Raw genomic sequence first — 45,372 nt, forward strand, 5'->3', positions numbered from 1 at the left:
CCGGCGGCCCCAGCCAGTCGGCGGGCGTATTGGGACTGCGCTGGAGACTCTTCGACTTCGGTCGCATAAACGCCCAAATCGACCAAGCCAAGGGACAGGAAGCCGAAACCCTGGCCGCTTACCGTCAGTCTGTGCTGCGTGCCACCGAGGATGTCGAGAACGCGTTCTCCGCACTGGTGAATCGGGAAGCTCAAGCAACCACCCTCACCGGGGGGGAGGCGTCTCTGACACAGGCTCGCCAATCGTCGTTCATTGCCTATGAGAAAGGCACGGCCAGCCTGATCGATGTCCTGCACGCTGACGAGACGATGCTGCAGGCTTCCGATGCTCGGGCGCAAGCGCGAACGGAATCGGCACGAGCGGCGGTGGCGGCATTCAAGTCGCTTGGTGGTGGCTGGCAACCTCCTGAAGCCCAGCCTGTTGCGACACGATGACCTGACCAGGTGACGTCGCACTTAATGCACGCACCTCCACACGTCCTCTCTTCGCTATTACCCGAAGGTCAAGGCATGAGGCTACGCAAGATGAGATTGGAGGTAAGCGTGGGCGCCTCCTCGACGAAATCGAGGTTGTACTGCAGCAGCAAAGGGTTGACGAATGGCCGCAGCGCGAGATGTATCGCTTCTACTGTCTCGTCCAGCGGAGTCTTGCGTTCAAATTCGCCACTCTCTCGCCCCTCTCGCACGATTTGCAACACGAAGCGTTTGATGCGTGCGTCATAAGCCTGCGAACTGGGCCAGCTTTCCGACGCCGCGAACGCTGCAATGTCATAGAGTTTTCGGTCGTTGAAGAACAGATTCACACCGGTGGCGATCACTGTTTTGACCAAACGTCGAAAGCGCTCCGTCGCCGACAGGTCTTCTACATGGATAGCCTGCTCCACGGCCGCGACGATTTCTGCCAGACAATTTGCGCAGATGGCTTCACCGATCGCCTGCTTGGAATCAAAAAACTTGTAGATGTAGGCCTTGGAAAACCCGATGGCCTTGGCCAGGTCGGAAACCGTGGTTTTGCCGTAGCCGTATTGACTGAAGTGTTCGTTGGCCGCCGCGACAATCTGGTCTCGAATGTCGTGATCGGCTGGGCCACGGGGGCTGGGCGAAGAAGATATTGATGGCTGATTCATGAGAACAGCTTACTCACCCTGTCCAAGACTGACAACTTGTGACCGATAAGATATATAGTCACAAAACTTCAGCCGGCAATCCGCTAAACGCTCTTGTAAATCCTGCGCCATGGGTGCTGGTTCGTATGCATCAATCGCCGTGTTGACGCCTTACGGGACTGCATCAGGCGTTTGACGAGTGTCGGGGTCTATACTGATTTCGCCCTTTTAATCAGATCCATCCTTGACCACCGCACAGCCCACCAGGCAGAACACGTGAACCCTTCGACACTTACTGCCGCGCTGCTCTGTCTATTACTCGGCACTCCCGTCAAGGCCGAGCAGTATCAAGTCGTCACTGAAGAGTGGGCGCCGTACAACTACCAGGAGAACAATCAGCTCACCGGCATGGCCACGGAGGTCGTTCGGGGCATAATGGCGTTGACTGGGGATGACTTTGAGGTGGTGCTGCTGCCCAGTATGCGAAGCACCCGCGCATTGATGACCCGGCCCAAGACCATAATGTATTCCCTATTCCGCACGGCGGAGCGCGAACCGTTATACAAGTGGGTCGGACCGATCGTGGAAGAGTCCATTCACCCCTATCAGTTAGCCAATGCGCAGCAGCCGGTGAATTCCTTGGAGCAGCTACTGCACGCCCCACGGATCACAACGAGACATGCCGGCCTGATACCCGAGATTCTGCAGTCGCGGGGCTTCAACAATCTCGAAAAAAGTGCAACCGAAAGCCTGCAGCTCTATCGCATGCTGATAGCCGGGCGCACCGACATCATCATAGGCGACACTGATGCGGGGGTGGCTTACTACAGCCGCCAGTTGAACATCGCCCCCGGTACGCTGCGGCAGATTCCCATCGAGCTCTATCGCTCATCGCTGTACATCGCCTTCAGCCGCGACTGTGACGACAAACTGGTAGCCGCCTGGGCCAGCGCCCTGGAGCAACTGCGCCACTCGGGCGAGTTGCAGCGCATCCAGGATCGATACAATCACCCCGTCGGGCAATGAAAGCGCGGAGGCGCGAATCCGCTTCGCGAGCATAGCCAGTGTGGAATGCACCAAAATCGATCTCGGCCCCCCCGCCGCATCAACCGACAGCTGTCGATCACGTGTTGGACGGTGATTGCGGCGTATCGGGATTGAGTTGCTGACGCCTGAATTGCCCGGGCGGCTGGCCATGTATCTGGCGAAAGCGTCGGGAGAAATAAGCCTCGTCAGCGAAACCGCACAACCTTGCCACCTCCCCCACCGGCCGGGTTCCATTGAGCAGATAATTGCGTGCCGCGTGCATCCGGCGCTCGAGTACCAGCTCAGTGAAGGTCTTGCCGATTTCCTTGCGCAACCAGTGCGTCAGGTACGTTGGTGACAGGTAAGTCGCAGCAGCCACCTTGATCAGGTTCAGATCGGGGTCGGCAATATTCTTGCGCAAGTATTCGGACATCCTGCTTAGCGCATCGCGCCGGCTGACTTCGGCGGCATTCTCTTCGGCCAATCGTTTGAGCGGCTCGGCATACAAGGCACAAACGCTCCCCACCAGTTGCAGCAACAACCCCTTGAGCATCTCGCGGGTGCCAAACTGACGGTTCTCATCCAGGACTCGCATCTGTTCGATCAAGGCACAGACCTTGTTGAAATCCTCATCGGCCAGAATGAAATCCAGATGTTCCTGGAAGCGGAACGGTGACAACTCCGGGGCCAGCAAAATCGAGACTTCCTCCAGATCCATCGGGTCGCACTGCAAATGCGGCAGCAGGAAGGTCTGGGAAAAATTGATCACCATGAAGTTGCTGTCTGCCGGATGCGGTATCACGTGCACGCGATGCGGCAGGATGAAGGCCAGTGTATTGCGCGGAAACGGACGTTCGACGTTGCCGATGTGCTGCACGGTATCGCCACCGAGGTTGACCTGAATCTGGAAATACTCGTGGCGATGCGGGCTGGTTTCGGCGCGCCGGCCCTTCTTGTCGCGGATGTAAAAGTCTGTCAATTCGCTGCGTTGCTGCATGACGTAAGTGGGTACTCGACTCGGTGACGACATCGCCTGAGGATCCTCGACAGGTACATGGACAGGTTGTCGTCGCGCCACGGAGCAGGCGGCGACGTCGGTGATTGTGAAGGCGGACACCGCTGGTGTTCAACATGTCATCGGATGACATCGAAACGCAGAGAATTAATTTTATCCACGTGTGATGTGTCGCCTGTCCAAAAAAACTACGCGCGACCACAGATACCTAATTGTTTTAAAACAATAGCTTATTAAACATACAAGGCAAAAATGTGAATATTTACTGATTTGATTTTTCTTGGACACCTGCATTAATCGCCTTTTTCAGGAGAAAAAACGATCTAACGCCTCCGTTGATTTTGAGAGGTTGTACGACCACTGTGGCAGGCAATGCAGCCCGACCCGTCCAAAAACAAACAAAAGGTGCGCACGTGATGAACCTGCTTTTTTCCCTCGCCAACCCGCCCCCGACCGAGCCTGTCCGAAGGCGTCTCTGAGCGCCTGACAGCGGCTGTCCGCGCCTCTCATTCAAGTAGCGATTGCTCTGCCCCGGGACTGGGGGCATCGGCTTCGGCTGCGCGCGAACATCTCGATTCTTCTAACAATAAAAAGGTCTACTCATGTCGAACTCGCAAACCTCTCCGTCCACCGCGCCGTCGGTGAGTGCCGGCGCTCGGGACGCCCTGCTGCCGCAGCGACTGCCGACGCGTCGGCGCTGGTTCATGCTGTCGTTGCTGCTGATTGCAACCATCATCAACTACATCGACCGCGTGAACATCTCGATTGCCGCACCGTTCCTCGCCAAGGACCTGGGCCTGGACAAGATCGAAATGGGCCTGATTTTTTCCGCGTTTGCCTGGACTTACGCCCTCGCCCTGGTGCCTGCGGGGTTTGTTGCCGATCGCTTCGGTTCCCGCTTCACCTACGGGGTATCGCTGATCAGTTGGTCAACGGTCACCGTGTGCCAGGGCTTTGCTACAGGATTCGCTTCGCTGTTCGGGTTGCGCCTGGCGGTCGGCGCCATGGAGGCTCCAGCGTTTCCTGCCAACAGCCGTGCGGTGACGGTATGGTTCCCGGCCCGCGAACGGGGCCTGGCCAGCAGCATTTACGTGTGCGGCCAATATCTGGGCACGGCTCTGTTTACCGGCGTGCTGTTATGGCTGGCCACGACCTATGACTGGCGCCATGTTTTCTACAGCACCGGGATACTCGGCATTGTGTTCGGTGTGATCTGGCTCTACGTGTACCGCGATCCGCTGAGCTGCAAGAACGTCAGCCAGGAAGAACTGAAATACATCGAAGCCGGGGGCGGACTGGTCAAGAGCAGTCAGGAACGCACCCGGTTCAACTGGCGGCAGATCGCCGAGCTGTTCAGCTATCGGCAGATCTGGGCGATTTGCATCGGCAAGTTCGCCAGCACCTCGGCGTTGTACTTTTTCCTGACCTGGTTCCCCACGTACCTGATCGAAGAACGCAAGCTGACCATGATCAAGGCCGGGATCTTCGCAGTGCTGCCGTTCGTGGGTGCAACGGTCGGCATTCTGCTGGCCGGCATCATTTCCGACTTGCTGATTCGCCGTGGCTACTCAATGTCCTTCGCTCGCAAGTTGCCTTTGGTGGTCGGATCGATGCTGGGGATGTCGATTGTGCTGGTGAATTTCACCGACTCGAACGTGATCTGCATTGCCGTGCTGACCATTGCCTTCTTCGCCCAGGGAATCGCTTCGTCGTCGTGGGCGGCGGTGTCGGAAGTCGCGCCCAAGGAATTGATCGGACTGACCGGTGGAGTCACCAGCCTGGCCGCCAACATCGGCGGGATCGTCACTCCGATTGTGATTGGCGGCATCGTCCACGCGACAGGCTCGTTTGCCTATGCCTTCTGGTTCATCGGCGGCGTGGCGCTGGTCGGTACCTTGTCCTATTCGTTGCTGCTCGGTCGCTTGTATCGCATCGAACTCAAGGCACGCTGAGTCAAAAAAACCGTTTTTCTCCAACACAAGGCGGCTTTCGTCCAACTTCGCAAAAGATTGCCGCCGTACGCTGACGCTTCAAACAGGACGACTACAAAAATGACGATGACCGAGTACGTGTTTACCCCGGATCTGCCCGTGACCTTGCCGGTTGCTGGCAGCCAGCAGCGCTTTCCCGTTGGCCGGGTATTTTGTGTCGGCCGCAACTACCCTTGGCCAGATACCCAAGGCCAGTCCCGCCAGCCGCCAGTGTTCTTCATGAAACCGGCGAGCAACGTGGTGGATGCGGCGGGTGAAGTGACTTTCCCGCCGTTGACCGAAGAGTTTGTCCACGAAATCGAATTGGTCGTGGCCATCGGTGAAGGCGGCGCCAATATTCCGCAGAGTCAGGCGCTGGCCTATGTCTGGGGCTATGCCGCCGGCCTTGATCTGACCCGTCGTGATGTCCAGCGCGCGGCCAAAAGCAATGGTTTGCCGTGGGAAGGTGCCAAGGTGTTCGACGGCGCCGCGCCGATGACCGCCATCGTGCCGGTCACGCGGGCAGGACATCCCGATGGTGAGTTGTGGCTGAACGTCAACGGTGAAGAGCGCCAGCGCGAGAGCCTCGACAGCCAGATCTGGTCGGTCAGCGAAATCATCAGCCGCATCTCGCAGTCGATAGCGCTACGGGCCGGTGACTTGATCATGACCGGCAGCCCGGCAGGCGTCGATGTGCTGCAACCAGGCGACATCATCAACGCCGGGATCGACGGCATCGGCCAACTGGAAATGCGCGTCGGTCAGCGATCTTGAACCCGGCTCACGCCCTCGTGAATTGAAAAAGGAGATAACAACATGTCCCGTCCTTTGAAAGTGGCCCTGGTCACCGGCGCCGGTAGCGGAATCGGCCGCGCCGTGGCCCTGGCCCTGATGGCCGATGGATTCACCCTGGTATTGGCTGGACGTCGGCCAGAGCCGTTGCAGGCGTTGGTCGAGTTGGCGCTCAGCGAGGGACACGAAGCGTTGGCGGTGCCCACTGATGTGCGCGACCCGGCCAGTGTCGATGCGCTGTTTGCCACCCTTACCGAGGTATACGGACGCCTCGATGTGGTGTTCAACAACGCCGGGGTCAACGCCCCTGCCGTGCTGCTCGATGAGCTGACCTTCGAGCAGTTGCGAAACGTGATCGACACCAACCTCAACGGCGTTTTCCTCTGCGCCCGTGGTGCCTTCAGGCTGATGCGCCGGCAACAGCCACAGGGCGGACGCATCATCAATAACGGCTCGATCTCGGCCCATACCCCACGACCATTCAGCAGCGCCTACACCGCCAGCAAACACGCGGTGTTGGGGCTGACCAAATCGCTGGCCCTGGACGGGCGCGAATTCAACATCGCCTGCAGCCAGATAGACATCGGCAACGCCCTGACCGAGATGTCGGTGCGCATGACCAAAGGCGTGCGCCAGGCCAACGGCACCATCGCCGTGGAGCCGATGGTGGACGTCAAGCACGTGGCCGATGCCGTGCGCTACATCGCCGGTCTGCCGCTGGAGGCGAACGTCCTGAACATGACCGTCATGGCCAGTGCCATGCCGTTTGCCGGTCGCGGTTGAACCGGCTTTTTATTCCGCTACACGAGGTTTACATGAAACCAGAAGTCTTGCAGCTCAGCCCGATCCTGATCCCCGAAATCAACGCGCGACTCGATGAACTGTTTACCGTCAGACGCTACTTCCAGCAGGCCGACAAGCAGGCTTATTTGCAGGAACACGGCGCGAATATTCGTGGGGTGATCACCGGCGGGCATACCGGTATCAGTCAGGCGTTGATGGCGCAGCTACCGAAACTGGAAGTGGTGGCGGTCAACGGCGTGGGCACCGATGCGGTGGATCTGGCTTACGCCAGGGATCGCGGGATCCGCGTGACCGCGACCATCGGCGCGTTGACCGAAGACGTCGCCGACCTGGCCATCGGCTTGTTGATTGCCGTGTGCCGGGGTCTGTGCACCAGTGATCGTTACGTGCGTTCGGGGCAATGGCCCCATAGCCCGACGCCGTTGGCCCCGTTGCCGTTGGCGCGCCAGGTGTCGGGCATGCGCATCGGCATCGTCGGCATGGGTCGGGTCGGCCGTGCAGTGGCGACCCGAGCCGCGGCGTTCGGTTGCCCGATCAGCTACACCGATTTACAACCCATGAGCGACGTGAACCACACCTTCATCGCCGACTTGAACCAACTGGCCAGCGACAGTGATGCACTGATTCTCGCAGCCGCCGCCGACAAGGCTGAAGCCATCATCAATGCCCAGGTGCTGCAGGCGCTGGGCAAGGACGGGTATCTGATCAACGTGGCACGGGGCAAGCTGGTCAACGAGGTCGACCTGGTGGCGGCGCTTGCCGCCGGTGAGATCGCGGGTGCGGCGCTGGATGTGTTTGTCGATGAACCGAACGTCCCCGAGACACTGTTCGCCAACGAGAAAGTGGTGCTGCAGCCCCATCGCGCGAGTGCGACGCTGCAGACCCGCACGCGGATGGGAGAGATGGTGGTGGCGAGCCTGGTGGACAGTTTCGCCGGGAGAATACCCCAGGGCTCCGTGACTGACTGAAGGTTGGCCACCGAGGGGGCGTTGCGCTCCCTCGGTGTCTCGGTACCAGGCAAGCTGAGCCATTAATGCCCGGGCATTGGACTTCTTGGGCGTTTTACATCGCGTTTTCGCCTTGCCGAGTCAGGGTTCGCAATGCGGCTCGGTTGAGGCAACCGGGGCGTGCGCAGTAACACACTGATTTCCGCTGCGCTGACCGCTCTGCTGAAAAAGTGGCCTTGAATTTCATCGCAGCCGTTTTCGCGCAGGAAGGTTTGTTGCTCTTCGGTTTCGACACCTTCGGCAATGACCTTCAGGTTCAGTTTGTGCCCCAACGAAATCACTGCGGTGGCGATGGCTTTGTCGTTCTCGTTGTCGGGCAGATCACGCACGAAAGACTGGTCGATCTTGAGTCTCGCGATCGGGAAGCTTTTCAATGCTGCGAGGCTGGAGTAGCCAGTGCCGAAGTCGTCGATCGAGAGACTGATCCCCATTGATTGCAGTTCCTTCATTTTGCTGATGGCTTGCTGAAGGTCTTGCATGATCAGACTTTCGGTCAGCTCCAGCTCAAGGTACATCGGGTCCAGTCCGGTTTCTTGCAAGGCATGCCTCACCCGGTCGATCAGGTCCCTTTCGATGAACTGGCGTGCTGAAATATTCACCGACATGGTGATCGGCGGCCAGCCCGCATCCTGCCAGTCCTTGTTCTGTCTGCACGCGGCATGAATCACCCAGTCGCCAATGGGCACGATCAACCCGGTCTCTTCGGCCTGCGGAATGAATTTGATTGGAGACACCATGCCGAGCTCGGGATGCTGCCAGCGGATCAGTGCCTCTACGCCGATAATCTGACCTGACTGCAAATCCACCTGTGGCTGGTACAGCAGCAGGAACTCGTCATGGTTGAGTGCGTTTCGAAGCCCGTCTTGCATCGCGAGCTTGCCCTGAACCTTGTTATTCATCTCGCTCGTATAGAACTGGTAGCTGTTGCGACCCAGCTCCTTGGCCCGGTACATGGCGGCGTCCGCGTTGCTGAGCAACGTCTCGGTATCGCTGCCGTCGGCGGGATAGGTGGCCAACCCCATGCTGCAGGTGACGTGGAGTGTATGTCCGCTGAGCTGAATCGGCCGCAGGATGGCTTCCTGGATTTTGTGCAGGGCTGGAGTAACGCCGTCGAGGTCTGAGGGCTGGTCGAACAGGACGATCACAAACTCATCACCACCCAGTCGCACGACGGTATCGGTCCGGCGCACGCACTCCTGCATGCGCTGGGCGACAGTTTTCAGCAGTTCGTCCCCAGCACTGTGCCCAAGGCTGTCATTCACCAGTTTGAATTTGTCCAGATCGAGAAACACCACCGTCACCAGCCGGCTGTAGCGCTGAGCATAAAGTATTGCCTGCTTGAGACGGTCTTCGAGCAGTGTGCGATTCGGCAGCCCGGTCAGTGCGTCATGGTCGCCCATATAGCGAATGCGCTTTTCGGTAAGTTGGCGCTCTATCGCAATGCCGGCAAGCGGTGTCGCCATGTCGATCAGACGAGTCTCGGTCGAGCTGGGGCTGCGTACGGTGTTGGAATACAAGGCAAACGTACCCAATACCTTTCGCTCATGGGACAGAATCGGCGTCGACCAGCAGGCGCGAAATCCATAGGGCGCAGCGGCTGAACGGTACTCCTCCCACAGCGGATCCAGCTCGATATCCGTGACGATGACCGGTTCTCGTCGATACACCGCGGTGCCGCATGAACCGACGTTCGGACCGATCGCAATGCCGTCAATGAGCTGGTTATAGGCTTTCGGCAAACTGGGCGCAGCCCCGTGCAGCAGGTGCTTGCCATCCTCATCCAGCACCAGGATGGACACCATCATCCCCTCCAGTTGGGACTCGACCAGGTGAGCCAGGCTATCGAGGACTTCTGCAAGCTCGGTGCTCCTGGCGATCAGCTCCAGGACATGACCTTGTCCGGCACGGATGACGGCTTCTTGCTCCAATCGGCTGTTTTGCAAGGCGAGCCGTTCTGTGGCGATACTCAATTGAACCGTTCTTTTTTCCAGCTGAAGTCGGTCTTTGAGGAATTGATTCACCGCGCGAGCCATGTTGCCGATCTCGTCCTTCCTATGTTCCGCCATCATCAAATGCGTTTTGTCAGTGCGTTCCTGACGCAATTGCCGGCTTATTTCATTCAGACGTACGAGCACATGACGCCCCATGAAGACCCGGGTCACGAACCAGGCGAACACCAGGCTGGCGCCCAACATGATCAGCACCCATTGCTGGCTACGATTTGAGTCCTCGACCAGGTGTTGCAGGGCTTGGCGATAGTCTTCGGTGTAAGCACTGGATTGCGCACGGGCCACCGCGACCAGAACCCCGGCCTCGCTCTTCAGTTCCTCATTAACGCGCTGTATGACGTTGTGCTGATTGATGAGCCTCAGGCGCAGGGAGAAGAGATCGGGCGTCTCCACATTAGCGTCGGGTAACTTGCCTGTGGTGCGTGACAGGCGCTCATATCGGATCCGCAGCCGTTGCACGGCATCACTGTCGACAGCCTGCGGCAGATCGAAAAGTAACACCGCCAGTTCCAGGCTGGCCCGGGTCTGGGTCGCGGTTAACCAGGCGGTGTGATCCTCCATGGTTTGCTTGAAGGTGACCTCGGTTTGCAGCAGGCTTTCTCGCAGCTGCGCAACGATGTTGGCGGTATTGCGGAACATCTGACTCGACTGATGCATGTCGAGTATCGCCACGCCACTGTTCGCGGCAGTCAGCTGCTGCACCAGTTGATCAAGGGCTTCAAGCTGTTCGACGGTCGCCGCATAGCTTGAACGCAGGGTGTCAGGGGAGCGGGTTGTCAGAAGCTGATCGGTCTGGCGTTCGATCAGCAAGGTGCGCTGCAGCATGTCTTGCCCATTTTGCATGCGGACCAGTCGTTCATCCGTCAACTGGCGGGTGGCGCTGTTTGACGTGCGCAAGGCGTAGACCGCAGTTGCACCCATCGCCAGGATCAGTAGTGCCAGCGTCAGAAACGCCAGTGTGAACTGTGCGCGTAGCGATTGCGGCAATAGCTGGCGTCCGAGCCGGGAAGAAACGTCCAATGTCAGGGATTCCATTGGTGGCGATAGATATCTCGATAGCCATTGTCAGGGTCGTACTGGAATTTCTTCCCGCCGTCGAAGGCAATATTGTCGGCATTGACCAGGTGAATCGGCGCTATGAAGCCGCTCACCGGCTGGCCTGCAAACAGCCGGTTCAATTCATCAATCACTTGCCAGCCATGCAGGTTGAGCGGCTCAGCCACGGTGACGGTCTGGTAGGTTTTTGCCTGTATGCGCAAGAAAGCCGAAGCGCTGCCATCACCGGCAGACAACAGACTGATGCCGTCACTGGGTATTGCGGCGTTGGTCAATGAGGCAATCGAGTAGTCAAAATAGATGTCATTGATGGCCAGCGTGTGGGTCCAGCGCTTGCCATAGCGCTGAAGCAGCTCCCTGGTGATCGCCGGCATCTTCTCGCCGCTTTCGGAGATCGCGACATCGCGCACTTCCAGCACCGTACAGTCCCGACAGGCCCGAATGACGTTTTCCATGGCCTTGGCTTTCGCCATGGCGATGCTGTACTTGGAGTCGGTCAGAATGACCACGCCGGCGTGTCCGTTTGACTGTGCCACGGCCGCCATGGCCGTGAGGCGAGCCACTTCGAGCGGGTCGGTCGTGACGTTCATGGCCACCGGCGTGCCGTCAATCGGACCGGGGCGTGCCCCGGCGTGCCAGCCAACCACCGGCACATCCCTGTTGGCGAAGAGGATCAGCGCCGCATTGTTCTCAAGGGCATCGGAACCGCACAGGATGAGGCCATCGGGTTTGGCTGCCAGGGCATCGGCAAAGGCCTTTGCGCGCCCGGCCGATGATCCGGCGCCATCGAATATCTTCAGCGTCCAGCCCATCACCTTGGCTGCCTCGCGAGCGCCCTGCGCGACACCGACGATTCCTCCGTTACGCAAGTCTTCTGCGACAAGGGCGATGCTCTTGCCCCGCAGGGCTTGCGGGCCGGACTCAGGGCCGCTCCAGCGAACGGCTTCGAGGGTGGACCTGGAAACGATTTCCTGCGCTTGTATCACCGTAACCGTGGTGTTTTCGACAGCGTATCCGGGCGCTGCCGTGAAAAGACAGAAAGCCGTAATTGAAGCCATCCAGAGTAGCCAGGACCTGGGTAAGCAGGGCCTGATCAGACAGGTTCGATCACCGCATGTGATGCCGGGTCTGGAGCCGATGGCGCGATCATAGTCTGGCATGGCGTCCCTTTTTGCCAAGAGTGCAGCGTTAACTATCCGAAAGGATAGTCGGTTCTGCCGTCATCAGGTCTTTTGTGGGAAAAGTGCGCGATATAGCCTGATACAAGCTTCTTATTCTTTTAAAGAAGTACAAATTGATTTTATAGTGCGTTTCAATCTATGCGCTGGAGTTCATACAGAAACGCCCCTTCAATTTGTTCAGGAGCCATGATGTCCGATCCAAAACCTCTGTTGTTTGCACTCTACGAACAAGCCAGTGTGGGCTGTGGAGGTGCGCCGAGCCTCTGGACGCATCCGGCTGACGAGCGTCTGGCAATCAACTCCCTGGGCTACTGGTCGAACCTGGCGCGCATTGCTGACCAGGCCAACCTCGACATGCTGTTCTTCGGCGACGTGCTGGGTTTCTACGACGTCTTTGGTGGCAATGCCGATGCCGCAATGAAATGGGCTGTGGAAGCTCCGGCCAACGATCCGTTGATGATCATTCCCGCCCTGGCCGCGGTCACCGAAAACCTTGCGTTCGGCGTCACAGTTACCACCAGCTATGAACACCCCTTCTCCCACGCTCGGCGTTTCAGCACCCTGGACCACCTCACCAATGGCCGGGTGGGCTGGAACATCGTGACCTCTTATCTGTCCAGCGCCGCGCGTAACTTCGGCCTTGAACAGATGATCAAACACGATGACCGCTACGAACGCGCCGAAGAATTTCTCGATGTGGTGTACAAGCTGTGGGAAGGCAGTTGGGCCGACGATGCGGTGGTCGCGGACAAAGCTCATCAGCTGTATGCCCGGGGTGATCGGGTACGACCGATCAACCACGTCGGCGAGCACTATCGAGTCGCCGGGCCGCACCTCACCTCACCGTCGCCGCAGCGCACACCGCTACTGATCCAGGCCGGCTGGTCGGGTCGCGGTCGCGAGTTCGCCGCCAAGCACGCCGAGCTGATCTTCATTGCCAAATCCAACCCTGAGGAAATCCGTCAGGGCCTGGAGGACATATGGGCCAAGGCCCAGGCTCTCGGTCGCCAGCGTGAGGATGTGAAGTCCCTGACCGTATTGCGCATCGTCACCGCCAAAACCGAAATTGAAGCCCAGCGCAAATATGACGCGTTGCAAAGTAACTACCATCTTCAAGCGCAACTGGTCAGTTATGCGGGCGACACGGGCATCGATATCAGTCGCTATGCCGACAGCGATGCATTGTCGACCCACACCGAAGGGCTGACGTCCTATGTGATGCACCCCGATGGCAGTGGTAAGCCGTTGACCGCCGGGGATGTGAAGCAACGTTTTGCCAAGGTCACCCGCGGCAGCGATCTGATCCTGGTGGGCACCCCGCAACAGGTAGCCGACCGGATCGAAGAACACGCGCGCATTTCCGGCACCAGCGGCTACATGATCAATCCGTTGATCAGCCCTGGCACACTCGAAGATTTCGTGGAGTTGATCATTCCCGAATTACAGAAGCGCGGCCTCTACAGAACCCAGCCGCAAAGCGGTACCTTCAGGTCCAGGTTAAGGGAGGACGGCAGCAGCCATTTACCCGACTCGGCGTATGGCGCTTCATTCCGCTTCGGCAAGGCGCTGTAGCCCGAAGGCGACTGCTCAAGCGTTATCAAGCAGTCGCCGAACGTTCGAGGAAAACGTCGCGGGGCATCAGCGTTTACAGCGTAAGAAACAGCGCCGAGGTCCAGACTCGGGATTGATCGCGCTGCCGGGCGCAGATGAACAATGGATGCTCACGGCCCGGCTGCAGATTCAGCTGCGCCAGCTCGATCTGCCCTTGCAACTCACGGGGCAGCGGCGCAGAGGTTGTTCTTTCAAGGGACACTTTCAGTTCCGCTCCTGGCAGCTCTTCGATCACTTGTGATTGCGCCAGCAACTCCTCACCGGACAACTCCATCAGCACAGTCGGCGCGTGTACGTAAGGTTGCGGTTCAGACGGATCGCCGACCTTGATGTAGTTGTCGATGCGGCTGTGGATCTGCAACGTCGCGCCGGCCAGCTGCGACAGGTCGATTTCAATACTGTCGGTGTCGCCGTTGGTGTCGGTGCGAAAGGCCAGAACCGTTGCATCCTTGCGCCATACAGTTTGCTCGGGGTGATCTAGACCCAGGGCGCGAAAGCCACTGATGACCGCGCCCGTCACTCGAATTTCGCCGGTCCAGTAAGCGCCGCGATAGCGGTCCTTGATTCGTGCGCCCCCCAGGCGCAGCCGAATACGTTGGGCGGAAAACCCCAGTTCCTGATGCAGATTGCGCGACCAGATCAACTTGTCGCCATCGAACAGATCGACCTGCTCCCAACCCGCCTCGCCCAGCAGTCGATAGTCCAGCGTGGCATTCGAATCGGCCGTGAACACTTCACCCATAAAGTGCTGGCCCTGGCGCAGGCTGGCAAATGAACGCTCGCCAGTGGTGGCAAAGGTGCGACGGGCGCGAAGTGCCTTGCCGACACTGGCTCGGTCGAAGGCCTCAGCGACAACACCGGTCAGACCGCCACGGGAGCCGAACACCGCCGTGGCCGGAACACCACCGCCACAACGGCCCTGATGCTCATCGCTGTTGGCAGCAGCACCGACCCGATAACCACGCTGAAGCGCTTCGGCGTAGACCCAATGGAATTGCCCCCAGGCCGAACCAACTTCGATCAGGCGTTCCAACTCCGGGTGATGCCAGTCGAGGTTGCAACGGCGACCACCGACGTGAGGCATCATCAGATGGCCTTCAGGATCCTTGGCATAAGCCGCGTACAACTCGTCCACCGGCCAGGCGCCCGGCTTGATGGTGCCAGCGGTGAACTCGTTCCATTCGAAGGAACGCACCAGCCGCCCCTGATTGTCGAAAGGAAACTCAGGTTTGCGGTCATGCAGGAACACCACATTACGGTCGCCGCCCGCGCAAGAATTGCCGCACCATTCGGTGCCTGGATAACAAACAAATCGACCCGGTTCATTGAGCTCGTGAATCAGCTGGACCGCCTGGTCCCAGCGTTGCTCGGTAATGTTGAAGTCGTTGGCGGTGTAGCCGAGTACGTCGAGACCGGCGACATCGCGACCGTAGCTGAGGTTGTAGAGCGTGTCATTCGTGCCTACGGTGTCATCGGAGTGCACATGCAGATCGGCGTACAGCGGGCGCAATGCCGTGCCGGCCGGATCGACCGTGACAAACGCCTGGGCCGCGCGCACAAAAGGTGCCGCCACCTCGGCCGCCAAACGCCACTCGCCCACCGCACCCAGATCAAAACCTTCAAGCCGGGCAGTCGCCCAACCTTCAGTCGCCAGGGTGAACGGTTGTTGTCGTTCGCCCCCTTCAGGGTCAACGAGGGTCAGCACGCCCTGGAGCGGCAAGTTGCGGCAGGTGTTACCCCAGGCATCATCCACCCTGAGCAAAACGTCGAACGCCTCACCCGCACTGACCAGCCGAGGAACAATCAACTGCACACTTTGCGCCGGTCCCGGCACGATGTTCAGCAGAGGATCGCCCGGCACCTCGGCAAACTTCGAGCTGCCCAGTGGGTCGATGAACAGACGAAAACGGAAGTCTTTCTCGACAAAACTCTGCACCCGCGTACCCGCGCCGCCCTGACGACGATCGCCCAGGCGAATGGTGATCTTGTCCCCCGGGTTCAGGTAACCGTCGATGATGTCGATGATGATCGCTTTCTGAAACGGCCGTTCATGGCCCTTCTGGTCGAAGCGCACTTTCAAGTGCTGCACCGTGGCCTGGCTCTGTCCAGGGACCAGCTCACCGGCTTGATACTCGGCGCTGACATAGTTGGGGCCGGCCGGATTCGAGGTCTGGAACAAGGCCCAGTCAGAGTAGAACTTGAAGGCCAGTTTCAGCCAGGCGCCGTCCGCCAGACCGCTACCACCGACCTCGTAGACCAGGGTGATTTCATCCCATTGACCGGCAATCAGCGTGTCACGATCACAGCTGATGCTGCCCAGGAACGGGCGTTTCTTGTTGCGTTCGTAGAGGCCTTGCGGGGCAATGTAATGCCCGGCTTCGCGGGGATCGAAAACGTTACTCACATGACACCTCGTGCAATGGTCCAGTAAAGATTTGAAGGGTTCGAAAACAACGCTTATTGCACGCGCCATTTTTGGTAGTGACGCTCGATACGCCGGAACACAAAACTCTCCATCAGCCAGGCAATCAGGCCGATCAGGACAATGCCCAGCAACACCTGACTGCTGTTGCCGATCTGCCCGCCAGTCGACACCATCCAGCCAATGCCTTGGGACGCGCCGATCATTTCCGCGGCGACCAGCGCCCGCCAGCCCTGGCTGAAGCCGATGCGCAAAGCTGCTGTCACGAAGGGCAATGAGGCGGGTAGATAAACGTGGGCCAGCAATTGCCAGGAATTGGCGCCCAGGGTGCGTGCCGCGCGAACTTCACCACCGCGAATACTCTGCACACCTTCCTGAATGGTCACCGCCATGGGGAACATCGCGGCAATGAAAATCACCAACACGATGGAGACATAACCCAGGCCGAAAATGATCATGATCAGCGGCGCCCAGGCGATCGGCGGGATGGCCATGAACAGACTGTTGAGCGGCGAGATGAAATCGCGAAACCGCGAGGACAGCCCCCCGGCCGTACCCAGCAGAGTCGCGACGATCACCGCCGCACAGAAACCACCCACCTCTTCGAGGACACTGGCCCTGAGGTGCTGCCACAGCGAACTGTCGCCCAGCCAGCGCACAGCCTCGCGGGCGACGTCCCATGGCTGCGGCAGGATGTAAGTGGGAAAGCGGCTGGCCAGGGCGATCCAGATCAACAGCAGGAATGGCAGTGAGGCCCATCCCCAATTGGCTTTTGGCAAGGACATGGCGAACTCAGCGCGAGGCTTTTTCCAGGTAGGAGGTATCCACGATCTGGTCGGTCTTGAGCGTGGTATCGATAAAGCCCAGGTCGTGGGAGTAATTCATCAGGCGCTGGATGAATTGAACATCCGAAGGCTGCAAGTCCGCTGACCAGCCCAACCGGGTACGGGCCTGGGCAACGATGACTTCTGGCGCGATGGTCTTGCCGTCTGTGCCTTGCACCGCTTCAAGCTTGAACGCCTCGGCGATGATTCGATTCGACTCAGCGGGGTGTTCGTTGAGAAAGGCGATGGCCTTGCGATGAGCGCGCAGCAGCTTCACCACATCGTCGGGTCGCTCCTGCAAGGTTTTCGGTAAGGCGATCACCACGTACCACGGGTAATTCGGCAGCGCCTGATTGACGTCGAGCAGGACCCGGCTCGATCCGCGCAACAACGACTGGCTGACAAAGGGCTCCCAGGAAAACGCTGCGTCGACGATGCCGCGTTCCAGTGCGGCGTTCATATTGCCGGGTGGCATATCGATGATGTCCAGGTCCTTGTCAGGATTGAGCCCGGCCTTTTCTTTCAGGACGTAACCGCGCAGCAACACATCCATGCCACTGCCCTTCTTGACCCCGGCCAGTTTTTTTCCCTTGAGATCATCCAGTTTCGTAATCGGACTCTTGGCGTCGACAATCACCGCCGCCTGACCGTAATTGACCTTGGCCAGAATCCGGCTTTGCAGCCCTCGGGAAAACCATTGATACACCGGCGGCGTACCGACATAGGCCACATCCAGTTCACCGGCGGCCAGTGCCTGCTGGATCACCGGGCCATCGCCCAATGCCTTGAGATCGACATTCAAGCCTTCCTCGCGGTAGTACCCCTGTTTGTCGGCGATCAACGCCGGCGCATTGGCCATGGCGAAGACATAACCCACACGCAAGGGTTTCTCTTCACCTGCCACGGCGAATGTGCTGCTTGCCAGTGCGGCAACAGACAATGAAAGGGCAAGCAGCGTACGTTTGATCATGCTGTCAACTCAGGTAGGCGGGTTGGAAAAGCGGTGGCCGCAGACACTTCCATGACCTGGGAAATGCGTTCCATCAGCTCATTGCGGTAATCGAGAAAGGCCGGCAAGCGGCGGGTTTTCAGGTTGGAGCGAGGGCGCGGCAGATGAATATTCAGTTCGCTATGGATACCGCCTGGGGCGATGTTGAGCACGATGACCCGATCCGCCAGGAACACCGCTTCGTCGATATCGTGGGTAATGAACAACACCGTCTGGCCCAGTTCGGCCCAGATACGCAAGGTTTCTTCATTCATGCTGTTGCGGCTGATGGCATCCAGCGCGGCAAATGGCTCATCCATCAGCAACACGCTGGGCTCGAGTGCCAGGGTTCTGGCCAGAGAGACGCGCTGCTGCATTCCGCCAGAGAGCTGATGCGGCAACCGATGCGCCGCATTCTCCAGACCGACCAGGCGCAGGTACTGCAGTGCTTGAGCCCGCTGCTGCGATTCGTTGGCTTGAGCCGTCATCCGTAGACCGAAACGGACATTTTCCAAGGCGCTCAGCCAGGGAAACAACTGCGGCGCCTGAAACACATAACCCAACTCCGAACGCTCCGGACGCACCGCCGCCTGATTGATACTGATCTGACCGCTCTGAGGTTGCTGAAAGCCTGACAACAAATTCAGCAAGGTGGTTTTCCCGCAGCCGGAGGGTCCCAGAATCGCGACGAACTCACCGGGCTTGGCGTTCAGACTGAAAGAGGTGAACACCCGATGCCCATTGGGGTAGCTGAAGCTGATGTCATCGACCGTCAGCGCATCGGCTTGCTGCTGTGAGTAAGGAATGGTTTCGAGCATGGCAAGTGTCGTCAGGTCGTTTACAATGGGAATGCCTGACATAATACGTATTAATACAAGTAGTCCCAATAACCTATTTTTATAACCTTAGAAGTAAAGGCGCACCGCCCTCCTCCAAGGCCATGGAAACCGACAGTGTCTACGTCCATTCTTCGCGACAGCACGACCTCGCTTTACGAACAGATCGCCCATCAGCTATTGGAAGAGATTCAACGCGGCGACTTTGAGCCCAGCGGCAAGCTGCCGTCAGAGGCGGAGCTGGGCAAACGCTTTGCGGTGAGCCGCGTCACGGTTCGCCTGGCGGTGGGTAAGCTCAGCGACGACGGCGTGGTGGAACGCAAGCAAGGCAAAGGCACCTTCGTGGCGGCCAAACAGGTTCGCCATGGCCTGGATGCATTGCGCAGTTTTCATGAAGCCTTATTGTTGCAAGGGCTCAAACCGAGCATGCAGGTCATCAGCCATACGTTGCAGCCCGTTCCAGAGCCCTTGCGTGGCTTGTTTGAAGCAGCGGACGATTGCCTGCTGCTGGAGCGACTGCACTTCGTCGATGATGAACCCATTGCGCTGGGACGCAGCCATTTACCTGCCGAATTGGCCAGCGTGGTCTGGACTGACGTCGAACATCAGCCGATCTATTCCATTCTCGAGTCGATCACCGGCATGGCGGTCACTCGCGCCGACCTGGCAATCCGTGCGCAAGAAGCCGATAAAAGCCTGGCCAGCGCCCTGCACGTCAAACGCGGCGCGGCACTGTTGGTCATGGAGCGCACCTCATATTTTGCCGACGGCCGCTGCTGCGACCGTACGACCTTTTACATCCGCCCGGAACGTTATGCCTTTGTCCTCAGTGGCGTCTTCAAGTCCAGGCCCGCACAGGCTGGCGCAAATACTTAGCCCATTGTGGGGCAAGGCCGAGGATGATCGCCGCCCCCTCTGCCATTCAGACGAAGCCGAGCGATGAACCATGTCGCCCCTCCTGCATCGTGGCGCGCTCAGTCAATTCTGGCCGTTGCGCTCAAGCACCACAAACGCCCCAGAATTAAAGTCGAAGCGCCAGGGGTAGCTACCCCGCTCACAATTCCAAGAATAGAGCCACTTCGATGAGCCTGACAAAATCCCTGCCAGCATGCCTGGCACTCAGCTTCGCATCGTTTGCCGCACCTGCAGCAGATGGCCCTCCACCACCTTCGGTGAATGAGCCAAGCGGTATCAACCTGGGCGGCACCAGCTTTTACGACGGTTTCGCGGGGCCGCCCGGCTTATCACATCTGACCTATCTGAAATTCAGCACCGCACGCAGCATCAAGGACAACGCAGGCAAGGATAATGGCGCCTTCGACAACCCGAAGATCAACATCATCACGCTGATCAATCAGCTTAGCTATTACTCACCTGACGCCATCGGCGGCGGTGCGCACCTGGGTTGGAGTCTGTTGGTGCCAATCGTCTCCCTGGACGGTGACTTTGGTGACAACGGCGCCAAGCTCCAGGATAACGGCACCGGCCTTGGTGATATCGTGGTGGGGCCTCAGATCCAGTTCGATCCAATCGTAAACGCCCAAGGCAGGCCCGTCTTTGTGCAGCGCCTGGCCTTCGATACCATCCTTCCAACGGGTAAATACGACAAACATAAAGACCTGAACCCAGGCTCCAACTTCTTCTCTCTGAACCCTTACTGGGCAGCGACCTGGATGCCAGCTCCTCGTTGGGAGGTGAGCTGGCGGCTGCATTACCTGTACAACTTCAAGAACAACGACCCCGCTAGTAGTTCAACACAATCCTTCGAAGGACAGCCTGTACGCGACACCCAGGCAGGACAGTCGGCGTGGGCCAACTTCACAGCCTCCTATGAAGTGGTCCCCAACGTATCGGTCGGCCTCAACGGGTACTACTTCAGGCAACTATCAGATGACGATGTCAACGGGAGTCGGCTGAGCGACTCTCGGGAAAAGGTTTTGGGCATCGGCCCGGGCCTGTTCTGGAAAATCAGCGATGGCCAAGGCTTTTGGCTGAACACCTATAAAGAGACCGGCGTCGAGAACCGCACCGGAACGGATTACGCCGTCCAGATTCGTTACGCCCACAAGTTCTGACTGACGTGTGCGCCCGCCCATGCATGAGGAGCGGGCTCCTTTACCCGAGGTGATGCTTCATGAACGCGCTCGAATCCATCGACAGCAAAAAATCATTGGCCGCTGTTTGCCTGATGATGGTCATATCTCTAGGAACGCTACAGATCCAGCCTATCCTGGGCGGAGCTTTTATCGATCAACTCGACTTGCCGCTTAATGCAATAGGCGCCATTTTCGCAGCAGAACTTATGGCAATGGCGGTCGCTTGTGGCGTTTGCGCCATGTTGATGGTGAACGTCGACCGGCGCCGCTTCGCCTTGGTTGCCTTGCTGATCCTGGCATCAGGTAATCTAGCCAGCACTCAGTTCCACAGCCAGACGTCGTTACTCATTTGCAGAATGATCTGTGGCGCAAGCGGTGGCGCTGTCATGGCGGTTGTCTACGCCACGGCAGCCCTGCGCACATCTAAAGATGCCACTTTCGCGGTCATCAATATCGGCAACCTCCTCTGGGGCATGCTGCTCGTGACCTCCATGCCTATGATCCTGAAATCATATGGCGTGAATGGTGCGTTTTCCCTATTGGCTATCACCAGTGTGCTCGCGGTGCCGGGTTGCTTGAGAGTGCCCAAGCGCTACCCTGAAACACATCGCTTGGCGACCGGTTCGGTCCAGCCATTTGGTCTCACATCCATCCTGTTGATCATGCTTTTTGTGCTTCTGTTTTTTGGGCATTCCGCTCTGTGGGTTTACCAAGAGCGCATCGGCAAAAGTATTGGCCTGGAGCCGCAGCAGATTGGGGGGATTCTGGGCGGCAGCATCCTTGCCGGTGCCCTTGGGGCAGGTCTTGCCGGGCTAATCGGACGGCGCCTGGGTTTGCTGTTTCCGCAGCTATTAAGCTTCGGTACAGCCTTGTTGGCGACACTGGTCATGGTCTATGGCAATAGTCCCATTGCTTTTGTCGCCACTGCCTGCCTGATCCATATGGTGTGGTTTTTCAGCCTGCCTTACCTGCTTTCCATGGCGGCCGAACTGGACCCTTCAGGCCGACTGGCCGGACTAGGTAACGCCGCCATTTTTATCGGCCAGGGGCTCGGCCCGTTTGGTGCAGCACTTGTCGTCGGTGAGGGACATTTCCGGGCAGTCGGATGGCTGGCTGCCTCAGCCTATTTGATAGCCCTGGTTATCTCGTGCCTGGTCGTTGCGCGCTTTCGTCGAGGCGTGAAGCCTTCCGGGCCAGCAATCCCCTCAGTCAGCCTGAAATCACCCGGGAGGATGGTGGCTGCTGATGACCCATCCCATCAATGAACAAAGATGCCCATCTTTAGAGGTTATCCTGATGACCAGCCAATTTCCCCAAACCCCTGAATTTTCCGGCGCTCTTTATACGCCCAGCCGCGTGGAAGCAGAGGTGTTCGACCTCGAGATTGAAGGCACCCTTCCCGCCTCGATCCGTGGGACTTTTTATCAGGTCGCGCCAGACCCGCAGTACCCGCCCTTGCTGGGCAGCGATATCTTTTTCAACGGTGACGGGATGGTCAGCGGCTTCAACTTCGCCGACGGCAGGGTCTCGATGCGACGCCGCTACGTGAAGACTGATCGTTTGCTGGCTCAGCGCCGTGAAGGTCGTTCGCTCAATGGCATCTATCGAAACGTCTACACCAATGACCCGCTCGCGGCGAAGAACAACACGACCGCGAACACCACCGTGGTGCCGCACAATGGCGTCCTGCTTGCGCTCAAAGAAGATGCCATGCCCTGGGCAATGGATCTCGAAACGCTGGAGACCCTTGGCGAATGGAATTTTGACGACCAGGTCAAATCAGCGACATTCACAGCCCATCCCAAGCTCGACCCGGCAACAGGAAACCTCTTGGCATTCAGCTATGAAGCCAAAGGGGACGGCACGCCTGACCTGGCCTATTTCGAAATCTCGCCGGACGGGAAACTACTGCATGAGATCTGGTTCCAGGCACCTTATTCGGCCATGGTTCATGATTTTGCGGTGACCGAACGCTACGTAGTGTTCCCGCTGATTCCGTTGACGGTGGACGTCGAACGCATGAAAAACGGGGGGCCGCATTTTCAATGGCAACCCGATCTACCTCAGCTTTTCGCCGTGGTGCCACGGGATGGCCACGCGGAAGATGTTCGTTGGTTCAAGGGCCCGAAGGACGGCTTCCAAGGCCATACGCTCAATGCCTTCGATGACAATGGCAAGGTTTATGTAGACATGCCGGTTACCGGCGGGAACATCTTCTACTTCTTTCCACAGGCGGACGGTCATGTGCCGCCACCCGAAACGCTGGCGGCCTGCCTGATGCGCTGGACCTTCGACCTGAGCGGTACGCAGGATGACATTCAACCGCAGCCATTGACTGACTATCCCTGCGAGTTTCCAAGGTGTGATGACCGCTACATCGGTCGAAAGTACGAACACGGCTTCATACTCGCCTTTGATCCAGAGCGCCCATACAACCCTGCGAATGGACCGATGCCGTTTCAATTCTTCAACCTGCTGGCTCATGTGAACCTGAAAACAGGAACCACCGACGCCTGGTTCCCCGGTGACAGCGGATGCTTCCAGGAGCCCATTTTTATTCCGCGCTCCCCTGATGCGGCGGAAGCAGATGGCTATGTCGTTGCCCTTCTCAATCTCATCGCAGAAGGTCGTAGTGAGCTCGTGGTTCTGGATTCTCGTGACATGGAGAGCGGCCCCATTGCACGAATCAAAATCCCGTTCCGAATGCGCATGTCGTTGCACGGTTGCTGGGCACCGAGCAAAAAATGAAGCAATGAACTGTCCGCTGAAATGACCAGAAGTCTGTGATTAATCCAGCCGGAATGCGGCTTCTATTCTTCTGAGTCACAGCATCGCCGACCGCATGACATGTTCCGTATTGCCTGTTCCTGAGGGCCGGCAAAGCGCTGCCTACAACACACGAAAATGCATTATTTCTGTATTTTGGGATTTATTAAAAATCCCACTTTACAGGATTAAATTACACAACTAGATTGAACCTCAGCCGCCGCGACTTACCCACGGCCATAGTCGCATGAGCAATGCCGAGCCTTTTTGCACCCCGTGCGCATGCACTGATCCTCTATCAAGGAGCACTCAATGAAACTCGCGAGCTTTATTGTTCAAGGCCGTAGCACTTACGGTGTTGTCGACGGCGATCAGGTTGTTGACCTGGAATCGCTCAAACACACCTTCGGCACCGATCTCAAGCAAGCCATTGCCAACAACCGTCTGGCCGATCTGACCAGCGTCGTCCTGGCGAGCCTGCCGCGCATCCCTCTGGCTGAAGTGACCTATCTGCCCGTTATCCCGAACCCGGGCAAAGTGCTGTGCATTGGCATCAACTACGCCACTCATGTGCGTGAAACCGGTCGTGAGATGCCGACCTACCCGATGATTTTTACCCGCTTCGCCGACAGCCAGACCGCCCACCTGCAACCCATCGTTCGGCCCAAAGCCTCGCACAAGCTTGATTTTGAAGGCGAGCTGGCGGTGGTGATCGGTAAACCGGCGCGTCACGTCAAACAAGCCGACGCGCTGGACTACGTAGCCGGTTACGCCTGCTACAACGATGGCAGCGTTCGCGACTGGCAGAAGCACACCATTCAGTTCATACCGGGCAAGAACTTCCCGAACACCGGCGGCTTTGGCCCTTGGCTGGTTACCAGCGACGAGATCGGTGATCCGCAAGACTTGGAGCTGACCACCCGCCTGAATGGTGAAGTGATGCAGCACACCAGCACCAGCGACATGATTTTCGATGTCCGCAAGCTGATCGAATACTGCTCCACCTTCACCGAACTGGCTCCCGGCGATGTGATAGTCAGTGGTACCACCGGTGGCGTCGGCGCGTTCCGTGAGCCGCCGGTATGGATGAAGCCGGGCGATGAAGTCGAGATCGAGATTTCACGAATCGGCATCCTGCGCAACAGCATCGTCGACGAGCACTGAGCAATGGACAGACTACCTGAATCACAACAACTGCCAGATCAGGATACCGACACCAAAGGGTCGAGCCTGGAACGCATGCTGCGGGTACTCGATCTGTTCACCGAAGAGAGCCCGATCTGGGCTGTCGACGACATGGTCTGCGCATTGGGGTTTACCCGCTCTACCGTCTACCGCTATGTGCGTGAACTGGCCGAGGCGAACTTGTTGTTCCAGGTCGAAGCCGGGCGTTACGCGCTGGGTGCCCGGATCATTACCTGGGACCGCCAGTTGCGGCTGAGCGATCCGCTGGTGCGCGCGGCACAATCACTGGAGCCGGGCTTCCCACGCTGGAGCGAGCAGCAAGTCTGGCTGATCTGCCGACTGTTCAAAGACCAGGTGGTCTGTATTCATCAGCACGGCGACTTGTTCAGCGAGGTCAGCTATTCACGCGGTTCACCGAGGCCGTTGTTCCTGGGCGCGACCTCCAAGGCAATCCTCGCCAACATGAACGCGCGCCAGCACAGTCAGCTATTTCTTGAAAACCCCGATGAGGTGCGCGCCAGCAACCTTGGCCAGACCTGGGAACAGTTCCGCCGTTCGCTGCAGCAATTACGTCGTCAGGGATATGTTGCCAGCGCAGGCGAGGTCGACCCGGGCGTCTATGGGTTGGCCGCCCCCATATTCGATGGCGATGGCAAAGTCGTCGGCAGCATCAGCTGCGTTCGCCCGATTCAAGAACGTCACAGTGCTCAGGAAGAAGGACAGGGACAGCAAATCCTTGCCCTGGCGCAGAAGCTGTCGCAGCGCATGGTGGCACTCGCCAACCGTCCCAAGCAATTGGACTGAGCCCTCCGTAAGGGAATAACAATGACAACCCTCAACAGTATCAACACCGACGTGCTGATCATCGGCGCCGGTCCTACGGGACTGACCCTGGCTAACCTGCTTGGCCAGGCCGGTGTGAACACATTGATCATTGATCGCAAACCCGGGACCGTGACCGAACCTCGTGCCGTCTCGATCGATGATGAATCCCTGCGCACCATGCAGGCCGTCGGGCTGGATGAAGCCGTATTGCGTGATGTGGTGCCTGGCTACGGCGTGCACTATTTCACTCGGCCCGGCGGCCGCTGCTTCGGCAAAGTCGAGCCTACAGGCAAGTTGTATGGGTTCCCCAAGCGCAATGCCTTTCGCCAGCCGCTGTTCGAGGGCACCCTGAAGACAGGCCTCGAACGCTTTGCCAGCCTGACGGCGCGGTTCAGTCATGAGCTGCTGGAATTCAGTCAAGACCACCACGGCGTGTGCGCGCTGATTCGTGACGCCGATGGCGAGATGATGGAAGTCAACGCGGCCTATCTGGTCGCCTGCGACGGCGGCCGTAGCCCGGTGCGCAAGCAACTCGGAGTCGAGATGGTTGGCTCGAGCTTCTCCTCGCGCTGGCTGGTGGTCGACACTGATCAAGATGACGATCCATTCTGGCAAACACGCGTGTACTGCGATGCACGCCGTCCTGTCGTAGAAGTGCCTGGCCCCCACCGTACCCGCCGCTTCGAGTTTCTGCTCAAGCCGCACGAAACGGATGAACAAGTGCTCAGCGACACTCGCCTGCAAGCGTTGCTTGAGCCCTTCAAGGGCAACACCCCGGCATCCATCGTGCGCAAGACCGTTTACACCTTCCACGCCAGGGTTGCCGAGCGGTGGCAAGTGGACCGCGTGTTTCTCGCCGGCGATGCCGCCCATCTGACCCCGCCTTATGCCGGACAAGGCATGAACAGCGGTGTTCGCGATGCCCATAACCTGGCCTGGAAACTGATTGGCGTGCTGAAGGGCAAAATGGCTGAAACGGCTCTGCTGTCATACGAAAGCGAGCGTCGCGATCACGCCTGGGCACTGATCAGACTGGCCTTGAACCTCGGCGTGGTCATGGCGCCGGCAACCGTCTTGCGCGCTCGCTTGATCAGCGGTGCATTCGCGCTGATCGGCCTGCTGCCACCGTTGCGGGACTACTTCCTGCAAATGCGCTTCAAGCCTAAACCCCGATTCACCAAAGGGCTGGTACTGACCGAAGGTGAAGCCGGAAAACTGTCCTGCGGGCACATGTTCCCTCAACCGATGCTCACCGATGCCCAGGGCCAGGCATCTCTGCTCGATGATTCGATCGGCGCCGGCTTCGCCTTGATTCAGTACGGCGACCACACCCGTCAACGCATCGATGAACTCCAGCATGGCTTTTGGTTCCACCTTGAAGCCAAACGCATTCTGATCCTTCCCGAGCATGTCAAAACCATGCCTTCGATACCTGGCTGCACGGTGCTTCATGACCGCCAGGGGTTGCTCAAAGAAATACTGGGCGATTCAAACACGTTTTTGCTGCTGCGCCCGGACCGCTATATCGCCGCCATCTTCGACAAGGCCGGCGAAACAAAGGCTGCCGAGTCGTTGCAGTCGTTGTTCGGCATCGCCTCGGCGATACCCCGAAGCCGAGACGCACATCACGCCAGTCTTTCATTGACCCCTTAAAGTCACGGAGGTGTTTATGCAAACCCTACAGACCTGCACCCCTGCGCGCCTGTGCTACCTGCACCTGGCGAGCAAAGAGCCGCAACGACAAATCGATTTCTATCGACGGATGCTGGACATGGACAGCCTCGCGCAACCCGATGACAGCTGGATACTCAGTGGCCCACAACGCGCCATGCTCGTGTCGCCCGCCGATCACAGTGGCCTGCTCGCGACGGCCTATGACCTGGGCGATCAGGCTCCGCTGGGAGAACTGCGTGCTCGCCTGATCGAGCACGACTGTGCTGTCGAAGACATCGACTCACCGTTGCTCGAACCGGGTGCCTTTCTGATTCGTGACCCTCAGGGCCGGCAAACGATATTTGGCGTATCTCGCACTGATTCCGGTGTCGACCGACAAGGCATGCCGGGCCGCCTGCAGCACGTGGTATTCCAGACCACTGAACTGGAGGCCATGATCGATTTCTACGTCAATACGGTCGGGTTTACCGTCTCGGACAATGTCGTCGATGAGCAGACCGGCCAGCTCATGGTGTGCTTCCTGCGTTCGGATGATGAGCATCACTCGCTGGCGTTTTTCCGCGGCTCGAACAACGAATGGGATCACCACTGTTACGAAACCAACGAATGGAATGACATCCGCGACTGGGGTGATCGCTTCGCCAAGGAACGTATCCCCATCTTCTTCGGCCCCGGCCGACATGGGCCGGGCAACAATCTGTTCTTCATGGTGGTCGATGCCGATCGTAACCGCCTGGAGTTCTCGGCCGAACTGGAAATGACCGATGCCGCCCGCCAACCCGGTGTCTGGCCGCAGGGGGAATACACGCTCAACTCCTGGGGACGCGCCTGGATCAGAAGCTGAGCACTTTTTTACAGACAAGGTTTTGCATCATCAACTTCCTTAATCGACGCGGCCACCTGCCTCCAAAGGTAAGACTATGACGACTCGACATTTCGCCCCCTACACCATCAACGGCGACCAATACATCAACGGTACCTGGCGTGCCGGTCGCTCCTCACGACGCCTGGATGACCGCAATCCCTTCAATGGCGAACAACTGCTGGAAATGCCGCTGGCGTCGATTGCCGATCTCGATGATGCCTATCAGGCTGCACATCGTGCGCAAACGGCGTGGGCACAGCTGCATCCAACACAGCGCAGCGCCCAACTGGAAAAACTGGCTCAGGTCATCCAGAACCGCCGCGACGAAATCATCGACTGGCTGATTCGGGAGTCCGGCAGCACGCGCATCAAAGCGAGCATGGAATGGCAATTCACCCTGAACCTTGTTCGTGAGTGCGCTACGTTGCCGATGCAGGTTGAAGGACGGATCCTGACCAGCTACAAGCCCGGCGAACAGAGCTTTGTCTTTCGTGAACCATTGGGTGTGGTCGGTGTTATCAGTCCGTGGAATTTTCCTTTGTATCTGAGCATGCGTTCGGTGGTACCGGCACTCGCGCTCGGCAATACCATAGTGCTCAAGCCCGCCAGCGACACGGCGGTGACCGGAGGCCTGCTGATTGCCCATCTGTTCGAAGAAGCAGGCTTTGCGAATGGATCGCTCAATGTCGTGGTAGGCGCAGGTTCGGAGATTGGCGATGCCTTCGTCGAACACCCGGTACCGAGCCTGATCTCTTTCACCGGCTCAACGGATGTGGGTCGCAATGTCGGCCGTATCGCAACCGGTGGCAAACACATCAAACGCGTTGCGCTGGAGCTGGGTGGCAACGCTCCGCTGGTGGTCCTGGATGATGCGGATATTGAAATCGCGGCGCACGCCGCGGTGGTTGGGCGCTTCCTGCATCAAGGCCAGATCTGCATGAGCGTCAACCGGGTGATCGTCGACCGCTCGCTGTATGCAGACTTCACGGCGCAGGTCGTGGAGCGAGTGCGCAACCTCAAGACCGGCGACCCGGCCAACGCAGACACGGTGATTGGGCCCGTGGTCAATCAGAACCAGCTCGATGGCCTGCTCCGTAAAATCGATGCCGCCGAAAACGCGGGCCTCAAACGGCTCTGTGGAGGCCCGGCATCCGGGCTGGTGCTGCCTGCCCATGTCTTCGGTGAGGTGGGGGCCGATCAGGAACTGGCGCGCGATGAAACCTTCGGGCCCTTGCTGCCGCTGCTGATCGCCGAAAACGAAGCCCATGCCCTGGAATTGGCTAACGCCAGCGAGTATGGCCTGTCCAGCGCGGTGTTCACCCGGGACATGGCCCGCGGCTTGAACTTTGCCCGTGGCATCGTGGCGGGCATGACCCATATCAACGACATCACCGTCGATGATCAGCCCAATGCGCCCTTCGGTGGTGAAAAGAACTCAGGCCTCGGACGCTTCAATGGTCACTATGCCCTGGATGAGTTCACCCGTGCCCATTGGGTCACCTGGCAGCCCGGGGGCCATAACTACCCCTTCTGATTATTTGCCAATACTGACTCGGCCAGGATTGGGCAAGCTCCTTTGCCCAATCGACAAAAAACAATAAAAAAATAGAGGCGAAAAATGAGCAATTTAGCCTGTGTGTCCACCGATCAAATCGTTCACTCCGACCGGCTGATGAAGTGGAAAGAGTTCATGAGTGATCACCTGGGCCGCACTCCGGACTACATCAAGCGCCTTGAATCTACGTTCATCGACCCGTTGCATAACAACAACTTTCAGGGGCGGCTGGAATATGGAGACCTGGGTCAGCTGCGTTTCTGTCGAATGACCGCCAGTGCCCATCGATATTCACGCCATCTGAGCAAAGCGGTCGACTCGCTCGACACCCCGCGCATGTTGATACTGCAGATTGCCGGTGTCAGTCATTTCGAGCAAGGTCGACACAGCAGCGCGTTAGCGCCTGACGAGATGCTACTGGTCGACAGCGGCCAGCCTTTCAGCGTCACCAGTACTCAAGGCTGCGAACATTTCATCCTGCTTTTCCAGGGGACGAGCGAACTGCTCACGCAAGCGGGCGATGTTCATCTTAACGGTCGCAATGGGCTGGGCCGAATGCTGATGCATCTCGTCAGTGATGCTTACAACCAATATCCCCTGCTCAACAACAACTCGGCCGGGCTGATCGGCGACAGTATCGTGGGGCTTCTGGATAACGTTCTGAAGAATAAACAGGAAGAAAAGCAGCTCGAACACGACTTCCGCTTCTTCAAGCAGAACCGCCTCAAGGCCTATATCGAGCGCCACCTGGCCGACCGCGACCTGACCATCGAACGCATCGCCAACGCAGAGCAATGCTCGGTGCGCAGCTTGCACCGAGCGTTTCAAGATGAGCTTGGCTGCAGCATCAGCGAATATATCTGGCAACGGCGTTTGTCGCGTTGCGCCGAGGATCTGCGCAACCGGGAACATGCCCATCGCTCACTCACCGAGATTGCCTTTGCCTGGGGCTATGGCAGCAGTGCGCACTTCAGCAGACATTTCAAATCGGCGTTCGGCATGTCGCCTCGGCTGTTCCGTGATACCGCGAGCGACATCAGAGTGGAATCGACCGCTGCATAAGTCTGTTTCCTTGCAAATTGCGGGGGTGCTCAGGAGCATATGGCGCCGAACGTCACAACGTTCAGCGCCATCCACCTCACGCCCGAGAGGCTTTTTCAAGACTTGGCAGCAAGGAACTGGCCGGCACCGATGACGGAGCCGAGATAACTTCTGCCCGCCCTGCCTCGGGCTTCTCCTCTTCGACCTCGCCATTCAGCGCCTTGTGCATTTTCACGGTGTCCAGCGCCCCGACCCATTTGGCAATGGCCATGGTGCCGACGCCGTTGCCGATGGTGTTGGTGATCGCCCGTGCTTCCGACATGAACCGGTCGACACCCAGCAGCAACACCATACCCGCCACCGGAATGGTGCCCAGGGAAGATAACGTTGCTGCAAGAATGATGAATCCTGAACCGGTGACGCCCGCAGAGCCTTTGGACGTGAACATCAACACCGCCAGTACGATCAATTGATCCGTCAGGGTGAGCGGCGTGTTCGTTGCCTGGGCGATGAAGATCGCGGCGATGGTGTAGTAGATCGCCTGACCATCCGGGTTGAAGGTCAAACCGGAGGGAATGATCATCCCGGCAACGGGCTTGGAGACACCGGCCTTCTCCATCTTGGAAATCATCTGCGGCAGCACCGATTCCGAAGAGCTGGTGCCCAGCACGGTGAACAGTTCCTCCTTGATGAATTTCAGAAACTTCCACAGGCTGAAACCGCTGTAACGGCAGATCGGCCCGAGCACAAAGATCACAAACACCGCGCAAGTCAGGTAGACGCAGGCCATCAGCTTGCCAAGGGAGAACAGCGAGCCAAAGCCGTACTTGCCGATGGTGAAGGCGATTGCGCCAAATGCACCGATCGGGGCCAGGCGCATGACCATGTTGACGATGCGAAACATCCCCTGCATCAGGCTATCCAGCGTGTCGACGAAAGCTTTGCCGCGAGGCCCCGCATGCGCCAGAGCAACGCCAAGCAGGATGGAGAACAGCAAGATTTGCAGCACGTTGCCCTTGGCGAAGGCATCCACGATGGTGTCGGGGATGATGTTCATTACAAAGTCCATGAACGACGCGTGTTTCACCGCTGTGGTGTAAGTGGCCAGGCTGGAAGTATCCAGCGTGGCGACATCGATGTTCATGCCTGCACCGGGTTTGAACACATCGACGACGACCAGGCCGACGACCAGCGCCAACGTGGAGACCACTTCGAAATAGAGCAGTGCACGAAAGCCGACACGGCCCAGCTCCTTCATGTTTTCCATGCGTGCAATACCAGTGACGACCGTCAGGAAGATCACCGGCGCAAGGAGCATTTTGATCAGTTTGATAAAAGCGTCGCCCAAGGGTTTGAGCGCTGTTCCGGTTTCGGGAATGAGCACCCCGACAATAGCGCCGAGGATCACGGCGATAAGAACTTGTACGTAGAGTTTGCCAACTATTCTTTTCATGACAGGGCCCTGATTTTTTATTGTTGTCAGGAAATGCCAAGGGGTCCGATCAGTGATCAGCCCCTTGGTGTTGTGCCGCAGTACTACTTTGAATCAGCGAAAAATATCAGCGATTGATCAACTCGATCACGGCGTCGGTGACCTGCCGGGTGGTGGCATTTCCGCCGAGATCAGGGGTATGCAAACCGCTTTCGGTCACGGCTTCGATGGCCGACATCAGCTGTTTCGCCGCAGCCGCTTCGCCGAGATGTTCGAGCATCATGGCGGCCGTCCAGAACGTCGCGATCGGGTTGGCAACACCTTTGCCGGTGATGTCGAAGGCCGAGCCATGGATGGGTTCGAACATCGACGGAAATTTGCGCGAGGGGTTCAAGTTGGCGGTCGGCGCAATGCCCAGGCTGCCCGACAGGGCCGCGGCCAGATCGGACAGAATGTCGGCGTGCAGGTTAGTGGCGACGATCACATCCAGCGTCGACGGCTTGAGCACCATGCGCGTGGTCACCGCGTCGACCAGTTCCTTGTCGATCTTCACATCCGGAAAATCCTTGGCGACCTCGTAGAAAATCTCATCCCACAACACCATGCCGTGACGCTGAGCGTTGGACTTGGTGACCATGGTCAGATGTTTGCGCGGGCGGCTCTGGGCCAGCTGGAAGGCAAAGCGATGGATGCGTTCAACGCCGGCACGGGTGAACACCGACACTTCGGTCGCCACTTCTTCGGGCAGGCCCCTGTGAACACGACCACCGTTGCCGGAGTACTCGCCCTCGGAGTTTTCACGCACCACCACCCAGTCGATCTGATCACCATTGAGCAGCGGGCTTTTTACCCCTGGCAGGACGCGCGCCGGACGGACGTTGGCGTACTGGTCGAAGCCCTGGCAGATCGGCAGGCGCAGGCCCCACAGCGAAATGTGATCCGGTACATTGAGCGCGCCGACAGCGCCGAAGAAAATGGCGTCGAAGGTTTTCAGTTCTTCCAGGCCACCCTCCGGGATGTAGTAGCCGTTTTTCAGGTAGTTATCGGAGTTCCAGTCGAAGTGTTTGAAGTCCAGCTCAAAACCGGATTTTTTCGACAGGGCTTGCAGCACCTCGACGCCAGCAGCGATCACTTCCACACCAATACCATCACCGGGTACCGCAGCAATTTTGTATGCGCTCATTGGTCAACTCCACTCTCGTTACGTTCTTGTTGTTTCCGTCGGACCGGACTGTCCAAGCGGTGTGTGAACGGAGTATATGTAGTGAACAAAGAGGTGTGAGTTACTCCAAATCACTACATACATAACTTTGAGTTACGAATGAGCCAGACACTGGATTTGTCTTTTTTCTATCTGTTGGCCAACAAGGGAAGCCTGGCGGCGACTGCACGCGAGCTGGGTGTTACGCCGCCAGCGGTGAGCAAACGCCTGAGCGCACTGGAGGCCCGGCTTGGCATACGCCTGGTCAACCGCACCACGCGGTCGATGAGCCTGACCTCGGAAGGCGAGCTGTATTTTTCCCATGCCGCGCGCATCCTGACGCAGATCGATGAGGTTGAGCAGCTGATCAGCAACAGTCGCGCAACCCCCAAGGGTTTGATTCGCGTCAACGCTTCGCTGGGGTTCGGTCGTCGTTACATCGGGCCGGCATTGGCCGCGTTCTTCGCCCTCTACCCTGAGGTGGAAATTCAGCTGGAGATCAGCGACCACCCGCTGGATCTGGCGACTCACGGGTTTGATCTGGGCATCCGTTTCGGCACGCTGCCGGACGCCACTTTTCACGCACGAAAGATTGCCTCCAATCGCCGTTTGTTATGTGCCTCGCCGCTGTACCTGGAAAAGCATGGCGTGCCCCAACGCCTGACGGATTTACAGCAACACAACTGCATCTTCCTGCGGCAAAACGAAACGCCGTACGGCGTGTGGAGTTTTACCCACGGTGGGCGCACACAAAACATCAAAGTACGCGGCGCCTTAGGCTGCAACGACGGTGAAGTGGCCTTGAATTGGGCGCTGGAAGGCTACGGAATTCTGCTTCGCGCCGAATGGGACATCGCCCGTTACGTGCGCAGTGGCCGCTTGCGCCTGGTGCTGGAGGACCAGACACCGACCCGAGCAGATGTCTACGCCGTGTACCCGCAACAGCTGCACCTGTCGGCACGCGTGCGCTGCCTGATCGACTTCCTGGTCGAGTGCTTCAAGCACATCGATCACCTGGATGAAGCGCAATAGTCTACGCACGGCTTCTTCCAAAGAGCCAAAGACGCGCCCCTCCACGCTCTGCCATTAATTCCAGCCGCCGCCCAACACCTTGTACAACGTCACCCGGTTGCTCTGTTCGGTCAGGCGCAGGGTGATCAGGTCCTGCTGTGCGCTGTACAGCGAGCGTTGGGCGTCCAGGGCTTCGAGATAGCTTTGCGAACCGCCACGGTATAAGGCGTCGGACAGTTCGAAGCTTTTGCGGCTGGCGTCGGTCAACGCTTGCTGAGCCGTGATGCGGCGATCCAGCGTGCTGCGTACCGCCAGGGCATCGGCCACTTCCTTGAACGCGCTCTGCACCGTCTGCTGATAGGTCTGCACCTGTATTTCGCGTTCGACCTTGGCCGAATCCAGCGTCGCGCGGTTACTACCGGCATCGAAGATCGGCAGGCTGATGCTCGGGGCAAACGTCCAGGCGCCGCTGCCGGACTTGAACAGTCCGGACAAGGCCGAGCTTGAGGACCCCGCACTGGCTGTCAGGCTGATACTCGGAAAGAACGCCGCACGGGCCGCGCCGATGTCGATATTGGCCGACTTGAGTGTGTGTTCGGCGGCCAACACATCCGGGCGTCGTTGCAACAGGCTGGACGGAAGCTCCGCCGGCACTTGAACCAGCGCCGCAGCCGACTCCAGGTTCGCGCCTGGCAACAGCTCCTCGGGAATATCGCTGCCAACCAGCAGACGCAACGCATTGCGGTCCTGGAGAATCTGGCTTTCGTAGACCGCCGCGTCGCCTCGGGCCGACTCCACAGTGGTTTGCGCCTGCGCCACAGACAGACCCGAAGAACCACCCATTGCGTGGCTGCGCTGGGTCAATTCGTAGGTCGCCTGCTGACTGCGCAAGGTCTCCTGGGCCAAGTGCAACCGCTCGTTGTCCGCCGCCAGGGTCAACCACGCCGTGGCCACTTCGGCCACCAGGCTGATCTGCGTGCTGCGCCGGGTTTCGGTCAGCGCCAGATAGTCTTCCAGCGCTTCGTCCTGAAGGTTCTGTACCCGCCCGAACACGTCCACTTCATAACTGCTCAGGCCCAGTTGCGCACTGTAGTCATGAGTGGTGGCCGCCGAGCCACTGCTGGATAACGAACCGGGCGTGCGACTGTGAGTGCCACTGACGCCGGCATCGATCGAAGGCAAGGCCTCGGCTCGCTGGATGCGGTACTGAGCCTGCGCCTTTTCGATGTTCAGGCTGGCCAGGCGCAGGTCGCGATTATTGACCAGGGCCAGGGACTGCAAGCGCGCCAGACGGCTGTCAGTGAAGAACTGCTGCCACTCGATATCGGCGGCCACCTCCCCCTTGGGCGTGTTGGCGGGCGGCAGCCATTGTTCGGAGACAGGCGCTTCAGGGCGCTCGTACTGCGGCGCCAGATTGATACAGCCACCGAGCAGCGCGAGGACGGCCAGCAGTGGCCAGCGAAACTTGATCATGCGTCACCTGACTGGGCGGATTGGACGGAGGTCGAAGCCGTGGAAACGCGGCCAAAGCGACGGCGAATCTGCACGAAGAACAACGGTACGAAGAAGATCCCCAGCACCGTGGCGGTGAACATACCGCCCAGCACGCCAGTGCCGATGGCCTGGCGTCCGGCGGAACCGGCGCCGGAACTCAGGGCCAGAGGCAGCACGCCGAACATGAACGCCAGGGACGTCATGAGAATGGGCCGCAGGCGTTGCCGCACGGCGATCAGCGTCGCCTCCCGCAAGCTGTTGCCCTGCTCTTGCAGATGCTTGGCGAATTCGACGATCAGAATCGCGTTCTTGGCCGCCAACCCCACAGTGGTCAACAGCCCGACCTGGAAGTACACGTCGTTGCTCAAACCACTGAAACGGGTGGCCAGCACCGCGCCAACCACACCCAACGGCACCACCAGCATCACCGAGAATGGCACCGACCAACTCTCGTAAAGCGCGGCCAGGCAGAGGAACACGAACAACACTGATATCCCGTAAAGCAACGGTGCTTGCGAACCGGAAAGGCGCAGCTGATACGACTGCCCGGTCCACTCATAACCGATGCCTTCCGGCAATTGCTTGATAATCGCTTCCACGGCATCCATGGCGACCCCGGAACTGACCCCCGGCGCAGGATCGCCGACCACCTCCAGCGAAGCGTTGCCGTTGTAGCGTTCCAGCAACGGAGAGCCATAACTCCACGAACTGCTGGCGAACGAGGAAAAGGGCACCATCTCATTGTTGCTGTTGCGCACGAACCAGTGCTCCAGGTCGACCGCCTGCATCCGCGACGACGCCTCGCCCTGAACGTAGACCTTCTTCACACGGCCCTGGTTGAGGAAGTCATTGACGTAAGTGCCGCCCAACGCCGTGGATAAGGTGGTATTGATGTCGCTGGTACTCAGGCTCAAGGCCCCGGCCTTGCGATCGTCGATGCTGACCTTGAGCTGCGGTGAGTCATCCAGGCCATTGCTGCGTACCCCCAGCAGGCGAGGGTCTTTGTTGGCCAGTTCGATAAACTTCTCCCGCGCCGCCACCAGCGCCTCATGCCCCAGGCCACCAAGATCCTTGAGTTGCACATCAAAACCCGAACTCTGCCCCAGGCCCCGCACAGCCGGGGGCTGCATGACGAACACATTGGCATCACCAATGCTCGACAGTGCTATGGTCGCCCGCTGGGCGATGGACGCCGAATCCTGCCCGGCCCCCGAGCGCTCGCTCCAGTCCTTGAGCCGGATAAAGGCGCGGGCGGCGTTCTGGCTGTTGCCGTTCATGCCCAAGCCAGAGATGCTGATCAGCGCCTCGACTTCCGGTTGTTCGAGGATGTAGCTTTCGAACTGCTTGACCACTGCTTGAGTACGGCTGTCCGTGGCCCCCACCGGCAACTGCACCTGAGCCATGAGAATGCCCTGGTCTTCATCAGGCAGGAACGAAGTCGGCAAACTGAAATAACCGGCCGCCATCGCCAGCACCACCAGCCCATACACCAGCAGACTCGCGCGTCCACGCTGAAAAATTGCCCCCACCCATCCTTTATAGGCCTCGGCGCCGCGTTCGAAGGTGCGGTTGAACCAGCCGAAGAACCCGCGTTGAGCACCATGGCCCTGGGCATCGGACGGCTTGAGCAGGGTCGCGCACAACGCCGGCGTCAGCGTCATGGCCACCAGCACCGAAAGCACCATGGCCGAAACGATGGTCACCGAAAACTGCCGGTAGATGATCCCCGTAGAACCTCCAAAAAACGCCATGGGAATGAACACCGCGCTGAGGACCAGGGCAATGCCGACCAGGGCGCTGGTGATTTCATCCATCGACTGGCGCGTGGCGGCCAGGGCCGACAGCCCCTGTTCGCCCATCACCCGTTCGACGTTCTCCACCACCACAATCGCGTCGTCCACCAACAGGCCGATAGCCAGGACCATGGCGAACATGGTCAGGGTGTTGATCGAATAGCCGAACAGCGCCAGTACGCCGAACGTGCCGAGCAGTACCACCGGCACGGTGATCGCCGGGATCAGCGTGGCCCGCAGGTTCTGCAGGAAGAGGAACATGATCAGCACCACCAGGACGATGGCTTCGCCCAAGGACTTGACCACCTCCTCGATGGACAGGCTGACAAAGGGCGTGGTGTCGTAGGCAATCACATTTTTCAGCTGCATTTCCGTCGGATAGAACGGCTCCAACGCCTTGAGCTTGGCCTTCACCGCTTCGCCGACTTCAAGGGCATTGGCGCCAGCGGCCAACTGCACGCCCATGGCGGCGGCGGGCTTGCCATTGAGGGCTGAACTGATGTCGTAGCTTTCACTGCCCAGCTCGACTCGCGCCACATCCCCCAGCAGCACCACGGCGCCATCGCCAGTGGACTTGACCACGACATTGCGAAACTCTTCGGCGGTTTGCAGTTTGCTGCGGGCACTGATGGTGGCATTCAGTTGCTGCCCGGCCAGCGCTGGCAATGCACCGAGCTGGCCGGCGGAGACTTCGGTGTTCTGCGCCTCCAGGGCGCTGCTGATGTCCGAGGGCATCAACGCGTACTTTTCCAGCAGGGCCGGGTCCAGCCAGATGCGCATGGCGTAGCCCGAACCGAGAGTCTGCACATCGCCGACGCCATCGATACGGCTGATCTGGTCCAGCAAGGTGCTGGAAATGTAATCGCCAATCTGGGTGCCGGTCACGCTTTCGTTGTCGGAAGCCAGGGCGGCAATCATCAGGAAGTCCGACCCGCCCTTGGTCACGGTCAGGCCTTCGCTCTGTACCGACTGCGGCAGTCTCGACTCAGCCTGTTGCAGCTTGTTCTGCACCTGCATCTGCGCCACATCCGGGTTCGTGCCCGCGGTGAACGTCAGGTTGATACTGGCACTGCCCGCCGAGCTGCTGGAGGCCGACATGTAGGTCAGGTTATCCAGGCCTTTCATCTGCTGCTCGATGACCTGGGTCACCGAGTCTTCCACGGTCTTGGCCGAGGCGCCGGTGTAGGTGGCGGAAATACGAACCGTCGGCGGCGCGATGTCCGGGTACTGTTCCAGGGGCAACTGACTGATCGACAAGGCCCCGGCAAGCATGATGACGATGGCGATGACCCATGCAAAAATCGGCCGATCGATAAAGAAACGCGCCATGCTCAGCCCTCCTGCGCAATGGCAACAGGCGCCGATTTCAGCGTGCGGCTGCGAGTACCGGGGTTCTGTGCCACCACTGATTCACCGACTCGGACTTTCTGCCCGCCCTCGACAATCACCTGGTCACCGGCCTTCAGACCAGCCGTGACCCACCACTGATTGTCCACGGCGCGGTCGATGGTCAGCACGCGCTGTTCGACCTTGCCATTGACCACCACCAGCACCGAGGTCACGCCACTGGCACTGCGGTTCACCGCCTGTTGCGGAATCAATATCGCCTGATCGTCCCGAGCCTGTTCCAGCACCGCCCGCACGTACATGCCCGGCAGCAATAGCCGGTCAGGATTGGCGATTTCTGCCCGCAAGGTCACCGTGCCAGTGCCCTCATTGACACTGACCCCGCTGAACTTCAAGCGACCTTCATGGGCGTAGGCGCTGCCGTCGTCGAGCTTGAGGCTGATCCGCGCTTCGCCTTCGCCGTTGCTTTGCAGCACGCCGCTGGCCAAGTCACGCTTGAGGCGCAACAACTCGGTGGTCGATTGGGTGACATCCACGTAGATCGGGTCCAACTGCTGCACCGTGGTCAGTGCGCTGTCCTGATTGGCCACCACCAGCGCACCGGGGGTGACCGTCGAGGTTTCGATGCGTCCGCTGACGGGCGAGCTAATGCGGGTATAGGCCAGGTTGATGCGCGCGGTATCCACCCCGGCCTGCGCCACTTGCAGCTCAGCCTCGGCGGTCAGCAGACTGGCCTGGGCATCCTCGTTGTCCTGCTGGCTGATGGCATCGATCTTCGCCAACTGTGCATCGCGCCTGGCCGTGGCCTGGGCCGACTTCAATGTGGCGCGAGCCTTTGCCAGGGTCGCCTGTGCTTCAGCCAACGAGGCTTTGTAAGAGGACGCGTCCAACTGATACAACGCCTGCCCGGCCTTGACCTCGGCACCTTCGACAAACAACCGCTGCTGAACGATACCGCCAACTTGCGGCCGAATCTCGGCGACCATGAACGCTTGAGTGCGCCCGGCCAGTTCCGTGGTCAGCGCCTGGCTTTTGGGCTGCACAGTGATCACTGAAACCTTGGGCGGTTCGATAACCGGCGCGGATTCGCCGGGGGAGCATCCGCTCAACACGAGCAGGACGATCAAGGAAAGTAGAATGGCGGCGGTCACCAAGGATTTGGCGAAAAGTTTGGTCGACATAAATGCCTCTGCAAGACGGGATGGCTGAAGCCAGGCGCCATACTGCGAGGCAAATGTGCAGGAAAATTGAAGATTGCCCCGCGAGCTTGAATCTTCGTCGCGCCGGGGCCTAAATGGGCGGGCCATTCACTGACCTGCCCGAGCCCATGAAACTGAGTATCTCCACCAAGCTGTTTATTGCGGTACTGGCCAGCGTGCTGTTTGTCATCCTGAGCATGGGGCTGGCCAACGGCTGGAGCTTTGGCAAAGGCTTTCTCGACTACCTCAACGAACAGGCCCTGTTGCGCATGACCCCGGTGCTGCCACGCCTGGCCGGCGCCTATGAGCGCGAAGGCAGTTGGGAATTTCTGCGCGACCAGCCGGATCGCTGGTTCGAACTCATGCGGCCGGAGCCGGGTGTAGATTTCACCGACCCGCAGCGGCCGAACCTGCCCACGTCCGACCTGACCGGCGCGGTGTTTCGCATCGCCTTGCTGGACCAGCAAAAACAGCTGGTCATGGGCTACTCAGCGATTGCCGACGACGCCCTGATGCGCCCTATCGAGGTTGCCGGTAAAACCGTCGGCTGGCTGGCGGTGACACCGTTTCAGAACGTGACCGAAGCCGGTGGCGAACGCTTTCGCCTGTACCTGTTGCGCACCAGTCTGGGCATGGGCGTAATCTCGTTGCTGCTGGCGATGCTGATCGCCTGGTGGATTGCCCGCACCCTGCTTGACCCGGTCAAGCGAGTGGCCGCCGCCACGCACCGACTGGCCGCCGGGGAATACAGCAACCGGGTGGCGGTGTCTTCCAATGACGAAGTCGGTCAACTGGCCCGTGACTTCAATCAGCTGGCGTATACGCTGGAACGCAACGAAAAAATGCGCCGGGAGTTCATGGCCGATGTTTCCCATGAGCTGCGCACCCCACTGTCGGTGTTGCGTGGTGAACTGGAGGCCATCGAGGACGGTGTGCGCACCCTCGATCAATCCTCAATGAAATCGCTGCAAGGCGAAGTCGGCATGCTCAGCAAACTGGTGGATGACCTGTACGAACTGTCTCTGGCCGATGTGGGCGCACTGACTTACCGCAAGAGCGAATGCGATCTCAACGAGCTGCTGGACGGTTGCGTGGCGATGTTCCAGGAACGCTGCAATGCGCGGCATTTGCGCCTGGAGCTGGAACTACCGACCTCGCCGCTGCGGTTAGAGGCCGACCCCAAGCGCTTGCAGCAACTGTTCGCCAATCTGCTGGAAAACGCCGTGCGCTATACCAATGAAGGCGGCGTGCTGCGCATTCGCGCGGCCAGCGATGGCGACGTCGTACGCATTGATTTCCTTGATTCCGGCCCCGGGGTCGACGCGGATCAGTTGCCGCGGCTGTTCGAGCGTTTTTACCGCGGCGAAACCTCACGCAATCGCGCCAGTGGTGGCGCCGGTCTGGGGCTCGCTATTTGTCACAGCATCGCCCTGGCCCATGGCGGCAGTATCAGTGCCGATCACTCTCCTTTGGGTGGCCTTTGGCTGACCCTGCGCCTGCCACGGAACGCCTGAACAATGGTCAACGACAGCCCGATCCTCATCGTCGAAGACGAACCCAAACTGGCCGCGTTGATGCGCGACTATTTGATCGCCGCTGGCTATGCGACCCAGTGCCTGGACAACGGGCTGGCGGTGGTGCCGGCAGTACGGGCCAGTGAGCCGCGACTGATCCTTCTCGACCTGATGCTACCTGGGTGTGATGGCCTGCAAGTGTGCAGGGAACTGCGCAGCTTCAGTGCCGTGCCCATCATCATGATTACCGCCCGGGTCGAGGAAGTGGATCGCCTGCTCGGGCTGGATCTGGGCGCCGACGACTACATCTGCAAACCCTTCAGTCCTCGCGAAGTGGTCGCCAGGGTCAAAGCCATCCTGCGACGCAGCCCGCATCTTTTGACCTCGGCAGCACCGCGTCTACAGATTGACGAAGCACAGTACCAAGCCTCCCTCGACGGTGTGGCACTGGACCTGACGCCTCTGGAACTGCGCTTGCTCAATACCCTCGCCCGCTCTCCGGGACGCGTATTTTCCCGGGATCAGTTGCTCGACAGGATCTATTCTGATCACCGGGTGGTCACCGACCGCACGGTCGACAGCCATATCCGTAATCTGCGACGCAAGCTCGAACAGGCCTGCCCGGGAGAGCATCCGATCGAGTCGTTGTATGGGGTTGGCTATCGGTTTCAGCTCGCCGACGCCTGAGCGTCGTCGAAATGGCCGTTATTGATCCGCCGCATAGATAATGGTTTGCGCGCTGTCGGATGTAGCGAGGCGGCGGGTGAAGTAGGTATCGCCTTCATCTGTCTGGATCTCGTAGTCGACCTTGCTGGCGACACGGCCCGATGCACCGCAATGCTTGATGATTTTCAGCACCCGCTGAAACTTCACGCTCTGAGTACCGTTCTGGGCAGGGCCAGTGAGTACATTGACCGTTTGAAACCAGCCTTCATTCTTCTTGTTCGACACGAGGGTGCCGGTGAGTGCCTCAAAGCGCTCCAGACGGGTAAAGCCCCAGAGTGTCTGTTCCTCAACCGCTTTGCCTTGGGCTGTGGAGCCAGTGAATACAAACAGATTGATGGCCGGATTGTCTTCGCAAAAGAAGTCATAGGGCACAAGCCCGTCGACCATTTTCTTGCCGGGAACGAAACCCTTTTTATGAACCAGAAACATGACCACCTCCACTCTAAAACATCAGCAAACGCTGAGTAAGTTTGAGCGGGAAGTCTACTGAGACGGGGCGTACAGAGCCGTCAAGCCAATGTAATATCGTGTAAAGATCACGCCCGATGGGGCAAACTGATTTCCACCATCAACCCGCCGGATGGCTGGTTGCGCGCCATGATCGTGCCGCCGTGTATTTCCACAGCCCTTGAAGCGATCGCCAGGCCCAGCCCGAAACCGGCACTGGCCTCGTTCAGGCCGCGCTCGAACGGGTGGAAAATGTCCTGCAGTCGCTCGTTTTCAACACCCGGCCCCCGATCGGTAATCTGCACCGTCAGGTAGTCTGCATCGGGTTTGACCTCGGCCACTACAACAACAGCCGTGTTCGGCTTGGTATAGCGCACCGCGTTTCGAATGACGTTCTCGAAACACCGATACAGCAGTTCGCCGCTGACACGACTGACAAAGGCCGGACTCGCCTGCAGGCTTACCCGGCAACCTTTCATTTGCGCCTCGAATTGAGCGTCCTCGACGATCACCGACAGCAACTCGACGATATCGATTGGCTCGCGCTCGATACTCTCGGGCCGACCCTGCATGCGCGCCAGGGTCAACAACGCCTCGATCAGCGTATCCATACGCACCGATTCGCGCTGGATGCGCTCCACCATTTCCTGGCGTGCCGGATCTTGCTGCAGCAGCCCGATGGCCGCTTGCATGCGCGTCAACGGTGAACGCAGTTCGTGAGAGATGTCGTGCAACAGGTGTTGCTGGGCCTCCACCAGCAGTTTCAGCTGGTTGGCCATTCGGTCGCAGTCCTCGGCCAGATCGACGATTTCATCGCGGCGCCCACCCATCATCGGCTTGACCCGGGTTTCGAAGCGCCCCTGGGCCACGTCGCTCATCGCCCGCCGAAGATAGGCCAACGGCCATGCCAGGTAGTACGCCAGATACCCACTGAACAGCGCACTCATCACCGTGCCGATGATCAGCGGAATCGAGCGCCCTGGCCCTCCTCTATCACCTTCTTTGCCAGGGGACTGTGAAGACCTGAGCGACAGCGTGGTACCGTCCTTGCTGATGACCGATCGCTCATAAGCCGGATGCGGAACCGGCGATCCCGCCAGCAGTTGACCTGCACTGTCATACACGCCAACGGTCTGGTCATCCGGATGCTCCCACACCGTCAGCAACTGCCGGCCGGACTCGACACCAAACTGTCGCAGCAGCTGTTCTTCGCTGGCCAGGATCGCCTCCAGATGAGGGTCTCTGGGTCCGAAACTGCCCAGCACCAGAATGCCCAGCCCGACCAGAAACGTCAGGCTGGTGGCCAGCCAAAACGCCAGGAACAGCTTCCAGAACAGCCGGCTGGGCTTGGTCATTCGGCGATCAACAAGTAACCGAGGCCACGCACGCTCTGAATCCAGGCCTTGGTGTCGGGGCGCGGGCCCAGCTTCTGGCGAATGCTACTGATGTGCACATCGATGCGCCGGTCGTAGCGGGTCAACGGACACCCCAAGGCATTGAGCGACAGATCCTGCTTGCTCACCACCTGCCCGGCACAACGGGCCAGCTCTTCGAGCAAGCTGAACTCGGTACTGGTCAACCCCGGGTCGCGCCCCAGCCAGAGGGCCTGGCGCTTGCCGGGCCATAAAACCAGCGGGCCGGTCCTGATCACTTCGGTGGTTGGCTGATCCGCCGGCTGCGTCCGGCGCATGATTGCCCGCAAACGCGCCACCAATTCCCCCGGCGAGCTGGGCTTGGGCACATAGTCATCGGCGCCCAGTTCCAGGCCGGTGATCTTGTCTATGTTGTCGCCTCGGGCGGTCAGCAACACGACCGGCACCTGGCTCACAGCCCGAATGCGCCTGAGCACCTCGATACCCGACAGCCGCGGCAGCATCACGTCCAGCACCACAATGCTGTAGCGCCCGGAAAGCGCTTGCACCTCGCCCTCCTCGCCCGTGTGCACCGCAGTCGCCTCAAAGCCTTCACGCTCCAGGTATTGGCTGAGCATTCCAGTCAGTTCCTGGTCGTCGTCGACTAGCAATACGGAGATCATGGGGAACTCTTGAGTGTGTGTCCGCGCATTATCGCCCTTGCACTGCACACCGTCATCGCCCCGGGCCAACCTTTACCTAACTTGACACTTGGTTAACCGCACCAAACGCACCGAGCTTTTATGCTTCACCTCCACCAGCCTGCTCGCTCCGCGGACTCGTCTTGCTGCGAGATATCCGCGCCCGCCTACGCTGCTTGTCGATGTGTTCTGGATAAGATCTTGATGAATTTTTCGCGCCTGCTCTGCTCGGCTGCACTGCTACTCAACGCCACACTTGTGCATGCTCAAGGCTTCAAAATTTCCGATATTCGCATCAACGGCCTTCAGCGGGTTTCCGCAGGGAGTGTGTTCGGTGCCTTGCCGTTAAACGTCGGTGATGACGCGGATGAGCGCCGCTTGGTGGAGTCCACCCGCGCACTGTTCAAGACCGGTTTCTTTCAGGATATCCAACTGGGGCACGAGGGCAACGTCCTGGTCATCACGGTGGTCGAGCGTCCCTCGGTCGCCAGTATCGAGATCG

36 protein-coding genes and 1 pseudogene are annotated in these 45,372 nt (G+C 59.0%); 21 read left to right on the forward strand and 16 right to left on the reverse strand.

Annotation, left to right across the window (positions count from 1 at the left end; translation table 11 throughout):
- On the forward strand, positions 1-434 hold a 434-nt coding region (locus PMI30_RS26830; RefSeq protein ID WP_008005719.1), incomplete at its 5' end, for a TolC family protein.
- 68 nt (positions 435-502) lie between these two features.
- On the opposite strand, the gene PMI30_RS26825 is transcribed toward PMI30_RS26830, so the two are convergent.
- Complete coding sequence (locus PMI30_RS26825; protein ID WP_008005720.1) at positions 503-1,126, reverse strand: TetR/AcrR family transcriptional regulator; 624 nt, start codon at positions 1,124-1,126, stop codon at positions 503-505.
- Between the two features lie 255 nt (positions 1,127-1,381).
- Between PMI30_RS26825 and PMI30_RS26820 the strand changes: the two genes are divergently transcribed.
- A complete protein-coding gene (locus tag PMI30_RS26820) occupies positions 1,382-2,131 on the forward strand; it encodes a substrate-binding periplasmic protein (protein WP_008005721.1) in 750 nt (249 codons plus the stop codon).
- A 97-nt stretch (positions 2,132-2,228) separates the two neighbouring features.
- Here the strand turns inward: PMI30_RS26820 and PMI30_RS26815 are convergent, their stop codons facing one another.
- Positions 2,229-3,161, reverse strand: a complete 933-nt coding sequence (locus tag PMI30_RS26815) for a helix-turn-helix transcriptional regulator (protein WP_008005722.1) — start codon at positions 3,159-3,161, stop codon at positions 2,229-2,231.
- A 587-nt stretch (positions 3,162-3,748) separates the two neighbouring features.
- On the opposite strand from PMI30_RS26815, the gene PMI30_RS26810 reads away from it, so the two are divergent.
- From PMI30_RS26810 to PMI30_RS26795, 4 genes are all read left to right on the forward strand, one after another.
- Positions 3,749-5,098 (forward strand): MFS transporter, encoded by a 1,350-nt coding sequence (locus tag PMI30_RS26810; protein WP_008005724.1) that lies wholly within the window; start codon positions 3,749-3,751, stop codon positions 5,096-5,098.
- A gap of 99 nt (positions 5,099-5,197) precedes the next feature.
- A complete protein-coding gene (locus tag PMI30_RS26805) occupies positions 5,198-5,890 on the forward strand; it encodes a fumarylacetoacetate hydrolase family protein (RefSeq protein WP_008005727.1) in 693 nt (230 codons plus the stop codon).
- A gap of 42 nt (positions 5,891-5,932) precedes the next feature.
- Positions 5,933-6,691 carry an SDR family oxidoreductase gene (locus PMI30_RS26800; protein ID WP_008005729.1) on the forward strand — a complete coding sequence of 253 codons (759 nt, stop codon included), beginning with the start codon at positions 5,933-5,935 and terminating at the stop codon, positions 6,689-6,691.
- A 32-nt stretch (positions 6,692-6,723) separates the two neighbouring features.
- Positions 6,724-7,680 carry a 2-hydroxyacid dehydrogenase gene (locus PMI30_RS26795; protein WP_008005731.1) on the forward strand — a complete coding sequence of 319 codons (957 nt, stop codon included), beginning with the start codon at positions 6,724-6,726 and terminating at the stop codon, positions 7,678-7,680.
- A 62-nt stretch (positions 7,681-7,742) separates the two neighbouring features.
- On the opposite strand, the gene PMI30_RS26790 is transcribed toward PMI30_RS26795, so the two are convergent.
- Positions 7,743-10,763 (reverse strand): EAL domain-containing protein, encoded by a 3,021-nt coding sequence (locus tag PMI30_RS26790; protein ID WP_008005733.1) that lies wholly within the window; start codon positions 10,761-10,763, stop codon positions 7,743-7,745.
- Positions 10,751-11,770: a substrate-binding domain-containing protein gene (locus PMI30_RS26785; RefSeq protein WP_032834765.1), complete on the reverse strand. Its 1,020-nt coding sequence runs from the start codon at positions 11,768-11,770 to the stop codon at positions 10,751-10,753. Before PMI30_RS26785 ends, PMI30_RS26790 begins: the two co-directional genes overlap by 13 nt.
- 384 nt (positions 11,771-12,154) lie before the next feature.
- Here PMI30_RS26785 and PMI30_RS26780 point away from each other — a divergent pair, with 384 nt between their 5' ends.
- The gene (locus tag PMI30_RS26780; RefSeq protein WP_008005737.1) at positions 12,155-13,537 is read left to right on the forward strand and encodes an LLM class flavin-dependent oxidoreductase; all 1,383 of its coding nucleotides are present in this window, start codon (positions 12,155-12,157) and stop codon (positions 13,535-13,537) included.
- A 73-nt stretch (positions 13,538-13,610) separates the two neighbouring features.
- Here the strand turns inward: PMI30_RS26780 and PMI30_RS26775 are convergent, their stop codons facing one another.
- Genes PMI30_RS26775 through PMI30_RS26760 form a run of 4 tightly spaced genes read right to left on the reverse strand, consistent with a single transcriptional unit; the run spans position 13,611 to position 18,628 of the window.
- A complete protein-coding gene (locus PMI30_RS26775) occupies positions 13,611-15,980 on the reverse strand; it encodes a hypothetical protein (protein WP_008005739.1) in 2,370 nt (789 codons plus the stop codon).
- 53 nt (positions 15,981-16,033) lie between these two features.
- A complete protein-coding gene (locus tag PMI30_RS26770) occupies positions 16,034-16,783 on the reverse strand; it encodes an ABC transporter permease (RefSeq protein ID WP_008005741.1) in 750 nt (249 codons plus the stop codon).
- 7 nt (positions 16,784-16,790) lie between these two features.
- A complete protein-coding gene (locus PMI30_RS26765) occupies positions 16,791-17,792 on the reverse strand; it encodes an ABC transporter substrate-binding protein (protein ID WP_008005743.1) in 1,002 nt (333 codons plus the stop codon).
- Positions 17,789-18,628: an ABC transporter ATP-binding protein gene (locus PMI30_RS26760; protein ID WP_032834768.1), complete on the reverse strand. Its 840-nt coding sequence runs from the start codon at positions 18,626-18,628 to the stop codon at positions 17,789-17,791. The genes PMI30_RS26765 and PMI30_RS26760 overlap by 4 nt, the downstream gene beginning before the upstream one ends.
- Before the next feature lie 135 nt (positions 18,629-18,763).
- On the opposite strand from PMI30_RS26760, the gene PMI30_RS26755 reads away from it, so the two are divergent.
- The 10 genes from PMI30_RS26755 (at position 18,764) to PMI30_RS26710 (ending at position 30,674) form a co-directional block, all read left to right on the forward strand.
- Positions 18,764-19,522 carry a GntR family transcriptional regulator gene (locus PMI30_RS26755; protein WP_008005750.1) on the forward strand — a complete coding sequence of 253 codons (759 nt, stop codon included), beginning with the start codon at positions 18,764-18,766 and terminating at the stop codon, positions 19,520-19,522.
- 206 nt (positions 19,523-19,728) lie between these two features.
- Positions 19,729-20,721 (forward strand): SphA family protein, encoded by a 993-nt coding sequence (locus tag PMI30_RS26750; RefSeq protein ID WP_008005751.1) that lies wholly within the window; start codon positions 19,729-19,731, stop codon positions 20,719-20,721.
- A 59-nt stretch (positions 20,722-20,780) separates the two neighbouring features.
- Positions 20,781-22,007, forward strand: coding sequence for an MFS transporter (locus PMI30_RS26745; RefSeq protein ID WP_008005752.1), 1,227 nt, complete (start codon positions 20,781-20,783; stop codon positions 22,005-22,007).
- Between the two features lie 31 nt (positions 22,008-22,038).
- Positions 22,039-23,490 (forward strand): carotenoid oxygenase family protein, encoded by a 1,452-nt coding sequence (locus PMI30_RS26740; RefSeq protein WP_008005753.1) that lies wholly within the window; start codon positions 22,039-22,041, stop codon positions 23,488-23,490.
- 330 nt (positions 23,491-23,820) lie between these two features.
- Complete coding sequence (locus tag PMI30_RS26735; protein ID WP_008005754.1) at positions 23,821-24,672, forward strand: fumarylacetoacetate hydrolase family protein; 852 nt, start codon at positions 23,821-23,823, stop codon at positions 24,670-24,672.
- A gap of 3 nt (positions 24,673-24,675) precedes the next feature.
- Complete coding sequence (locus PMI30_RS26730) at positions 24,676-25,497, forward strand: IclR family transcriptional regulator (protein ID WP_008005755.1); 822 nt, start codon at positions 24,676-24,678, stop codon at positions 25,495-25,497.
- 21 nt (positions 25,498-25,518) lie between these two features.
- Entirely contained in the window at positions 25,519-27,171 is a 1,653-nt protein-coding gene (locus PMI30_RS26725; RefSeq protein WP_008005756.1) for a bifunctional 3-(3-hydroxy-phenyl)propionate/3-hydroxycinnamic acid hydroxylase, read from the forward strand.
- 16 nt (positions 27,172-27,187) lie between these two features.
- Complete coding sequence (locus tag PMI30_RS26720; RefSeq protein ID WP_008005758.1) at positions 27,188-28,036, forward strand: VOC family protein; 849 nt, start codon at positions 27,188-27,190, stop codon at positions 28,034-28,036.
- Between the two features lie 76 nt (positions 28,037-28,112).
- A complete protein-coding gene (locus tag PMI30_RS26715; protein WP_008005760.1) occupies positions 28,113-29,591 on the forward strand; it encodes an aldehyde dehydrogenase family protein in 1,479 nt (492 codons plus the stop codon).
- Positions 29,592-29,675: 84 nt separating this feature from the next.
- Positions 29,676-30,674: a helix-turn-helix domain-containing protein gene (locus PMI30_RS26710; RefSeq protein ID WP_007896313.1), complete on the forward strand. Its 999-nt coding sequence runs from the start codon at positions 29,676-29,678 to the stop codon at positions 30,672-30,674.
- A 76-nt stretch (positions 30,675-30,750) separates the two neighbouring features.
- On the opposite strand, the gene PMI30_RS26705 is transcribed toward PMI30_RS26710, so the two are convergent.
- Together PMI30_RS26705 and PMI30_RS26700 are read right to left on the reverse strand one after the other, a co-directional pair.
- Positions 30,751-32,106 (reverse strand): dicarboxylate/amino acid:cation symporter, encoded by a 1,356-nt coding sequence (locus PMI30_RS26705; protein WP_008005763.1) that lies wholly within the window; start codon positions 32,104-32,106, stop codon positions 30,751-30,753.
- A gap of 106 nt (positions 32,107-32,212) precedes the next feature.
- Positions 32,213-33,268 carry a tartrate dehydrogenase gene (locus PMI30_RS26700; protein WP_007896310.1) on the reverse strand — a complete coding sequence of 352 codons (1,056 nt, stop codon included), beginning with the start codon at positions 33,266-33,268 and terminating at the stop codon, positions 32,213-32,215.
- Positions 33,269-33,406: 138 nt separating this feature from the next.
- Here PMI30_RS26700 and PMI30_RS26695 point away from each other — a divergent pair, with 138 nt between their 5' ends.
- Positions 33,407-34,318 carry a LysR family transcriptional regulator gene (locus tag PMI30_RS26695; protein WP_008005764.1) on the forward strand — a complete coding sequence of 304 codons (912 nt, stop codon included), beginning with the start codon at positions 33,407-33,409 and terminating at the stop codon, positions 34,316-34,318.
- 54 nt (positions 34,319-34,372) lie between these two features.
- Here the strand turns inward: PMI30_RS26695 and PMI30_RS26690 are convergent, their stop codons facing one another.
- Genes PMI30_RS26690 through PMI30_RS26680 form a run of 3 tightly spaced genes read right to left on the reverse strand, consistent with a single transcriptional unit; the run spans position 34,373 to position 40,112 of the window.
- On the reverse strand, positions 34,373-35,770 hold the full coding sequence (locus PMI30_RS26690; protein WP_008005765.1) for an efflux transporter outer membrane subunit: 1,398 nt from the start codon (positions 35,768-35,770) through the stop codon (positions 34,373-34,375).
- Positions 35,767-38,913 carry an efflux RND transporter permease subunit gene (locus PMI30_RS26685; RefSeq protein ID WP_008005766.1) on the reverse strand — a complete coding sequence of 1,049 codons (3,147 nt, stop codon included), beginning with the start codon at positions 38,911-38,913 and terminating at the stop codon, positions 35,767-35,769. The genes PMI30_RS26690 and PMI30_RS26685 overlap by 4 nt, the downstream gene beginning before the upstream one ends.
- Positions 38,914-38,915: 2 nt before the next feature.
- A complete protein-coding gene (locus tag PMI30_RS26680) occupies positions 38,916-40,112 on the reverse strand; it encodes an efflux RND transporter periplasmic adaptor subunit (RefSeq protein WP_008005769.1) in 1,197 nt (398 codons plus the stop codon).
- Between the two features lie 113 nt (positions 40,113-40,225).
- Between PMI30_RS26680 and baeS the strand changes: the two genes are divergently transcribed.
- Together baeS and PMI30_RS26670 are read left to right on the forward strand one after the other, a co-directional pair.
- Entirely contained in the window at positions 40,226-41,644 is a 1,419-nt protein-coding gene (gene baeS / locus PMI30_RS26675) for a sensor histidine kinase efflux regulator BaeS (protein ID WP_008005771.1), read from the forward strand.
- A 3-nt stretch (positions 41,645-41,647) separates the two neighbouring features.
- Entirely contained in the window at positions 41,648-42,331 is a 684-nt protein-coding gene (locus PMI30_RS26670; RefSeq protein WP_008005773.1) for a response regulator, read from the forward strand.
- An 18-nt stretch (positions 42,332-42,349) separates the two neighbouring features.
- Here PMI30_RS26670 and PMI30_RS26665 read toward each other — a convergent pair whose 3' ends face one another.
- The 3 genes from PMI30_RS26665 to PMI30_RS26655 form a co-directional block, all read right to left on the reverse strand.
- On the reverse strand, positions 42,350-42,799 hold the full coding sequence (locus PMI30_RS26665) for a hypothetical protein (protein ID WP_007896291.1): 450 nt from the start codon (positions 42,797-42,799) through the stop codon (positions 42,350-42,352).
- Between the two features lie 107 nt (positions 42,800-42,906).
- Positions 42,907-44,172: a HAMP domain-containing sensor histidine kinase gene (locus PMI30_RS26660; RefSeq protein ID WP_008005775.1), complete on the reverse strand. Its 1,266-nt coding sequence runs from the start codon at positions 44,170-44,172 to the stop codon at positions 42,907-42,909.
- Positions 44,169-44,852 carry a response regulator transcription factor gene (locus tag PMI30_RS26655; RefSeq protein ID WP_008005778.1) on the reverse strand — a complete coding sequence of 228 codons (684 nt, stop codon included), beginning with the start codon at positions 44,850-44,852 and terminating at the stop codon, positions 44,169-44,171. The genes PMI30_RS26660 and PMI30_RS26655 overlap by 4 nt, the downstream gene beginning before the upstream one ends.
- 222 nt (positions 44,853-45,074) lie before the next feature.
- Here PMI30_RS26655 and PMI30_RS26650 point away from each other — a divergent pair.
- Positions 45,075-45,372, forward strand: a pseudogene (locus tag PMI30_RS26650) (outer membrane protein assembly factor BamA); the annotation flags it as partial.

It is taken from the genome of Pseudomonas sp. GM50, from assembly GCF_000282375.1.
Taxonomy (GTDB): domain Bacteria; phylum Pseudomonadota; class Gammaproteobacteria; order Pseudomonadales; family Pseudomonadaceae; genus Aquipseudomonas.

Coding starts and splice junctions, on each gene's coding strand:
- PMI30_RS26795 (WP_008005731.1), top strand. CDS start 6,724: ATGAAACCAGAAGTCTTGCAGCTCAGCCCGATCCTGATCCCCGAAATC.
- PMI30_RS26770 (WP_008005741.1), bottom strand. CDS start 16,783: ATGTCCTTGCCAAAAGCCAATTGGGGATGGGCCTCACTGCCATTCCTG.
- PMI30_RS26810 (WP_008005724.1), top strand. CDS start 3,749: ATGTCGAACTCGCAAACCTCTCCGTCCACCGCGCCGTCGGTGAGTGCC.
- baeS (WP_008005771.1), top strand. CDS start 40,226: ATGGGCGGGCCATTCACTGACCTGCCCGAGCCCATGAAACTGAGTATC.
- PMI30_RS26815 (WP_008005722.1), bottom strand. CDS start 3,161: ATGTCGTCACCGAGTCGAGTACCCACTTACGTCATGCAGCAACGCAGC.
- PMI30_RS26745 (WP_008005752.1), top strand. CDS start 20,781: ATGAACGCGCTCGAATCCATCGACAGCAAAAAATCATTGGCCGCTGTT.
- PMI30_RS26670 (WP_008005773.1), top strand. CDS start 41,648: ATGGTCAACGACAGCCCGATCCTCATCGTCGAAGACGAACCCAAACTG.
- PMI30_RS26730 (WP_008005755.1), top strand. CDS start 24,676: ATGGACAGACTACCTGAATCACAACAACTGCCAGATCAGGATACCGAC.
- PMI30_RS26750 (WP_008005751.1), top strand. CDS start 19,729: ATGAGCCTGACAAAATCCCTGCCAGCATGCCTGGCACTCAGCTTCGCA.
- PMI30_RS26695 (WP_008005764.1), top strand. CDS start 33,407: ATGAGCCAGACACTGGATTTGTCTTTTTTCTATCTGTTGGCCAACAAG.
- PMI30_RS26805 (WP_008005727.1), top strand. CDS start 5,198: ATGACGATGACCGAGTACGTGTTTACCCCGGATCTGCCCGTGACCTTG.
- PMI30_RS26710 (WP_007896313.1), top strand. CDS start 29,676: ATGAGCAATTTAGCCTGTGTGTCCACCGATCAAATCGTTCACTCCGAC.
- PMI30_RS26705 (WP_008005763.1), bottom strand. CDS start 32,106: ATGAAAAGAATAGTTGGCAAACTCTACGTACAAGTTCTTATCGCCGTG.
- PMI30_RS26740 (WP_008005753.1), top strand. CDS start 22,039: ATGACCAGCCAATTTCCCCAAACCCCTGAATTTTCCGGCGCTCTTTAT.
- PMI30_RS26760 (WP_032834768.1), bottom strand. CDS start 18,628: ATGCTCGAAACCATTCCTTACTCACAGCAGCAAGCCGATGCGCTGACG.
- PMI30_RS26825 (WP_008005720.1), bottom strand. CDS start 1,126: ATGAATCAGCCATCAATATCTTCTTCGCCCAGCCCCCGTGGCCCAGCC.
- PMI30_RS26690 (WP_008005765.1), bottom strand. CDS start 35,770: ATGATCAAGTTTCGCTGGCCACTGCTGGCCGTCCTCGCGCTGCTCGGT.
- PMI30_RS26790 (WP_008005733.1), bottom strand. CDS start 10,763: ATGGAATCCCTGACATTGGACGTTTCTTCCCGGCTCGGACGCCAGCTA.
- PMI30_RS26715 (WP_008005760.1), top strand. CDS start 28,113: ATGACGACTCGACATTTCGCCCCCTACACCATCAACGGCGACCAATAC.
- PMI30_RS26725 (WP_008005756.1), top strand. CDS start 25,519: ATGACAACCCTCAACAGTATCAACACCGACGTGCTGATCATCGGCGCC.
- PMI30_RS26655 (WP_008005778.1), bottom strand. CDS start 44,852: ATGATCTCCGTATTGCTAGTCGACGACGACCAGGAACTGACTGGAATG.
- PMI30_RS26680 (WP_008005769.1), bottom strand. CDS start 40,112: ATGTCGACCAAACTTTTCGCCAAATCCTTGGTGACCGCCGCCATTCTA.
- PMI30_RS26765 (WP_008005743.1), bottom strand. CDS start 17,792: ATGATCAAACGTACGCTGCTTGCCCTTTCATTGTCTGTTGCCGCACTG.
- PMI30_RS26735 (WP_008005754.1), top strand. CDS start 23,821: ATGAAACTCGCGAGCTTTATTGTTCAAGGCCGTAGCACTTACGGTGTT.
- PMI30_RS26685 (WP_008005766.1), bottom strand. CDS start 38,913: ATGGCGCGTTTCTTTATCGATCGGCCGATTTTTGCATGGGTCATCGCC.
- PMI30_RS26780 (WP_008005737.1), top strand. CDS start 12,155: ATGTCCGATCCAAAACCTCTGTTGTTTGCACTCTACGAACAAGCCAGT.
- PMI30_RS26700 (WP_007896310.1), bottom strand. CDS start 33,268: ATGAGCGCATACAAAATTGCTGCGGTACCCGGTGATGGTATTGGTGTG.
- PMI30_RS26660 (WP_008005775.1), bottom strand. CDS start 44,172: ATGACCAAGCCCAGCCGGCTGTTCTGGAAGCTGTTCCTGGCGTTTTGG.
- PMI30_RS26665 (WP_007896291.1), bottom strand. CDS start 42,799: ATGTTTCTGGTTCATAAAAAGGGTTTCGTTCCCGGCAAGAAAATGGTC.
- PMI30_RS26720 (WP_008005758.1), top strand. CDS start 27,188: ATGCAAACCCTACAGACCTGCACCCCTGCGCGCCTGTGCTACCTGCAC.
- PMI30_RS26800 (WP_008005729.1), top strand. CDS start 5,933: ATGTCCCGTCCTTTGAAAGTGGCCCTGGTCACCGGCGCCGGTAGCGGA.